This window comes from Psychrobacter sp. Pi2-1 (genome assembly GCF_904846645.1).
In the GTDB taxonomy this organism is placed as follows: Bacteria; Pseudomonadota; Gammaproteobacteria; order Pseudomonadales; family Moraxellaceae; genus Psychrobacter.
Genome location: NZ_CAJHBO010000013.1, coordinates 1 through 57,671 on the forward strand (window position 1 = coordinate 1; position 57,671 = coordinate 57,671).

The 57,671-nt window shown below is 42.8% G+C and carries 45 protein-coding genes (1 of these 45 running past the window's edge); 18 read left to right on the forward strand and 27 right to left on the reverse strand.

The genetic code is table 11. The features are described from left to right. Positions 1 to 464 precede the first annotated feature (464 nt). Both JMX91_RS08500 and JMX91_RS08505 read right to left on the reverse strand, forming a co-directional pair. Positions 465 to 1,739 (reverse strand): saccharopine dehydrogenase family protein, encoded by a 1,275-nt coding sequence (locus tag JMX91_RS08500; protein WP_201548585.1) that lies wholly within the window; start codon positions 1,737 to 1,739, stop codon positions 465 to 467. A gap of 297 nt (positions 1,740 to 2,036) precedes the next feature. Beyond that, positions 2,037 to 3,278, reverse strand: coding sequence for a carboxynorspermidine decarboxylase (locus JMX91_RS08505; protein ID WP_227679340.1), 1,242 nt, complete (start codon positions 3,276 to 3,278; stop codon positions 2,037 to 2,039). A gap of 99 nt (positions 3,279 to 3,377) precedes the next feature. Here JMX91_RS08505 and JMX91_RS08510 point away from each other — a divergent pair, with 99 nt between their 5' ends. Further along, the gene (locus JMX91_RS08510) at positions 3,378 to 4,043 is read left to right on the forward strand and encodes a DUF924 family protein (RefSeq protein ID WP_201548587.1); all 666 of its coding nucleotides are present in this window, start codon (positions 3,378 to 3,380) and stop codon (positions 4,041 to 4,043) included. Between the two features lie 134 nt (positions 4,044 to 4,177). Here JMX91_RS08510 and JMX91_RS08515 read toward each other — a convergent pair whose 3' ends face one another. The 3 genes from JMX91_RS08515 to lpxB all read right to left on the reverse strand — a co-directional run bounded on the left by JMX91_RS08515 (position 4,178) and on the right by lpxB (position 7,958). Further along, positions 4,178 to 5,431, reverse strand: a complete 1,254-nt coding sequence (locus tag JMX91_RS08515; protein WP_201548589.1) for a CAP domain-containing protein — start codon at positions 5,429 to 5,431, stop codon at positions 4,178 to 4,180. A 309-nt stretch (positions 5,432 to 5,740) separates the two neighbouring features. Further along, entirely contained in the window at positions 5,741 to 6,619 is an 879-nt protein-coding gene (locus tag JMX91_RS08520; RefSeq protein WP_201548590.1) for a ribonuclease HII, read from the reverse strand. Between the two features lie 22 nt (positions 6,620 to 6,641). Next, complete coding sequence (gene lpxB, locus JMX91_RS08525) at positions 6,642 to 7,958, reverse strand: lipid-A-disaccharide synthase (protein ID WP_201548591.1); 1,317 nt, start codon at positions 7,956 to 7,958, stop codon at positions 6,642 to 6,644. Positions 7,959 to 8,387: 429 nt separating this feature from the next. On the opposite strand from lpxB, the gene JMX91_RS08530 reads away from it, so the two are divergent. Then, positions 8,388 to 9,470, forward strand: a complete 1,083-nt coding sequence (locus JMX91_RS08530; protein ID WP_102078467.1) for a 3-deoxy-7-phosphoheptulonate synthase — start codon at positions 8,388 to 8,390, stop codon at positions 9,468 to 9,470. A gap of 178 nt (positions 9,471 to 9,648) precedes the next feature. Here the strand turns inward: JMX91_RS08530 and pepN are convergent, their stop codons facing one another. Next, complete coding sequence (gene pepN, locus JMX91_RS08535; RefSeq protein WP_265089182.1) at positions 9,649 to 12,249, reverse strand: aminopeptidase N; 2,601 nt, start codon at positions 12,247 to 12,249, stop codon at positions 9,649 to 9,651. 436 nt (positions 12,250 to 12,685) lie between these two features. Here pepN and JMX91_RS08540 point away from each other — a divergent pair, with 436 nt between their 5' ends. The 3 genes from JMX91_RS08540 to JMX91_RS08550 all read left to right on the forward strand — a co-directional run bounded on the left by JMX91_RS08540 (position 12,686) and on the right by JMX91_RS08550 (position 14,989). Next, complete coding sequence (locus tag JMX91_RS08540) at positions 12,686 to 13,294, forward strand: DUF6231 family protein (RefSeq protein ID WP_201548593.1); 609 nt, start codon at positions 12,686 to 12,688, stop codon at positions 13,292 to 13,294. A gap of 141 nt (positions 13,295 to 13,435) precedes the next feature. Then, positions 13,436 to 13,954: a peptidoglycan-associated lipoprotein Pal gene (gene pal, locus JMX91_RS08545; protein WP_201548594.1), complete on the forward strand. Its 519-nt coding sequence runs from the start codon at positions 13,436 to 13,438 to the stop codon at positions 13,952 to 13,954. 219 nt (positions 13,955 to 14,173) lie between these two features. Continuing rightward, positions 14,174 to 14,989, forward strand: a complete 816-nt coding sequence (locus JMX91_RS08550; protein ID WP_201548595.1) for a 4'-phosphopantetheinyl transferase family protein — start codon at positions 14,174 to 14,176, stop codon at positions 14,987 to 14,989. 136 nt (positions 14,990 to 15,125) lie between these two features. Here the strand turns inward: JMX91_RS08550 and JMX91_RS08555 are convergent, their stop codons facing one another. Next, the gene (locus JMX91_RS08555; RefSeq protein WP_201548596.1) at positions 15,126 to 15,977 is read right to left on the reverse strand and encodes a hypothetical protein; all 852 of its coding nucleotides are present in this window, start codon (positions 15,975 to 15,977) and stop codon (positions 15,126 to 15,128) included. Positions 15,978 to 16,570: 593 nt separating this feature from the next. Here JMX91_RS08555 and JMX91_RS08560 point away from each other — a divergent pair. Continuing rightward, positions 16,571 to 17,329, forward strand: a complete 759-nt coding sequence (locus JMX91_RS08560) for an IclR family transcriptional regulator (protein WP_201548597.1) — start codon at positions 16,571 to 16,573, stop codon at positions 17,327 to 17,329. Between the two features lie 200 nt (positions 17,330 to 17,529). Here JMX91_RS08560 and mmsB read toward each other — a convergent pair whose 3' ends face one another. From mmsB to JMX91_RS08600, 8 genes are all read right to left on the reverse strand, one after another. Next, a complete protein-coding gene (mmsB, locus tag JMX91_RS08565) occupies positions 17,530 to 18,456 on the reverse strand; it encodes a 3-hydroxyisobutyrate dehydrogenase (RefSeq protein WP_265089177.1) in 927 nt (308 codons plus the stop codon). 193 nt (positions 18,457 to 18,649) lie between these two features. Next, complete coding sequence (locus JMX91_RS08570; protein ID WP_201548600.1) at positions 18,650 to 19,915, reverse strand: enoyl-CoA hydratase/isomerase family protein; 1,266 nt, start codon at positions 19,913 to 19,915, stop codon at positions 18,650 to 18,652. Between the two features lie 55 nt (positions 19,916 to 19,970). Next, positions 19,971 to 20,753 carry an enoyl-CoA hydratase gene (locus JMX91_RS08575; protein ID WP_201548602.1) on the reverse strand — a complete coding sequence of 261 codons (783 nt, stop codon included), beginning with the start codon at positions 20,751 to 20,753 and terminating at the stop codon, positions 19,971 to 19,973. A gap of 32 nt (positions 20,754 to 20,785) precedes the next feature. Further along, complete coding sequence (locus JMX91_RS08580) at positions 20,786 to 21,946, reverse strand: acyl-CoA dehydrogenase family protein (RefSeq protein WP_201548604.1); 1,161 nt, start codon at positions 21,944 to 21,946, stop codon at positions 20,786 to 20,788. A 219-nt stretch (positions 21,947 to 22,165) separates the two neighbouring features. Continuing rightward, on the reverse strand, positions 22,166 to 23,650 hold the full coding sequence (locus JMX91_RS08585; RefSeq protein WP_201548606.1) for a CoA-acylating methylmalonate-semialdehyde dehydrogenase: 1,485 nt from the start codon (positions 23,648 to 23,650) through the stop codon (positions 22,166 to 22,168). 348 nt (positions 23,651 to 23,998) lie between these two features. Then, positions 23,999 to 26,020 carry a propionate--CoA ligase gene (locus JMX91_RS08590; RefSeq protein WP_201548608.1) on the reverse strand — a complete coding sequence of 674 codons (2,022 nt, stop codon included), beginning with the start codon at positions 26,018 to 26,020 and terminating at the stop codon, positions 23,999 to 24,001. A 313-nt stretch (positions 26,021 to 26,333) separates the two neighbouring features. After that, positions 26,334 to 28,004, reverse strand: coding sequence for a fatty acid--CoA ligase (locus tag JMX91_RS08595; RefSeq protein ID WP_201548609.1), 1,671 nt, complete (start codon positions 28,002 to 28,004; stop codon positions 26,334 to 26,336). Positions 28,005 to 28,489: 485 nt separating this feature from the next. After that, entirely contained in the window at positions 28,490 to 29,680 is a 1,191-nt protein-coding gene (locus JMX91_RS08600; protein ID WP_201548653.1) for an MFS transporter, read from the reverse strand. Between the two features lie 536 nt (positions 29,681 to 30,216). Here JMX91_RS08600 and JMX91_RS08605 point away from each other — a divergent pair. The 3 genes from JMX91_RS08605 (at position 30,217) to JMX91_RS08615 (ending at position 33,076) form a co-directional block, all read left to right on the forward strand. Beyond that, on the forward strand, positions 30,217 to 31,149 hold the full coding sequence (locus tag JMX91_RS08605; protein ID WP_201548610.1) for a dienelactone hydrolase family protein: 933 nt from the start codon (positions 30,217 to 30,219) through the stop codon (positions 31,147 to 31,149). A gap of 313 nt (positions 31,150 to 31,462) precedes the next feature. After that, the gene (locus tag JMX91_RS08610) at positions 31,463 to 32,209 is read left to right on the forward strand and encodes a hypothetical protein (RefSeq protein ID WP_201548611.1); all 747 of its coding nucleotides are present in this window, start codon (positions 31,463 to 31,465) and stop codon (positions 32,207 to 32,209) included. 120 nt (positions 32,210 to 32,329) lie between these two features. Then, positions 32,330 to 33,076, forward strand: coding sequence for a hypothetical protein (locus JMX91_RS08615; protein WP_201548612.1), 747 nt, complete (start codon positions 32,330 to 32,332; stop codon positions 33,074 to 33,076). Between the two features lie 113 nt (positions 33,077 to 33,189). Here JMX91_RS08615 and JMX91_RS08620 read toward each other — a convergent pair whose 3' ends face one another. The 4 genes from JMX91_RS08620 to JMX91_RS08635 all read right to left on the reverse strand — a co-directional run bounded on the left by JMX91_RS08620 (position 33,190) and on the right by JMX91_RS08635 (position 37,151). Further along, entirely contained in the window at positions 33,190 to 33,705 is a 516-nt protein-coding gene (locus JMX91_RS08620; RefSeq protein WP_201548613.1) for an Rrf2 family transcriptional regulator, read from the reverse strand. 92 nt (positions 33,706 to 33,797) lie between these two features. After that, positions 33,798 to 35,051: an NnrS family protein gene (locus JMX91_RS08625; RefSeq protein WP_201548614.1), complete on the reverse strand. Its 1,254-nt coding sequence runs from the start codon at positions 35,049 to 35,051 to the stop codon at positions 33,798 to 33,800. 210 nt (positions 35,052 to 35,261) lie between these two features. Beyond that, complete coding sequence (locus JMX91_RS08630) at positions 35,262 to 35,699, reverse strand: DUF3429 domain-containing protein (protein ID WP_201548615.1); 438 nt, start codon at positions 35,697 to 35,699, stop codon at positions 35,262 to 35,264. 69 nt (positions 35,700 to 35,768) lie between these two features. Continuing rightward, positions 35,769 to 37,151, reverse strand: a complete 1,383-nt coding sequence (locus JMX91_RS08635; RefSeq protein ID WP_201548617.1) for a DASH family cryptochrome — start codon at positions 37,149 to 37,151, stop codon at positions 35,769 to 35,771. Between the two features lie 198 nt (positions 37,152 to 37,349). On the opposite strand from JMX91_RS08635, the gene JMX91_RS08640 reads away from it, so the two are divergent. Then, on the forward strand, positions 37,350 to 37,598 hold the full coding sequence (locus JMX91_RS08640) for a hypothetical protein (RefSeq protein WP_057760515.1): 249 nt from the start codon (positions 37,350 to 37,352) through the stop codon (positions 37,596 to 37,598). A gap of 117 nt (positions 37,599 to 37,715) precedes the next feature. On the opposite strand, the gene JMX91_RS08645 is transcribed toward JMX91_RS08640, so the two are convergent. Beyond that, complete coding sequence (locus tag JMX91_RS08645) at positions 37,716 to 39,194, reverse strand: aldehyde dehydrogenase family protein (RefSeq protein ID WP_201548618.1); 1,479 nt, start codon at positions 39,192 to 39,194, stop codon at positions 37,716 to 37,718. A gap of 428 nt (positions 39,195 to 39,622) precedes the next feature. Between JMX91_RS08645 and JMX91_RS08650 the strand changes: the two genes are divergently transcribed. From JMX91_RS08650 to JMX91_RS08670, 5 genes are all read left to right on the forward strand, one after another. Next, on the forward strand, positions 39,623 to 40,222 hold the full coding sequence (locus tag JMX91_RS08650) for a TetR/AcrR family transcriptional regulator (protein WP_057760518.1): 600 nt from the start codon (positions 39,623 to 39,625) through the stop codon (positions 40,220 to 40,222). Positions 40,223 to 40,591: 369 nt separating this feature from the next. Then, positions 40,592 to 41,803, forward strand: coding sequence for an iron-containing alcohol dehydrogenase (locus JMX91_RS08655; protein WP_201548619.1), 1,212 nt, complete (start codon positions 40,592 to 40,594; stop codon positions 41,801 to 41,803). Positions 41,804 to 41,970: 167 nt separating this feature from the next. Further along, a complete protein-coding gene (locus tag JMX91_RS08660; RefSeq protein WP_201548620.1) occupies positions 41,971 to 43,020 on the forward strand; it encodes an NADP-dependent oxidoreductase in 1,050 nt (349 codons plus the stop codon). 239 nt (positions 43,021 to 43,259) lie between these two features. After that, a complete protein-coding gene (locus JMX91_RS08665) occupies positions 43,260 to 43,937 on the forward strand; it encodes a type 1 glutamine amidotransferase domain-containing protein (protein WP_160021175.1) in 678 nt (225 codons plus the stop codon). Positions 43,938 to 43,967: 30 nt separating this feature from the next. Continuing rightward, positions 43,968 to 44,597: a glutathione S-transferase family protein gene (locus JMX91_RS08670; protein ID WP_160021176.1), complete on the forward strand. Its 630-nt coding sequence runs from the start codon at positions 43,968 to 43,970 to the stop codon at positions 44,595 to 44,597. 190 nt (positions 44,598 to 44,787) lie between these two features. Here JMX91_RS08670 and JMX91_RS13390 read toward each other — a convergent pair whose 3' ends face one another. After that, positions 44,788 to 44,922, reverse strand: a complete 135-nt coding sequence (locus JMX91_RS13390) for a hypothetical protein (RefSeq protein ID WP_265089178.1) — start codon at positions 44,920 to 44,922, stop codon at positions 44,788 to 44,790. 73 nt (positions 44,923 to 44,995) lie between these two features. Here JMX91_RS13390 and JMX91_RS08675 point away from each other — a divergent pair, with 73 nt between their 5' ends. Beyond that, on the forward strand, positions 44,996 to 46,684 hold the full coding sequence (locus JMX91_RS08675) for an MFS transporter (protein ID WP_201548621.1): 1,689 nt from the start codon (positions 44,996 to 44,998) through the stop codon (positions 46,682 to 46,684). An 85-nt stretch (positions 46,685 to 46,769) separates the two neighbouring features. Continuing rightward, positions 46,770 to 48,032 (forward strand): HlyD family secretion protein, encoded by a 1,263-nt coding sequence (locus tag JMX91_RS08680; RefSeq protein ID WP_201548622.1) that lies wholly within the window; start codon positions 46,770 to 46,772, stop codon positions 48,030 to 48,032. 142 nt (positions 48,033 to 48,174) lie between these two features. Here the strand turns inward: JMX91_RS08680 and pdxH are convergent, their stop codons facing one another. The 5 genes from pdxH to cysS form a co-directional block, all read right to left on the reverse strand. Beyond that, on the reverse strand, positions 48,175 to 48,846 hold the full coding sequence (gene pdxH, locus JMX91_RS08685) for a pyridoxamine 5'-phosphate oxidase (protein ID WP_201548654.1): 672 nt from the start codon (positions 48,844 to 48,846) through the stop codon (positions 48,175 to 48,177). A gap of 109 nt (positions 48,847 to 48,955) precedes the next feature. Beyond that, positions 48,956 to 50,323 (reverse strand): phosphoglucosamine mutase, encoded by a 1,368-nt coding sequence (glmM, locus tag JMX91_RS08690; protein ID WP_201548623.1) that lies wholly within the window; start codon positions 50,321 to 50,323, stop codon positions 48,956 to 48,958. A gap of 212 nt (positions 50,324 to 50,535) precedes the next feature. Next, on the reverse strand, positions 50,536 to 52,008 hold the full coding sequence (gene guaB / locus JMX91_RS08695) for an IMP dehydrogenase (protein WP_057760534.1): 1,473 nt from the start codon (positions 52,006 to 52,008) through the stop codon (positions 50,536 to 50,538). Between the two features lie 277 nt (positions 52,009 to 52,285). Then, complete coding sequence (locus JMX91_RS08700; protein ID WP_227679341.1) at positions 52,286 to 54,271, reverse strand: mechanosensitive ion channel family protein; 1,986 nt, start codon at positions 54,269 to 54,271, stop codon at positions 52,286 to 52,288. Between the two features lie 153 nt (positions 54,272 to 54,424). Next, positions 54,425 to 55,885, reverse strand: a complete 1,461-nt coding sequence (cysS, locus tag JMX91_RS08705) for a cysteine--tRNA ligase (protein ID WP_201548625.1) — start codon at positions 55,883 to 55,885, stop codon at positions 54,425 to 54,427. 232 nt (positions 55,886 to 56,117) lie between these two features. Here cysS and JMX91_RS08710 point away from each other — a divergent pair, with 232 nt between their 5' ends. Continuing rightward, complete coding sequence (locus JMX91_RS08710) at positions 56,118 to 56,714, forward strand: cob(I)yrinic acid a,c-diamide adenosyltransferase (RefSeq protein ID WP_201548626.1); 597 nt, start codon at positions 56,118 to 56,120, stop codon at positions 56,712 to 56,714. A gap of 131 nt (positions 56,715 to 56,845) precedes the next feature. Here JMX91_RS08710 and JMX91_RS08715 read toward each other — a convergent pair whose 3' ends face one another. Then, positions 56,846 to 57,671, reverse strand: partial view of a hypothetical protein gene (locus JMX91_RS08715; protein WP_201548627.1) — the 3' portion only. Its footprint extends 113 nt past the window's final position; the window shows 826 of its 939 coding nt (coding positions 114-939); its start codon lies beyond the right edge, outside the window; the stop codon is at positions 56,846 to 56,848.

Consider the following 57,671-nt stretch of genomic DNA (forward strand, 5'->3'; position numbering starts at 1 on the left):
TAATTCTCGCCCATTGGTCATCTCGTAGGGCATGGCGTCTTGTCATGAGGGTTTTACTCAGATTGCTAAATATAGAGTTACTATAGCTTATTCTAAAATAACTGTGCTAATTGATGACACGCCCTAGATCTTTTGGTTTTATATCTTTTAATTTGGAATATCTTTCTAAATTATTTGCACATTCTAAAAGGGATTCCTTCCAGTAGTAAGATTCTGAAATCAACTTATATACCTCCTAATTGAGTGAATAAGTATATTTAATATAAACAATGTAAGGTGCGATAAAGTAGCTATCAGTAAAAGTTGATACGCGCGCTATCAGAAGTGTACGTCAAGTTTTACTCAAATATGCTCTAACAACAGTAAACAGTAGCAAGAACATAATATCACCGCAAGCTCTCATTACTTAGACATAAAAAAAGCCTGTCTCTAGTAGACAGGCTTTTGTAAATCAAACTTGTTATTTAAATATTAAACTCAAGTGCTCTATCACCTTCGCTATCTTTGATACGCGTTGGCAGACCAATCTTATTTAGTAGATTGATAAATGGCTTAGCATCTAGCTCTTCGACATTGACCATCTTGCCTGCATCCCATTCGCCAGTTGCGACCAGTATCGCAGCAGCAACAGGCGGCACTCCTGCGGTATAAGAGATACCTTGGCTACCAACTTCGTTGTAAGCATCTTTATGATCTGAGACATTGTAGATAAATACTTCAGTCTCAACGCCATTGATCTTGCCTTTGACTTTGTCACCAATGCACGTCTTGCCTGTATAGTTCGGTGCAAGTGAGCTTGGGTCTGGTAGTACCGCTTTAACGACTTTTAGTGGTACCACTTCTTGGCCTTCAGCAGTCATCACTGGCTGCTCAGACAACAATCCTAAGCTCTGTAGGACAGTGAAGACATTAATGTAATGCTCACCAAAGCCCATCCAAAAGCGAATGTTTGGTACATCTAGATTGGCTGACAATGAATGCACTTCATCATGACCGCTTAGATAGCTGTTCTGTACACCTACAACTGGTAAGTCGTCCGTACGTTTGACTTCAAACATTTTATTAGACTGCCACTTGCTGTCTTGCCAAGAGTAAACCGTACCGGTGAACTCACGGAAGTTAATCTCTGGGTCAAAGTTGGTCGCAAAGTATTTGCCATGGCTGCCCGCATTGATATCTATGATATCGATATCCGTCACAGATCCTTCATCCATCATGTCATAGCCAAGACGCGCATAAGCGTTGACCATACCAGGATCAAACCCTGCACCTAAAATGGCAGTGACATTGTTGTCTGCACAGCGCTCTTTACGTTGCCACTCATAGTTGTTGTACCACGGCGGTGTCTCACAAATCTTACGTGGGTCTTCATGAATAGCCGTATCTATGTAGGCAGTACCTGTCTCAATGCAGGCTTCTAGTACGGTCATATTGATAAATGCCGAGCCAACATTGATGACTATTTGTATTCCAGTGTCTTGTATCAGCTGCACGAGTGCTTGGCTGTCCATCGCATCGACTTGATGCGTATGCAAGACGGCAGCCTGCTTAAAGCTGTCTTTTTCTTTTACACTTTGGGCGATGGCATCGCATTTGTCTTTTGTACGTGAGGCGATATGAATCTCACCAAGTACATCATTGTGCATCGCACATTTATGCGCGACCACTTGAGCGACACCGCCTGCTCCGATGATCAGTACGTCTTTTTTGTTGGGCTTAGCTTGTTGGTTTGTGTTCAATGAACAATCCTCCTTTGTGTCCCTGTCGATACCATTGATAGCGGCTATGCAAAACAGAAACGAGTGAATGATATGCGTGAATTAAAAAGGAAGACCGAGGAAAACCCACGCACCCGTCGGGCAAATAATACTCCATTATTTGCCCGACGCGATTATAACAATTTTTATTCCCTTATCGGTAAAAAATATGTATAAAAAGTAGAGATATTAAAATGTCTACTAATACAGGTTAAGTCTTTGTTTTTTAATAATTAAAATACAAATACTCGATAATAGCATAGTCTTAAAAGCTAAGACTTAAGACAAGCTGGCTTTATAATCTTGATAATCAAACTCACGCTGGATATCGATACTGCCATCTAATCGGCGGATGACTATCGCTGGCATGTTGACCCCATTGAACCAGTTTTTCTTGACCATCGTATAACCTGCAGCATTGCCAAAGGCGATCTTATCGCCTATCTGAAGATTACTCGGTAATGCATACTCACCAAAGATATCACCTGCCAAGCAAGAACGGCCATAAATAATGGTATGGTCTGCCGACTCAGTATCAGCTTCAGACGGTGCAGCTTCTGCAGGATTGCCAATAGGCGCAATATCAGCAGCAGTATTATTGATCGCAGCAATCGGTGCTGACTCACGATAAATCAGTAGATCAAGCATATGTGCTTCGATAGACGCATCGACGACTGCTAGATTTTTTTGATTGTGCATGGTGTCTAACACCGTCGTCACCAAAGTACCTGCGCCGTGAATACTCGCTTCGCCTGGCTCAAGATACACTTGCACGCCATAAGTGTCGCTAAACGCTTTCAAACGTGCAGCCAATTTTTCTAATGGATAATCAGGCGCAATAAAGTGGATACCACCGCCCAAGCTCACCCACTCAAGCTGCGCTAAGATATTACCAAATCTTTCTTCAATATCAGCCAAGCTTTCACTAAAGGCTTCAAAACTGTCATTTTCACAATTGTTATGAATCATGACGCCAGTGATATCGCCAAGTACCGCTGCGATTTTATCTTTATCGTGCTCGCCAAGACGGCTAAATGGACGCGCAGGATCAGCGATCAAAAACGATGAGTTGCTGGTCTTTGGATTGAGTCGTAGACCTACAGGTATATTTTGTGCGGCGGCTTGCGCTTTAAAAGCGTTGAGCTGTGAGATTGAGTTAAAGATGATTTTATCTGCATAGTTCAGTACTTCAGGGATTTCATCTGCACTATAAGCGACGCTATAAGCATGTGTTTCTTTTTTGTCGCTGCTACTGGCATCATCGTTATTACCAAAGGTTTCATAGCCCAATCTCACTTCATTAAGTGAAGACGAAGTCGTGCCATGCAGATAAGGCTGCATCACATCAAACACGCCCCATGTGGCGAAGCATTTTAGTGCCAATAATGCTTTTGCACCAGACAGCTCACATAGCCTAGCAATGATTTTCATATTGGCAACGATGGCCGCTTCATCAAGCACATAGTAAGGCGTTGGTGGCAATGTCGCGTTGATAGAATTCTCTAGATTTTTTGTATTCATAATAGATTACCTAATAGACACTCTGCTGTTGGTATCTTGACAGACAGATATAAATATTTGCGCTATAGTAGACTAAATTCATCATAATTAGAATATCTTATGGCACTCTCAACCGATTATTCCACCTCAGCCAGTCGATCCCACTCATCACAATTGGATCCGAAAAATATAGATTTGACTTATCTAGATCCTGATGCGCGTGCCGTGTTGGATTTTTGGTTTGATAAAAACAATGAAGCTTACTGGTTTGAACAAAACGATCGTTTTGATAAGCAAATACAAGATAAGTTTGGTGACCTTTGGCATGCAGCAAAGCAAGGCGAATGTGTCAGTTGGCGTATCGCAGAGTCTTCATTGGATGGTAATAGCTCGATAACGGCGTTGGCAGGACGCTTGGCAGAAATCATTGTCTTAGATCAGTTTTCACGCAATTTATGTCGCGGACAAGCAAGCGCATTTGCGCAAGACGGTATGGCATTAGCACTCGCCCAAGAAGCCATTCAACAACCTTATTTTGATACGCTACCGATGCAATGGCGTAGATTTATTATTATACCGTTTATGCACTCTGAGTCGGTCATGATTCATAAACGTTATCTACCGCTATTTGAACAATTAGATGATGCAAATACATTAGATTTTGAACATCGTCACAAACAAATCATTGATCAATTCGGGCGATATCCACATCGCAACGAGGTACTAAATCGCGACTCAACCGAAGATGAAAAGAACTTTTTAAAACAGCCTAATTCATCGTTTTAGGCGAGATTCCTAGTACTGCTTAAAGATACTCAAAGTTATTACACAGAAAATTATCACATAAGAAGAAGGTCTGAATCATATCACTGGTTCAGACCTTCTTTTATAATAGTGAGTTGAAACGTATCAGATATTTATTAGTAATTTACCTTACCAGTAGTAAACGTAAATGACTGCTGCTCTAATGTTTTATCGTCAACCAAAATATCAAAGCTGACCTTATACTTACTATTGCCATAAAGTCCACAATTACCACCTTTATTACTACCTGATTCACAGCTTTTGAGCGCATCCGTTAATGGCAAAATAAATGCTTCATTCGTTGGTAACGCATAATTCGTACCTTTGTACGGATCATTGTCAGAATCAAGCAATTGAATCGGCACATCTATATTGCGCTGCATATCTCGAAATTTAACATTACTTACTTTAACTTTGTCAGCAGATGGCATGTTGATATAAACCGGCTGTCCGATAGGATCAGTACGTAAATTGCGCCCAGTGCCGCTGACTGGATTTGGGGTTTCGTTATAGAGTGCAGTGACTGTCTCTGTCACATCTTGACATGGATAAGTAAAAATACCTTCAAGCGTTTTATTTGTCGTGATTTTTGTTCCTGAAGCATTGCTTACTAAAACATAGCCTTTATTGTTAGCAGCATTTTTACCACTAGGCGTATAGGTAACCACTCCTGTTCCTACTACGCCTGAGGTTGGTAACATTAAAGAGCGTAGGTGATAAGGCGCTGACAACAACGATTTTGCCATAGAGCTTGCCACGGCTTCTGTACTGAAAAAATTGCCTGCCGAACTATAATAGACAGACTGGGCAATGTTTTCAGTAACACTATATTGCGAGTTGCCATAGTCTGCATTGATCAATCGATCTGCCAAATCTAATCCCCTGAAAAAAGGGTTATTAGCACCTGTCACACTAGCACTATCGCTAAGTTCATTTTCAAAATGCGCGTTAAAGCTGGTTGGTGAGCTATTAGCAAATACATATTTAATATAATTTGCGTGCTGAATAGCAATATCGTCTAATTCTGTATCAACGGATAGACCATTTAGACCACAGCTGGTTCTTGCTAGACTGAACTGATTATTCGCACTTAATGCTGCTTGTACATTGTTATCAGCTGACCCGTTACCACCAGCGTTAGGAGTACCATCGCTTGGCTCGTCACCTTGACTAGTTGGTGTCGCTATAATCGGCGCAGAAATAATAGGTTCCGACGTTGTTGGCTGAGCTGTTTCATCACTTTGTGAATTGTCTGGTGTATTAGCAGATGTAGAACTGCTATCAGAATCACCGCCTCCGCCGCAAGCGCTTAGAAATATCGTTAAAAATAGCACTGCCGCAAGATTTTTCTGAGAAGTATAAGAAGTCATCGCTCATCCTATAAAATAATAACCTGTTTGTGAAAAGCAATGAGAATAAAAATCAGCCACAAGGTAGTTAGTGATTGATTTAACAGTGTTTTATTTCAATATAGTATCTATTGTATTACAGATTATGAACTTTTGCTCATTTTTTTTGCAAAAAAACCTGCTACTCACTAATTGCAAGTAACAGGTTTCTTTTTAGGCCTATATATTAGCACTATGCTTAGGCTATTTTTGAGGTGAATGTATCATTTATAGAGTACGATTCTTCTGTATCTGCTATACAGTCACTTTTTTATCATCAATTTTTTATAGCTACTGTATTTCTAAAGCCTTTCTCACTGGTGCAAAACTACGTCTATGCGTTGGTAAGACACCATGTTTTTCAATTGCTTCCATGTGCGCGCGCGTCGGATAGCCTTTGTGTTTGGCAATACCGTATTCCGGATATTGATTATCCAACGTATACATCGATTCATCACGGCTTACTTTTGCCAATATACTGGCCGCTGCAATACTAGTATGGCGTGCATCACCTTTTACCCACGCTTGGCAATCAATTGCAAATGGCGCTACCTCTAAACGTTTAAAGCTATCATAGTTCAAATCAGGACAACGATTTCCATCAAACAGTACTTCGACTTTAAATTGATTGAGCGACATGCTTTTATCATTCTCAGTAGTCGAAAAGCTTTCAAAAATCACTGCTAGCAATGATTCAGTACATAAGCGCATACCAAGCATCGTTGCCTGCAAGATATTCACCTGATCGATTACTGCTGCTGGTATATCAGCGATGATATAACCAATTGCCTGCTGCTGAACCAACGGATAAAGGATATCGCGCTTTTTTTCACTCAGTTGTTTGGAGTCCGTCAGTATCGACAACGGCGTGTCTTTGAGCGGTTGTTCTTCAATGAGCCCTGACCAAGTCGCAGGTAATATTGCCGCCGCCACATTGACGCTGCCTAGTAACGGCCCGCGTCCTGCTTCATCAACGCCGATTTGTAGTATTGATTGCTCCGTCTCTTGGTTATCATTAGTTAGATATTGAGTGATCAACTCAGCGGTATTCATTTGCCCATATAAACGTATGGGCGCTGCTAACTGAACATATTGTCCTTTAACATCAATATGCTCAATATTAATATCAATCGTTTGAACTGAGCTTTCTGTGCTGTGTTGAATATGCATAATATTAGAAGGTCTTTCTCGTTTAAGTAGGATTGACGGTATCGGTATTTTGGATAAACCACTGTTCAATCACGCTATTTGCAGGCTCATGGTTACTTTGCTGTTGTAGAGATTGCTTTGTCACTAGTAAGTCATGTAATTGCTCGGCATAAGCGCGTGGTTGTAGCAATCGCATTACCATGCGGCAGATATTGTCACCGCTCGCTTGCTCTTGAATCAGCTCAGGTACGATTGGTGCATTAGCCAATATATTAGGCAATGCCACATATGGTACTTTTACCAGACGCTTGGCAATTTGGTAAGTGAGCTGATTTAATTGATAGACTACTACCATCGGACGTTCAAGCAGCATTGCCTCTAGCGTTGCTGTCCCAGATGCTAGCATCACGATATCTGATGCCGCCATGGCATGTTGGCTAAACTCTGGCTGGGTATCATCATAGACCACCACAATTGCTGCACGTAGCTGCTCTGAGCGTTGGTCGATCACTTCTTGCACGATATATTGATGGTTTTGATCGACCGTTGGAATGATGAAGCACAGCTTAGGATCTAACAGGATTAACTTTTGAATACCATCAAGCATCAATGGCAAAATGGCCATAATTTCACCGCGCCTAGAGCCTGGCATCACACAAATAAGCTGACTCACATCATCGAAGCGTTCGATGAAGAACTGCTGCAACCCATCATTGTCCCAAACGAGCTCACTGCGACGTTGGTTGATTGGCGTATCGATCAAGGTCTGATCAATGGTTCGTAGTAATGGATGACCCACACAGATAGCTGGATGGTTATGTCGCTCATAAACTGGCAACTCAAATGGGAATAGGCATAGCACTAAATTGGTCGCCGCTTTAATATTATGGATACGCGACTCACGCCATGCCCAGATAGAAGGACTGACGTACTGCACACAGAACACGCCTTGGGGCTTTAGCTTTTTGGATACTCGCAAATTAAAATCAGGCGCATCAATACCGATAAACCAATCAATATTAGCAGCCTTAAATGCGCTCAATAGCTCGCGACGTGCTTTGAGCAAATCGGGTAGCTGCGACATGACCTCAACCAGACCCATTACTGCCAAGCGCTCTAACGGGAAAATACTCTGTAGCCCTTGCGCCTGCATCTTTGTACCGCCTACGCCTACCCAGACAATATCATCACGTAGATTATTCATTTGTCGCATAAAATCTGCGCCTAAGCTGTCACCAGATACCTCACCTGCGACGATGCCTATCACTAGCGGCATAGCATTTATATTTGGTACTTGAGAATCCGTCTCGGCTCGATGAATGAGGTCAGTATGGTGATGAGACGTAGCAGAATCTGTCATGACAAGCTCTCGATATTAGAAATACACAAAATAAAATAAACCGTTATTATAAAATATAACGTAATAAATCAGCGATATGGCCTTATAAATAATATAAGCACTCATCCGTACTGTTCTAGTGCTACAGTTTGGGCCACCCATCGCTAATGTTGCTATCATACTTGACGATGATACAAATAGCGAAATTCACACATAAAATCTGAGCGTTATGCACCAAAAACTCAACCAACTCTTATTAATAGATAGAAAAACCAAATGCTAAACGTGCATTTAGAACGTCAAATATCATGCTAAGTCTCTATAAGTATAACTAAGTTTTAGTTTTCTCATTCCAGTTATCAGTCAATTAACTGCTCGACTACCCTTGTCAACCAACACTTTTGTCCGCATAATGAATGTTCCTATAAATCAGCTAGACGATATATAACCATGACAACATCAGTTACCCATAATGCAGATATTGACGACGTGAATATTGAAAAATTTATTCCTTTGATTACTCCCGCCGAGCTAAAAGCCGAGCTGCCTCTGTCAGACGACGCGTATAACACCGTACTAAAAGGTCGTAATACTATTCAAGATATCTTGGATGGTAAAGACAAGCGTTTGTTTGTGGTCATTGGCCCTTGCTCTATTCACGATATCAAAGCCGCTCACGAATATGCCGATCGTTTGGCCGTATTGGCAAAAGAAATCGAAGACAGTGTATTTGTGGTCATGCGTGTTTATTTTGAAAAACCTCGTACCACGGTTGGCTGGAAAGGCATGATCAACGACCCTGACATGAATGACAGTTTTGATATAGAAAAAGGCTTGCGCACGGCTCGTAAATTGCTACTTGATTTGAATGAAAAGGGTCTACCTTGCGCGACTGAAGCACTTGATCCAAATACACCGCAGTACATCCAGGATCTAATCAGCTGGTCAGCCATTGGTGCACGTACCACTGAAAGCCAAACGCATCGCGAAATGAGCTCCGGTTTATCATGCCCAGTTGGCTTTAAGAACGGTACTGATGGTGGTATGACGGTTGCTGTAAATGCTATGCAAGCGGTTAAAGAAGGTCATAGCTTCTTAGGTCTATCATCAGATGGTAAAGTCTCTATCATCAAATCTAAAGGTAATCCTTACGCACACGTGGTACTTCGCGGTGGTAACGGTAAACCTAACTATGATGAAACTGCGGTAGCTCAAGTTGAAAATGAGCTAGCAAAAGGCAAAACCAATAGCAAGATTATGATTGATTCAAGCCATGCTAATTCAGGTAAAGACCCTTACCTACAACCGATGGTTATAAAAAACGTTGCTGAACAAATTCAAAATGGTAATAAATCAATTATCGGCATGATGATTGAGAGCCATTTAAAAGGCGGCAACCAAAAACTAACTGCTGATTTAAGTCAGCTTGAGTATGGCAAATCTATCACTGATGGCTGCCTAGATTGGGATAGCACCGTCACAGCATTACGTGACTTACGTGATATGGTAAAAGATGTACTACCAAATCGCTAATAGCTATCCGCGATAAATTATCGTCGAGCAAACAATAAAAAGCCCCTTTCGCACTGATGTGAAAGGGGCTTTTTATTTCTGAACGTTTTATAAGAAATACTGTATTCTAAAACTTGATTAGCAATGACCATCAACGATACGTGTTTCATTAATTGGTCAGAGCTAACCCTGCTCTCAATTAACTATTTGCAGCATCTAGCACGCTCTCTAAGCTTTCGAGCACATGCTTAGATGAGACATTCTTTTGTAAATCTACCAGCTGCTCGTGCGCCATTTGACGGCGCGGCTCAGCCAACGTATTCCAGCGGGCTAGTACTTGCAATAAGCGCGATGCCAGTACAGGGTTGGCATCATCTAATTTCTGAATCACACCTGTATACATCTCTAGACCTTCTGCCGTCCAAAGTACCGTCGGTTGCGAACTAAAAGCGCTGATAACCGAACGGACACGGTTAGGCGTATTCCAATCAAAGTCTGTGTGCGTCAGTAGCGACTTGACCATATCAGGCGTTACATCGTCAGCGGCAGCTTGTACACTGAACCACAGATCGATAACCAAATCATTTGCTTGGAAACGCTCATAGAAGTCCGCTAAGTACTTATCCGCATCTACCAATTGATGATTGACCATGGCCTTCAATGCACCAAAGCGCTCAGTCATACAGCTCGCATTATCATACTGCTGCTGCGCCCAGTCTGCTGCATCATCTACATTGGCAGTCAACGCCATGTCAAGCACGACATTACGCAGCGCACGAATGCCTCGAGCTTCAGCGCTATCCTCATAAGCCTGCATTGGCAGGTTATTGTACAGCTCAGCCCATTGGTCTTTTAACTTACCAGCTACTTGCTTATATAGCCCATCGCGCTGCTCTTTAACCAGCACTGGATCGTAGTCTTTAGAAATAGCAGAAGCCAACTCTTGCGCTGATGGAATATCAAGTAACCGTGCCGCTAGCATCGCATCATCAGCCGCTAAGACAGGCAGCGTCTGCGCCAATGCTTCCAAATATATATCAGGGCTGCTCTTCGCACCTTGTCCTTGCAGCAAAATACGATTTACTAGCATTTGAGTAACCTGCCAGCGGTTAAACCCATTGGTTTCATGCTTAAGCAAGAACGCTAAGTCTGCATCTTGGTAGTCATAATTAAGCTGTACTGGCGCACTAAAATCACGCAGTAATGATATGACAGGCTCGCTCGCAACGTTTTCGAAGACAAACGTTTGCGTCGCCTCGTCAAGCAATAACATACGCTCAGCGACGATAGCGCCTGAGTCTTTATCAAACAATGCCGTTGCTACAGGGATCGGCAATGGTTTTGGTGCATCAAAGCCTTTAACATGGCGTGTCTGCTGATTCAAAGTGATGGTTAGCGTCTGTGCGGTGTTATCGTAAGTTTGAGAGCCAGATACTACTGGTGTACCAGGTTGACGATACCAATCGATAAAATTCTCGATTTTGTCATCAGTGATACTCAGCGCTGACAAGAAGTCCTCAACCGTTACTGCTTGTCCATCATAACGACGGAAGTACTCATCTGTTCCTTTTCGGAAATCATCTGCCCCTAACGTATTGGCAATCATACGCACAATTTCAGCGCCTTTCTCATAGACAGTCGTCGTATAAAAATTATTAATCTCAACAAAACTTTCTGGACGTACTGGATGTGCTAATGGGCCTGCATCTTCGCTGAATTGATGGGCACGCAAGGTCGCCACGTCATCAATACGTTGTACCGCACTTGACTGTTGGTCTGCTGAAAATGACTGATCACGGTAAACGGTAAAACCTTCTTTCAAGCACAGCTGAAACCAGTCACGGCAAGTAATACGGTTACCTGTCCAGTTATGAAAATACTCATGAGCGATAATGGCTTTTACGCTAAAACTACGCGCATCAGTGGTCGTTTCAGGGCTAGATAACACACAAGCAGTATTAAAAATATTCAAGCCCTTATTTTCCATCGCCCCCATATTAAACTGGCTGACCGCCACAATCATGTAACGATCTAGATCGTAGGCTCGTCCATAATTGACCTCATCCCACTTCATCGCATCTTTTAGGGCTTGCATACCGACATCGCATTTATCGATATCAGCAGACTTGGCATACAACTCAAGCAACACTTCTCGACCTTCGCTGGTCGTATAAGAATCTGTCAATACATCTAAATCGGCAACCACACAGGCAAATAGATAGCTTGGCTTATTGGTTGGATCGTGCCAGATGGCATAATGACGGTCTGGCGCATTGGCCACTTCAGCTGCTTCGACTAAGTTACCATTGGCCAATAATGTCGGATAGCGCTTATCTGCCTCAAGTCGCGTGGTAAATATTGCTAGTACATCAGGGCGGTCTGGATAGAAAGTTATCTTACGAAAACCTTCTGGCTCACACTGAGTCACAAACATCGTATCGTCACCACTACCGGCCATATATAAACCTTCAAGCGCAGTGTTGGTCTGTGGGCAGATGCGTACTTGAATATCTAAAGTAGCTCGCTCAGGGGCATTATAAATCGTCAGCTTACCTGTTTCCTGCTGATAATCCTCAGTGGTTAGTGCCTTACCGTTCATCGTAATCGTTAGCAACTCTAACGACTCACCAAATAAGACAATATCCCCTGCCGTTTGACGTACCATCTCAAGCGTACTGTCTACCTGCGCATAATCTTCAAACAGCTTAATATCTAAATGTACCGTATCGACATCAAAACTTGGTTTGGTATAGTCTTTTAGATTAATCTTGCTTGGCGCGTGGGGCGGCACATCTGGCATTTCAGGATTGATGATTTGTGCATCAGTTTCAGCAGTAGACATATGGTGTCCTATTATTATCGTTGATTTGGTTATAAGGTAGTTTTACTGGGGATAAGTAATATAGTAATGAGCAATATAATAATGAGTAGTATCATTTCGCTATTTGCAAAAGGCAATAGTGTAAATAAAGACTTTATCTATAGGCTAACTAATCAGCTAAGCGCTTAATAAGCTAAGCATATACACAAAAATTTGCAATGATTAAGCTAATTTTACTTTCTCTTTAAGCTTATAGCTAGATTGACCTAAATCGCCAAATTTCAAGTATGTAGAATAAGATATCGTCGGTTCAAGATAATTTAAATATGAAACATACGTTATCAATTGGATAATGTCGTTGAAAATGATTTAATAGTCGTACTGATGACCAACCATTTAACTAACGGCCTATTATATGACAAAAAATACGGTGAAACGCGCAGACATTACCCTACCTTTGCTTATAGAGTATGTTGACGCGCTACTACCCTCATTGACGACTCAGACAGAACTATCACCTGAGCATAACAAAGATAATAATGAAGCATTATGGGTAACACATAACCATGCGGATTTATTAGCACTACAAGCACAACTTGACGATACTACATCTATTAATGAGAACACTGAAGCGAAGCTGAACGCACGCCATTTATCAACGTTATCAGATCTTGCTAAACAGCATGTACCTGATCGTTATGAGCTTGCTTGCTTTTGGCTGCCCACCTTGTCAGAAGAGCTGACTCAACACTATGTGCCGCTACTCATGCGTTACCGTGACCTGTATGCCGCGCATTTACTTATTGCATTAGATAGCTCTGTAGACTTAAAACCTTATGGCTTTACGCCATTTGATATATTAAGTGAGCCCTCTCTAAATATTGACGATATTCAATCTATTACCTCGTCAACCGTTACTGCGACGCTTTGGCAATTTAATCTATATGACTATAAACAACTACCGAATTGGCTCAATGCTGATTACTGGGCTAACCCTGAAAACTGGGGCAAGCACCGCTGGTAATACACTTAATTTTATCTATCGTAATTTACAGTAAAAATACTTACATAAATTAACATTTAGTATATTATAGATAGAGATTGCCTAAGTTTTATCGGAAGCAGTTTAAAAAAACAAATTTAATTAAAATTTTAGGAGCTCGTCATGTCAATCAGTTTTTCTAAGATCGCTGTTCTTGCTGTACTATCAAGCGCTGTTACACTGACCACTGGTTGTGCTACCAAGCGTTCTACCTCAGAAGTTGTCGTTGCCCCGCTAGGTATTCCAGGTGGACAAGTTGGCTACAATGGTGCGGTTATCGTTGATAATTCAAACGCTGTCATCACTGGCGCTGAGAATATCCAAGCAGTGGTCTACTTTGCCTTTGATAGCAGCGAAATTACTGCTCAATCAGCGAGCGTCCTTAACCAACACGTAAGCCTGCTAAATTCAAACCCAGCAGCGACTGTCGTTATCGCAGGTCACACTGATGAGCGCGGTAGCCGTGAATATAACATGGCACTAGGTGAGCGACGCGCACAAGCTGCACGTAACTACCTTGCTGCTCAAGGTGTGACTGCAAACAACATTCGTGTCATTAGCTATGGTGAAGAGCGCCCTGCAGCAGCTGGCAACACTGAAGACGCGTATGCACAAAACCGCCGTGCTGAGCTGTCTTACTAAATTGTGATTTAGCGTTATTTATAGCGTTTGATAGTTTAATGAAAGCCCAGCAATAGTATATTGCTGGGCTTTTGATATTTTTGACCAGATAATTAAAAATAGAGTATTTAGATATAGCTGTTGAGATATAACTATCTACGTATCAAATACATAGCGTTCAAATTTATACATTTTTATACACTCAATTCTATAACAATCGTTTTTGATGACTAGTAATATATGCCGACTTCCAACCTTACCCAGATACAGTACACTCAACTCGACACCAAGACATGGTGTGTGACGGCCCAAGTGAGCGAGTCAATCAGTCATTCAGTCACTGAGAGCTTGTGGAAAAAGTCATTATGGTTGTCATCATGTAATACGTCGTGTAAAGACATCATCAAGTTCAACAGCCTAAATTGGCACTATCAGGTGGCGACAGCAGCACCTAGACACTTAGTGCCTGCTCTAGCACGTAAACAGCGTCAGCAGCAGCGGCAAGGCGTCAGGCAACTATTGCAAGAGCTGCTCAATAAGTTAGAAATAGATGACACCTTGGATGAGTCAAGCTTTCCCTATCGACTCGTTAATAGTCAGCATTACGTATGCTTTAGCCATACAGGAGCTGGTAGTTCAAAGCAAACCACAAAATCGAATCAGACAAATTGTACACGTTTACACAGCAAAATAGCGGTTGTTATCAGTCGTCAGCGCCCTGCTGGTATCGATATAGAGGCCAATAACATTGCATGGCATGTAGTCAAACGTTTCTATTCAAAGAGCGAGTTGGCTATTTTACAAGAGCTATCTACAGATCAGCGAGAACGCGCTGCCAAACTGTTATGGCAAATAAAAGAAAGCTTTATCAAAGTCAACCAATATACATTAGCTCAAGGTCTGGGTATGGATTACTCCCACCTTATTCTTAGCTTAATCGAGAGTGATAATAATACTAACTCTCCTTCTGTACTCAATGATAGTAAGGATACGGATTACCAATCTGTTTACCGCATTGCCACGTTACAATCTCAGCAAACTGTCATTGTTTTTTGAGCAGAGTTTTCTGAGTAAAGTTCAAACCTGATTTTTAGAATATCTTTTAATACTTTATTTTAAGCATAAAAAAACGACCCTAAAAAGGATCGTTTTTTTATTTTCTACTAATAACAGTCTTTAAACTGTGATTAGATTAGAAACGGTAAGTTGCACCAAGTTTAACAATTGGGAACCACTCTAACCAATCTTTATCTTCTAAATCTTTCTCAGCTTGGTCAGCTACAAGTTCTGCATCTGGATTAGTATTACCAGCTACGCGATTAATTGTTGCAGTGGTTTTACCCATATATGCTGCGCCAACTTCACCAAACAAACCAAAATTGTTAGTAATATTAGGACGGAAACCAACTGTTAGGTAAGGTGCTAACTTGTTACGATGTTCAATAGTCCCTTCTAAAGCACCTACGTCACTTAATAGATACTCTTCACCATTAACACTGTAATACGCGTCGTCACCACTACCCTCAGGATTTGCACGCACATCAATATCGTTGTCAGGAACGATGATACCAGCACCCATCGTGAACCAGTTACCAGTAGGACGCAATTGCACACCTAAGTAAGGATTGCTAAAATCACTATCAACATCATAATTGATGTCATTTGCGTCAAAATCACCGCCGAAAAGGTCAGCTACATCGCCACCTGCCCAACCAGCTTGCAATTCAGTTTTCTCATTTAGTGACCAACCGATGTTAGCACCATAACCTAGAGTACCAACTTCAGCACTAACAGATGCTGGGTTGATAGCTGTTTGGAACAAAGTTTTAGTGCTACCAAGTACCGCACCAGTAGTGTTGCGTACTACACCAGCGTCAGCATTGTATGCATAAGCAGCAGGTTCTGCTTCATAGGCTACAGCAACTGGCTCAGCTTCATATGCAACTGCAGCGTTATTATCAACAACGATAACTGGCTCAGCAGCTAATGCAGCAGTTGATGCTAGAACAGCAGCAGAGATTGCCGTCAATTTAATCAATTTCATAATTATTCTCCTAAAGTGTGAAATAAACCCGCCCATAAAAAACGATGATTGTGCTTTTGTTAAACCATCATTTTGTTGAGGTGATTAAAACAATTCTGACTTAAAAAGTCACCCCTACTGATGCTGTTTTTATTTGCCATTATGTAAAGATTGCATAGGTACTGTAATAATTGCTACACCAATCTGCAAAAATTCGCCTTTATGTTACATAACGTCCTTAAAGTAACCAAACAGCGTAAACATGAGACTTATCTTGCTTAATGTTTATGTAAGGGTATTGCAAAACATGTCCACATAATTATCTAAAATATCGTCCGACTCAATGACAGTTATATGGCTTAACCTTACCAAATAGTGTGGCTTGTGAGTTGACGTATCTATTGTTACTTATATAAGAAAATCTACACCAACAAATAAAACGATATAAATGATCTCATATAACGCGACTAACGCTTGCCTCAAGCGAATATTATGCTAAATTAGTTGTTATAATAGATTTGTTATAGAACGTCAGCATTGTCACTATTTGTCTTATTTATGAAAACCTTGTGACGCTGTTTGCTCTATTTCTTTACTCCTACTGAGTCATATATATGCCTAAAGTATCTTCGATTACCCGTGTCCTAGAAATCATCGAAGCAGTGTCTTATGCTTCAAAACCGCTTTCTCCACTCGAGCTTTCACAAGAACTAGATATTCCTAAACCGACCATTCATAGATTGATTCAAAACTTAGTTGATGATGGTTTTTTGACTGTTGATATTGGTGGCAGTATTATCCCTGGTAAGCGCGTACGCAATTTGAGCGTTGAGCTATGGCAACAACGACTGTTCTTTAACGAGCGTCAGATGATTTTGCAAAAACTGGTTGATGAGCTTAAAGAAACTTGCGGTATTGGCATTCCCTATCATATGGATATGATCTATACCAACCGTGCTCAGACGACCTTGCCACTACAGATTTATCTTCCTGTCGGGGCAAAGTCACCTATGTGGTGTACAGCGACTGGCAAGCTCTATCTAAGCCAATTATCTACGACTAGCCGTATGAAAATATTACAAGGGTTACCACTAGATAAGTTCACTAAGAATACCATTACTGATATCGATGCATTAAATGCCGAGCTTGATCGTATCGCTGATACTGGTATCGGCATCGATAACGAGGAGTTTATCTCTGAGATGGTCGCAGTGGCTGTACCTATACTGGACAAAAAGTCACGCTATCTGGCTTCTCTCTATCTGCATGCACCAACCATACGGGTATCACTTGACGATCTGCTGACTCATGTACCACGCCTACAAAAAGCCGCACAAGACGTTCAGACGCTCGTCTACGATCTGCAAAGCTAATACTATCTATTAGCCATCAAAAAAGGTCTACGCTATGATTTTAGCGTAGACCTTTTTCTTTTTAGCAAATGCATTCTCTTAATTAATGCCACCTACTAATGATACGAAAAATTCTTAATATTAGTATCTTTAAGAATTGGTATTCCTAAAAATTGATATGTCTAAGAAGGTTACATTCAAAAGAGAAGCAGTCAAGAGAGTCATGTTTGAGACAATAATGAGACGTCATGACGTCCGATAATACTAGAAAAATCTTTATCACCATTCTCTACAGTATGTGAGGCATATAACTCTGTTGCTTTGGCACCCATTGGCGTTTCTACTTCAGTGTCTTGAGCAGTCTGCATCGCAAGGTTCAGATCTTTTTGCATCAACTTGCTCATAAAGCCGCCTTGATAGCCGTTGCTAGAAGGCACGTTTTCCATGACTTTTGGATAAGGGTTATAAACTTCTAATGTCCAGTTACGCCCTGAGCTCTGTAGCATGATGTCTGATAACACCTTGGGGTCTAAACCATTCTTGACGCCTAGATTAATCGCTTCTGCCGTGCCTGCCATCAGAATACCTAGCAGCATATTATTACAGATTTTAGCCACTTGTCCTGCGCCGTGCTCGCCAGCATGAAAGATATTTTTCCCCATTACGGCAAGTATTGGCTCAGCCTTAGCAAAAGCGGCATCATCGCCGCCGACGATAAAGGTCAAACTACCAGCAACTGCCCCGCCGGTACCACCAGAGACTGGTGCATCCAGGAAGTCTATCCCAAGCTTACTTGCCGCCTCTGCTACTGTCCTTGCATCAGCCGCTGCAATCGTACTACTGTCAATCACAAGCGTACCTTTTGGCAACTCTGCTAACAGACCATTAGATCCGCTATCACCCAAGTACACCGAATGCACGTGCTGGCCTGCAGGTAACATACTAATTACAACTTGAGCATTACTGGCAGCATCTTTAGGACTTTTTGCGACACTAGCCCCTACTTGTGCTAGGCGCTGGGTTGCAGCTTCAGACAAATCAAAGACAGATAGCGCATAACCTGCCTTTAATAAGTTCTCTGCCATTGGCGCACCCATATTACCAAGCCCAATAAAGGCGATATTTGGTTTAGAGTTATTATTATCCATCGTACTTATATCCTTTGTACCCATCTCATCACTCCTTGATGATTTATGATGTAGCAATAGCTACATACTACTTAACAGTATTTATTAGTGAGTATTGCTTATTAATGAATGCTGCTATCTTATGTCTTAACATCTTTCTTTAAAACTTTATGAAATCGCTGATAGTCTTACGTTATAGATCCCTTTTAGGCAATTATCCGACATACTGACTACCCAAGGCATCGTTACCCAGCCAATCGCCCAAAGGATGCTCACCTTTTGGATAAGGATTGACGAAATGTTCATCGATATACGCCCGCCCTTCTACACTTAAACAGTCTGCTAATGAACGTGACCATTTGGGATTTCTATCTTTATCAATTAATAATGCCCGTACGCCTTCTTTAAAATCAGGGTTGGCTGCACAGTGCACTGCGACATTGGTCTCTAAATACAGTACTTGTTCGATCGATAGGTCAGCGACTTTGTGATATAACGCATAGGTTAATGCAGCCGTGACTGGGCAGCCATGCCGATAGGTTGCAACTGCGCGCTGAGTCCAACTGTCTTCTGCAAAGTCTTGGTTTAGCTGCATGAGTGCTTCATCGCTTTGTAGCAATGCATCGATATCAGCCAGACCGCCACTATTCATCAGTTGCTGAATAGTCTGCCAGTATGTTGCAAGCTTACTATCTGGCAGTTCGGCTACTGGCAACTCAGCAAGCGCACGGCTCACAATACTATGCGCACTATTGTTATGGTATTTATCTGAACTACTAACGCTATCTACCGTTTGCCAGTTGCTCTGTTTGAGACATTGGATAACGGCATCATAGTCATGGCTGGCAACAGCATACTCTGCGAGATTGGCCAATAGCGCGTCACTGCCATTGCAAATCGCGCCAGTTAAACCTAAAAACAAACCCGTCTTAGCAGGCATACGCTGCAAAAACCAACTGCCAGAAGCATCAGGGAACAGTCCAATGGTGACCTCAGGCATGGCGAAACGTGTGCGCTCAGTGACCAGACGATGACTGCATCCTGCCATTAGTCCCATACCGCCGCCCATGATGATGCCATCACCCCAAAGTATCAGTGGTTTCGAATAAAAGTGCATTTGACGATAGAGACGGTACTCGTGACTGAAAAACTCAGTGGCATACGGGTTTGGCATTGGTGCACTGGTAGACATGCTGTCATAGAGCTTACGAATATCACCGCCCGCACAGAACGCTTTATCGCCCGCACCTTTTAATACCATTGCCACCACTTGATCATCGGCTTGCCACTGCTCTAGCTGCGCTGAGAGCAATTGGCACATATCGACGCTAAGCGCATTAAGCGATTTGGGTGTGTTAAGTGTCATAACCCCAATCAAGTGTCCGCAATCCGTCGGTTCAGTATTAAATAATACAGACGCTTCTTGGGCTGCCTTATGTACTGATGCTTGGGGGTTAGTATCGTTTGTCGCTGCTGTCATAAAAGTGACCTACAAAATTAAATAATAAAGATGGCTAAAGCATTTTGACCGCTGCTTATTTGTTTTGCCAATTGGGTTTACGCTTATCTAAAAAGGCTTGTACCCCTTCGCGCTGATCCATCGTGTCAAACAATTTCACGAAAGCTTCACGCTCATGGATAAGATTTTGCGCAGGCGGTGTATCTCTAGCCGCTTGAATAAGTTTCTTGGAATAACTGATGGCAACGGGTGATTGTTTCGCTACTTTCTTTGCCAAATCTTGAGCGGCTTGTAATCCCGAGCCTTTTGCCGTGACCTCCTCAACCAAGCCAATACGTAATGCAGTCTCTGCATCAACGCGTTCACCGCACAGTATCATACGCTTTGCCCACCCTTCACCGACTAGCCAAGGTAGGTTTTGGGTACCACCTGCACAGGGCAGTAACCCCACACCTGTCTCTGGCAGTGCCATCTGAGCGTGCGCTTCTGCAATACGGATATCACAGGCGAGCGCACACTCCAATCCGCCGCCCATCGCATAGCCGTTGATGACGGCAATACTGACACCGCGATAGGCAGACAGGGCCTCAAACGCTTCGCCAAATGCAATCGCCATGCTTATTGCGCGGCCTTTATCACCATCTGAGAAGTTGTTTAAATCTGCACCAGCTGAGAAGAATTTTTCGCCATCTCCATGCACAATCAATGCGTAGATATCGTCGTTGGCATTGAGATCTGTAACGAGCTGCTTAAGTGCATGTAGGCTGTCCATCGTCCACGTATGTGCCGGTGGGTTATTCAACGTCAATGTTGCGGTATGGCCATCAATTGATAGCTTTAGATTGGTATAATCTGTCATAAAACATCCTTGTTTCAGTAAATCAAGATAAATTAGCGGAGCTGACTTAACCCTTCATCTTGCAAGACTTGACGTGAAATAATCACTCGCATGATCTCATTGGTGCCTTCTAAGATTTGATGCACACGCAAGTCTCGTATGTGGCGCTCAAGTGGATACTCATTTAGATAACCATAGCCGCCGTGCAACTGTAGGGCTTCATTGGCAACATCGAAACAAAGATCTGTAGACAGACGTTTTGCCATTGCGCAGTAGGTAGACGCTTGTCCATCATTGTTGTCGACTTTATCAGCTGCTAGATACAGCATTTGGCGTGCGGCAATGGTCTGAGTCAACATATCAGCAAGTTTAAACTGTACCGATTGTAAGCTAGCAATCGGACTACCAAACTGGCTACGCTCTTGTACGTAACTGGTTGCCGTCTCTAACGCCGCTTGTGCCGTCCCTACCGCACAAATACCGATATTAATACGACCACCATCTAGTCCTTTCATCGCGATACGAAAGCCCTGACCTTCTTCACCTATCAGGTTCTCTACTGGCACTTTTACATCTTTAAAGCTAATCGTGCGTGTTGGCTGTGCTTTCCAGCCCATTTTGTGCTCGTTTTTGCCATATTCGATACCAGCACTATTGGCGTCTACAACGAACGCTGACACGCCTTTGGGCCCAGCGCCACCAGTACGTGCCATTGCTACCAATACATCGGTTGAGCCTGCGCCAGAAATAAAGGTTTTTTCACCGTTTAGTACGTAATGATCGCCTTGCTTATCCGCTTTGGTACGTAAGGAGGCTGCATCAGACCCTGCATTTGGTTCTGTTAAGCAGTAGCTGCCAAGCCACTCACCGCTGACCATATTGGGTAGATATTTTCTGCATAGCGTATCGCTACCATATTCACCAATCATCCATGCAGCCATGTTATGAATACTCATATACGCTGCCACAGCCGTATCGCCCCATGCAAGCTCTTCGAATACCATCGCTGAATCGAGTCTTGGTAAGCCCAAGCCGTCATATTCTGGATTGGTGTACAGTCCCAAAAAGCCAAGCTCACCAGATTTTTTAATAACATCTATTGGGAAGTGCGAGTTGCGATCCCATTCGGCAGCGTTTGGCTTTAGCTCTTTTTGTGCAAACTGACGAGCCGTTTGGCGAAAGGCGACTTGGTCATCGGTCAATGAAAAATCCATAGGGTCATCCTTGTTCTTATAGATCAAATAGAGGGCTTAAATCTCAGATAAACGTTAATAAAAGCGCTAGTAAAAATGTTGGTCAGAGATTTTATAAGACATTAGCGCGACATGATAGCGGGATGACGATAATAAAATTGCGTTTAATAGTACCGCAAGTCGCATTATCGTCATACCGTAAATACAAAACGTTATACCAAAAATACAGTGAGCTGACGACTAAATTGAAATCGTTGTATTGACACCGCGGCTCGCTTCATCATCAAACCAACGTGCAGTGACGGTCTTTGTCTGAGTATAGAACTGTACGGCTTGCTTGCCATAAGGCCCTAGGTCACCAAGCTTGCTGCCCCGTGAACCTGAGAACGAGAACATTGGAAGTGGCACAGGGATTGGCAAGTTAATACCGATTTGACCGACTTGAATGTCTTGCTGGAACTTATGTGCGGCTGCGCCTGACTGGGTAAATATCGCGGTGCCATTGCCATATGGATTGGCATTCAGTAGTGCAATCGCTTCATCTAAGCTCGCAGCACGCATGATACACAGTACAGGACCAAAGATTTCTTCTTTATAAATTTGCATATCACTTGTGACATTATCAAAGATAGTTGGGCCAACGAAGTTGCCTTTCTCAAACCCTTCAACGGTAATGCCACGACCATCTAAAATCAAGCTCGCGCCTTCTTCCACCCCAGTTCCAATCAAATGCTCGACACGGGCCTTCGCAGCAGGCGAAATCAGTGGTCCCAAATCCTTGTCATTTTTGCCAGCTGAGACGACTAAGCTTTCTGCTTTTGCTTTAATCTCATCAATCCACTCACCAGCTGCGCCTACTAGTACGACGACCGATAGCGCCATACAGCGTTGACCAGCTGCACCAAATGCTGCGCCTGCTAACTGATTGAGCGTTTGTTCTTTGTTAGCATCAGGCAGGATAACGCCATGGTTTTTTGCGCCCATCATGCACTGTGCACGTTTACCTGATTGGCTGGCACGCTCATAGACATGTTTGCCTACATGAGTAGAGCCCACAAAAGAGACGGCTTTGATATCTGGATGGTCACAGATAGCATCGACGGTTGCTTTGCCACCATGTACGACGTTGAGAACGCCTTCTGGTACGCCCGCTTCAATCGCTAGCTCTACCAAACGCATAGTCACCATTGGATCTTGTTCAGACGGTTTTAGGATGAATGTATTACCCGTAGCAATCGCCATTGGGAACATCCATAGCGGAATCATCGCTGGGAAATTAAATGGCGTAATACCAGCACAAACGCCGAGTGGCTGCCAAATGCTATAAGTATCGACACCTGACGCAACATTTTCTACAAAGTCACCGATTTGTAGATTGGCGATACCAGCGGCATGCTCGACCACTTCTAAACCACGAAACACATCACCGCGTGCATCAGCAATCGTCTTGCCTTGCTCTGCGGTCAAGATTTCTGCCAACTCATCCATGTGATCGCGAATAAGAGATTGATACTTTAAAAAGATACGCGCACGCGTGGTGATTGGCGTTTTGCGCCATGTCTCAAACGCAGTCTGTGCGGCTGCGACAGCTTGGTTAATCTCATCATTAGTAGTTTGTGGCACTTTGGCAATGACTTCTTGCGTCGCAGGATCAGTGATATCAATCCATTCGTCGGTGTTTGATTGTACGAACTGACCATTGATGAGCTGTTGAACGTGGTGCATAAGATATCCTTATCTTTTTTGCGAGACTACCGTGTGACGGCACCTAGATATTTATTAGAAAAATAAAAGCGATGAGTATCTGACTATAAAACATTATTAAAAACTAAATTTTAAAATGATTTATTTTGTATCGTTATTGACTATAACAATAAATCATTTTTACGGTCAAGCGCTTTATCAAACTTTTATATAAACGTATTTTTATAGACCCTATTTTGGTTGACTCATAAAATCAAAAAAGCCCATGATTGCTCATGAGCTTTTAGAAAATAAATCTATTTGCTATGTGAAATAACGATCATTGCTGACTTATAGATGATTGGCTTATAGATCGATACATTGGACCAATCAATAGTCCTTCATTGCTTGCTTGATCGCATCGATGGCTGAGGGGTTGTCAAGTGTTGACATATCTCCTGTTGGCTGGTCTTCCGCTAGCGCACGAATTGAGCGACGTAGGATTTTACCCGAGCGTGTCTTTGGCAATGCCTGCGGGAAATAAATAGCAGCGGGTCGAGCAATACCGCCCAAAGATTTGACAACAGCACCTATGACTTGTTGCTCGATACGAAAACGGTTTTCAGTGGTTTCAATTTGCGTTTGATCTTTTAAGACACAGAATGCAATAGGTAGCTCGCCTTTTAGCTCGTCTTGAATCCCTACCACAGCACACTCTGCCATCTCTGGATGCGTACTGATGGCCTCCTCAATCTCTTGTGTGCCTATGCGATGTCCTGCAACGTTAATCACATCATCGGTACGCCCTAAGATGTAGAAATATCCTTCTTCATCTGTCACTGCATAGTCCGAGGTTGAGTACTGCTGACCATCAAACAGACCAAAATAGCTGCTGATAAATCGCTCGTCATTACGCCATACCGTGGTAAGGCAGCCAGGCGGTAGTGGCGCTTTAATTGCAAGTAATCCTTTTTCGCCAGCCTGACAAGGATCGCCCGTTTCCTCATTGATAACATGCGCCTCATAGCCATACATCGGGTAACCAGGTGACCCCTGCTTGTGAGGCTTATGATTGAACTTTGGCGTATGACTCAAGATTGGCCAACCAGACTCTGTTTGCCAATAGTGATCTAAAATTGGCACGCCTAGGTGCTGAGTCAACCAACTAGCCGTTGATTCATCAAGCGGTTCACCTGCCAAAAAGAACGACTTCACACTAGACACATCGTAGCGCGTCATCCAGCTTTCGTCTTGTTTTTTGAGCATACGCACGCCTGTAGGTGCAGTGAATAAAATATTAACTTTGTTAGCTTCAACAATACGCCACCAAATACCAGGGTTTGGCATATGCGGCAAGCCCTCATACATAATACTGGTCATACCCGCCAGTAACGGCGCGTAGATCGTATAAGAGTGCCCGACGGCCCAACCAATATCAGATATCGCCCAGAACGTCTCGCCAGCCTTGCCATCATAGACATAATCTATCGACGTCGTCAGCGCGACGGCATGACCACCCGTATCGCGCTGCACCCCTTTTGGTGTGCCAGTAGTACCAGAAGTATAAAGCAAATAGGACGGAGTATTTGACTCAAGCCAAACTGGCTCCACGACTGCATTGGCCTCACAGCTATGACGACGCTCGGTCGCATAATCAACATCGATGTCTTTTGTTTCGAATGGCAATATTCCGCGATTGACCACCAGCACATGCTCTGGTTTGACAGTCGCTTGCTCAACGCCTTGATTGACGAGATTTTTATAATTGACGACCTTACCACCGCGTAGCCCTGCATCTACCGTAATGACCATTTTTGCCTCGGCATCGTCCATACGGATAGCCAAGTTATGGGCAGCAAACCCACCAAATACGACTGAATGGACGGCACCAATACGAGCACAAGCCAGCATAGCGTAAGCCGCTTCTAATATCATCGGCATATAGATAATGACACGGTCACCCTTGCCAATACCGTGACGCTGTAGCACATCGGCAAAATAATTAACTTCTTTATATAAGTCATTATAAGTTAGGCGACGCTTGGTATAGTCTGTATAAAATTCAACGTTATTGCCGAGATCCTTAAACGAATCAACGACTGCTGGAAAGGTTTCTATCAATTCTTGATTAATCTCTGATGACACCCACACAAAAGCATCTTGCTCTGCCCGGTCTGCCAGATGACGATCGACGCAGTTATAACAAAGATTGGTCTCACCACCGACAAACCATTTGGCAAAAGGCAGATTGCTGTCATCTAGAATTTGCTCAGGCTCTTTATGCCAATATATACGCTTCGCCTGCTCAGCCCAAAACTGCTCTCGATCCGTAATAGACTCATGATAAATATCAGCGAAGTTTGGCGTGTCTATCATTTGGGTAGAAACTGGGGATTGGGAATGGTCGCTCATAGTAGCTGTCCTTAGCATAAACGAGAAATGAGGCAATAGTATTTTATAGTTAAGGCACTCAATAAGTTGTAACGGTACTCACCTCGCACGGCGCACTGTCTGCGTACAACTGGCTGATACCAACTCTAAAATGCTTCAACTATAAAAAACCATGTCTTAATAAATACTGGTCATCCTTGCCAGAATTAAATAACCGATACGATATGTATCGGTTTAAAATGTAGCAGAGCCTATCGGAAAGGTCAACTATTAAGCGTGTAATACGCACTACATTTTGACGAATACAAATACTTGAAAATCTAACTAATACTAATTAAATCTCAGTTTGATTGGCATACATTTCACGCATGACTTTTTTGTCATGTTTGCCAACGGAAGTTTTTGGTAGCTCATCAACGAATTTAAACTGGCTTGGTACGCCATACTTAGGAATGATACCGCGCTCTACCGCTTTTTCTGCAATCGCTTTGATATCATCAGCACTGGTATCCTTAGCATCAGGCTTTAGCACCACCAAAGCCAACGGACGCTCGCCCCATTGCTTATCACGTACGCCAATCACTGACACATCGGCTACGGATGGATGTAGTGATAAAATAGTCTCAATCTCTAGTGATGAAATCCACTCACCACCTGATTTGATCACGTCCTTTAAGCGATCGGTGATTTTGATATAGCCATCAGGACGTATATAAGCGATATCCTGGGTATGCATATAGCCATTTTCCCACAGATCTTTGCCAGCGTCGTCATTTTTGAGATAGCTTTGGGTCAACCAAGGCGCACGCAATACCAGCTCGCCTGTATTTTCTGGTCCTGTACCTACGGATTTGTTGCCTTCACCCCATACCTGAGCATCGACCATGAGTACGGGTTTACCTGTCATACAACGACGGGCAATATCTTCTTCTTCAGTCATTTCAGGCTCATCGAGACTAAATCCCGTTAAGCTAATAAGCGGCGCGGTCTCCGACATGCCATAGCCTGTATAGACTTCGATACCTTGTGCCATTGCCGTCTTGGCTAGACCTTCTGTCAATCGTGAGCCACCAATAATCATTTTTAGACCATTAAAGCTAGCGTCGCGGTCTTGTGCTTCTTTGAGTACCATTTGCAAAATCGTTGGTACACAATGGGTGATACTGACCTTTTCATTGACAATTAAGTCCATCAACGTATCAGGCGCATAACGACCTGGATAGACTTGCTTTAGACCCACCATGGTTGCTGTAAACGGAAAACCCCATGCATGCACATGGAACATTGGCGTCATCGGCATATAGACATCACCATAGCTCACGCCTTGCTTATCAGGCAGCATCCCCAAAGTTGCCGCTTCTGCTAGTGTATGTAGCACTAGCTGACGATGGCTAAAGAAAACCCCTTTTGGATCACCTGTCGTGCCTGACGTATAAAAGGTCGTCGCAATGGTGTTTTCATCAAAATCTGGGAAATCAAATTCGCTATTAGCAGCTTTTAATAATGCTTCATATTCGCCTGTGACACGGCTTTGATTACTACCAAAGATACCTTCAGCCGTGACACCGTTGTCATCAAGCCAGATAATATGCTCAATGCTTGAGTTCTCGAACTGATAGTCTTTAACCAATGGCGCAAACTCAGAGTTGAGCATGAGCACTTTAGGCTTGGCATGGTTGATGGTATAAAGAATTTTCTCAGGTGATAGACGGATATTGACAGTCTGTAAAACGTACTCTGACATTGGCACGGCAAAATAAGACTCAAGATAGCGATGACTGTCCCAATCCATCACGGCAACCACGTCACCTGCATCAAGCTTTAGGTCTGCCAATACATTGGCCAAACGATTGATACGCTCAAACAACTCTTTATAAGTTAGGCGCTTTTTGTCCGCATACACAATCTCTTGATCTTGCGATACCGTTTTTGCACGGCTTAATAATTGCTTGACCAGTAATGGATAATCGTAGGCAGATGGTGCACTGTGGTAAATGTTTGACATAGAACTGACTTCCTTGTTTGTCGTACTTATAAGGGGTAAATAACAATAATAATAACAATCAAGTTAATAGCAGCATAAAATCTACTGCGCTAACCATTTTAATTTTTATAATAATAGGGTCTGTTAAACATTCAAATGTGGTGCTGGCAGTCACTATTTTTTAGACAATATGCAGTGCAATTTTTGACGCCTAGTCATTCTAGGTTAGACAATTTCGCCATATATTGGCAAAAAATAGTACTGCCCTGAAAGGCTGATGCTAAAATCACCCCAAACGTTGTTGCAAACCTAGCTAAGGTCTCGACATTATCGTCGGCTTGCGCCTCGTTTGGTGCACCTTTAGCAATCAGCAGCCCTAATATTTGAATGTTCAACAGACCCTAACATCGTTATTGATAGTAAGAAAAAAGCGGCGCTGTGTAAAGCGGTCTTACATTAAGTATCATAAGATGGCCGACCACACCTATGCTATATCAGACAGCCAATCACTTCGTACGTACCGTGGTTTTAATCATCCCAAAACTGGCTATTAATAACGCCAATACCTGCACAAACAATAACAACCATACGGTAAGAGACCACTGCCCTCGCGCATAAGCTATGCCACCCAGCCATGCCCCTAGCGTACCGCCTGTATAGTAGCCCATATAATATAGACCCGATGCTAATGAACGGCCTTTTTTCACATTGACTGCAATATAGCTGATGGTCGCTGACTGCGTGATAAATACACCAGACGACATAATGGCCAGTCCTATGATCACCCCCCATAATGGCGTGACCAAAGTTAATAACAATCCGACCATAGATACGACGATAGCCACCCGTACTGTACGCGCTGAGCCAAACCGACGTAGCAATGTCGTAGATAATGGCGTGATAATAACACCAAGCAAATATACTGCAAAGATATTGGCGAGCGCACCAGTACCAAGCTCATAAGGCTTATCTGCCAAATGTAAATTGATAAAAGTGAAGCAGCCTACAAGGGAGAACAGCACGCAAGCGCCAAGCAGACATGCTGTTACCACATAGCGATTGGTGACATGCTCACCTAACGTCTGTATCGCTGAGCGAAAATTGGGGTTTGCCACAAAGTGACGAGACGATGGTAGCATCTTGCCAACCCATATTGCCCCCAATAGCGTCATCGCCGTCATCACATAGTAGCCATGACGCCAGCCAATCAGCTCATGTAAATGCCCTAACAAGAACCGACCCATAAAGCCGCCAAGCACGCATCCTGACACATAAAAGGACATCAGCTCAGTCATTGCCCGGCCCTCAAACTCCTCACCGATATAGGCAATTGTCACCACCGTAATACCCGGTACAGACAATCCTTGCATAAAACGCCAAATGCCGACCCATTCAATGCTCGAGCTCTGGGCAATAAGCGCTGTCGGTATCGCTAAAAACAATAAAGCACCAACGATAAACGACTTGCGCCCGACTGCATCGGAGAGCATACCCAGAAATGGTGACATAATCGCAATGGCTAACACAGTGGCACCAACGATCATGCCAGCCTGTACTTCGGTCGCAGCAAAGTCCACCATCATGACCGGTAGCACCGCTTGAATAGAGTACACTTGCAAAAAAGCAAACATACCTATCAGGCCAATTGTGAGCTTCAATATCCACGATGTTGAATGATTGGATGTGACTGGTGGCACAGCTGTTATATCTTGAATCTGATCTTTAGAATTATTCACAGGGGATCTGACTATATTGGTTATACCATGACTGTAAATAATAACCGTCACTGGCGTGGATGATAGAAAGGAATAACGGTGATTTATGCTAAATGTATAAGCAAAAGCACCGTTATTAAACGATAAATGCTCATCATAATGACAAGCCAATTATGGTAGCACATTCATCAATATACTCAGGTTTAAAAGTGTTATTAACACTTGATAGATTTTTTATTTGGATTCGAGATTATTGTATAAAAACTTGACTAGGAATCACATTTCGACTTGAGACGGTGAAGACAGCTTTCGACTCACAAGTTCATGATCAAAGTTACGTTTACTGCATATACAGGATAGTATGGTTAGATGCTCTTGACGCACTTGTTGAGTACTTAACTGCTTTAACGATTGATGACGTTGACAATTAACAATCACTACCTACGTCTATCTTTTCTAACCCATAGACATGCACGACCACACAACCTTTTAGAATACAATTTACTATGATGAAAAATATGATGCTTTCACAACTTATGATCGCGATGAGCACATTGGTTTTCTCTACAATGGCTATAGCAGAAGTAACTGTATCCGAGACTAGCGTTAAAAGCCTCAACCCAGTTAGATCAACACTCGACGCTACAAACTCACTAGCGGCAGTAGACTGTATAAAGGATGACGCTATCACTGCTACTGAGCTCACAAAAACACGTGATAACGGTCCGTTTTCTATAAAGTCCAAGCATGTGAGTCGCCAATCAGCCAATGGCTTTGGTGGCGGTACCATACATTATCCAACGGATGCTGCTAACTGTGGTCTGCTAGGTGGTATCGCGGTAGTGCCAGGTTATGTGTCTTATGAGTCTTCTATCAAATGGTGGGGACCGCGTTTGGCCTCTTGGGGATTTGTCGTTATCACTATTAATACTAGCTCCATTTACGATAATCCAGATAGCCGTGCTGAGCAATTGAGCGCGGCTCTCGATCACCTTGTCGCTGATGAAACAGTGGGGCATATGATAGATCCAAATCGTTTGGGCGCGATTGGCTGGTCAATGGGCGGCGGCGGTACGCTACGATTGGCAACTGAGCGCAGTACGGTGCAAGCCATCATTGCACAAACACCCTATCACGATACGAGCTATGGCGCGATGGATACGCCTGCTCTATTCATCGCTTGTGAAAATGACCGTATCGCCCCGAATAAAAAATACACCAATACTTTTTATCAAAAAGCTGACGGTCCAAAAATGAAGGTCGAGATTAACAACGGCAGTCATTTCTGTGCCAGCCATCGTTTTAACGAGAAACTATTAAGTAAGCCTGCTATCGCATGGATGCAACGTTATATTAACGGCGATGCCCGTTTCGATAAATTCTTATGTGGCAATGAAAGCTACAAAGATGATACTCGTATATCAGCCTATGATTACGAAGACTGTTTATAAGCTATTTTTAACCTACTTACGAAAGGAAGGACAGACAGCTTTCACTGCTGATGATGACACTTGAATAACAACTCTTTTTTATTTTTACACATTTACATTGCTTCTATCTTTTTTCTTACAGACTTTACTGTCATAAAAATTAATAATCATATAGTCAATATTCTATAAATTGGATACGGTGTCAGGCCCGCTTAGTCTACAACTTGTAGTACTTTCACTCGCCTGCCTTGTATCCAAATTATATTGGACCGACTGTAGGGCGCTATAAACAAGTAAAATGATTGAATAAATGAACGATTAAGGAGCAATGTTGATGACTGATGAAATGTATGATTTAGGTGCAGGATTTTGGAGTATTCGAGGATCATTTATCAAAAACGGTATCCTTGATATCGGTGTCCAATGTGCGCTCATAAGACTATCATCAGAGCGATTTATCTTTTTAGATAGCTATACATTAACTGGTGATGTGCGTCAGCAAGTCATGGCATTGACCAATGATGGTCAAAATGTCGAAGCCGTCCTCAATGTTCATCCGTTTCATACAGTACACTGTGCTCAAATGGCAGAAGACTTTCCGCAAGCGACGTTTTATGGCAGTAGCCGACATCCAGAGCAAGTACCTGAAGTTAATTGGGCAGATGACTTGGTCGAAAGCGATGCCATTGCTGCACGCTACCCTGAACTCCAATTCTCTATACCTCAAGGCATGCATTACATCTCACCTGACGAGACGGTTCATGCCAGCTCCTTATTGGTCTATCATCCTGCTAGCCAGAGCATTTATGTCGATGATACCTTTGAGATACCCCCTTCCAAGTTAATAAATGCCGTGCAGCCTAACCTAGGCTTACACCCTACTACCAAAAAAGCGCTCAAAAATGAGCCAAATGCAGCTAAGCACTATTGTGATTGGGCAGTAGAGCTGGCACACGAGTGGCGTGATGGTCGTCATTTTTGCGGCGCGCACTCGGGATTGGTTATATTTGATAAAGGTCAATTTGAGACAGCACTTATCTCAGCGATTGATTTGGCTCGCCCTGAGCTTGAAAAAGCATAAAAGCGTGAACCTTTAGAAAATATACTACTAAAACAACTCGAAAGACAAAGCTTATAGTGAAAAATTAGCTTTGTTTTATTTACATATTTTATTTAATTAACTAGACGAGGAAAATTATAAATGACTGATCACATTCATGATTTAGGCGCGGGATTTTGGAACATACGCGGAACATTCCGTCTCGGTGGCGTACTAAATATCGGCACTCAATGCTCGCTAGTCAAGCTATCATCAGGAAAATTTATCTTTTTGGACAGTTACGCCCTCACGGGTGATGTTCGAGATGAGATTATGGCACTTACCAATAATGGTCAAGATGTCGAAGCGGTGCTGAACGTACATCCGTTTCATACAGTCAGCTGTGCTCAAATGGCCAAAGACTTCCCGCAAGCGACGTTTTATGGCAGTAGTCGTCACCATAAAAAAGTACCAGAAATCAATTGGGCAGATGATTTGGTAGAAAGTGACGCAGTCGCTGCACGCTATCCTGAGCTTAAGTTTTCAATGTCAGAGGGCATTTATTATATCTCGCCCAATGAGATGATTCATGCAGGTTCTTTATTGGCTTATCATCCTGCCAGTCAAAGCTTGCACGTAGATGATACTTTTATGAGTCCACCAACGAAGCTATTAGAAGCTGTATTACCTGAGCTAATACTGCATCCTACGACCAAAAAAGCCCTGAAAAACGAGCCAAACGCTGGCGCGCAATACTGCGACTGGGCGACCAATTTGGCTCATGAATGGCGTGACGTACGCAATTTCTGTGCTGCGCATTCTTATCTTGTTCAGTTCAAAGAAGGTGGGTTTGAGAAAGCACTGGTGAAAGCCGTTAAGAAAGCACGTCCAAAACTAGAAAACGCCTAACTTCTCACGCCTTAAACATATATTTTTAATAAATATAAAAACGGGTCGCTATTACTGTGCTTACTAATGTAGCGCCCCATTTTTGTGAGCTGATCATAATCATATCGACACTATTATCGAAACAGCAAAGTAGCCAACTCATCTTCATTGTTCAGAATATCTGCCAGTGTATAACGCTTAAGCACATTAACAAATGCGGTGAGCGCTTCAAAAAACACGCTTTTTAGCTGACAGGCTGGACTAATCACGCAGCCTAGTGATTTATTCTTTTTTTCCTCAATAAATGTCACTGGCAAATCCGCCTGATGAGCGCCCTGCTCACTATCATTATGAGACGCTGGTACGGCAAAGCACTCTACCAGATTAAAATCAGGCTCTATCTGTTTGATCAATACGCCCAAATTAATATCTTTAGGCGAACGTGCTAATCGTATGCCACCATTTTTGCCACGCACACTCTCTATATAACCAAGCTGACCTAGCTGATGAATAATCTTGGTCAAATGACTTTTGGAAATACCATAACTATCAGCAATATCGCTAATATTAGCTAGTAGCGACGGATCTGGTCTCACAGCTAAATAAATCAATGAGCGTAGCGCGTAGTCACTATAATTGGTCAGTCGCATGTACTTGCGTTCCTCTTTCTTCGTATAATTTTTTAAGTAGATTAATTTGGTCAAAGTAGTCCATATTTTAGCAATGGCATCATTAGATCGCTCTACCCAAATAAGCCATCGGGTCTGGGGCGTGCCAGCATCGGTAAATAACTGATGCAAAATAGCACAAAACAAGCAATCCAAGTGCCTTGAGCAATCATAATCCATATTAGGTAATGACTCATATCTACTAGCGGTAGTAGGACGCGGCTGATAAATACCAATACCATCAAGCCGTACATAACGCTTACCGTTTTTGGCGGTTGATAAATACTGCGACCTGTATGTCCCAGAGATACTCTAGTCATCATTGCTAACGTCATCATACCAACACCAGCAATCGACAGGCCATGCATAGCGATGCTATGCGGATAACCGAGCCAAGGTTGTAGTGAATACAATAAAAAACTCAAACACATGCCTGAAAATGCAATGTACAACGACCAAAGTAATGGCTTTTGCCAAATACCTTGATGATACCATCCTATCAGACGTACGATATTAATCACTGCTACGCCAAGTGCAGTAATCGTTAAAAAATACTTATTTGGATAAAATACATCACTAATAAAAAAGGCGAAGAAAAACACTAAGCTTGCGATATCTTGTGTCTTACTCTTACGTAGTTTAATGGGTTCTGACGTTTCCACATCTATACCCATACTAAGACCACGTTCAATAAAAAATGGCACTACGCGGCGGCCAATCGTCAGCACCAGCCCGATAATCAAATAGAACCCACTATAAATTCCTATCTTAATTGTATTTGTATCAGCATTGATAATACCCCAATAGCAGAGTCCGTTGCCAAAGGTCAGCAGTACCAGTTTTGCCAAGATACCTATTTGCTTGTATTGCTTAACTTGCCATACTGCTCGACATATCACATATGCCATCGAGGCGACAAATACTACATCAAAAATGGCTGCTATATATAACCACGATATACTATCACCTATGAACGTTATGCCAAGCCCAAAACCTAACCAGCTCAGACGTGCCAGCAACCAACAGACAAAGATACCTAGCAACTTATAGCCATGCGGCATCATCACCCCTGTCCATGTTTTGACTGCGGTTAGCAAAAACCCGGCTATCACTGCCATGGCATAACCATACACCATTTCATGGCCATGCCAGTATAACGGGTTCAAAACTTGTGCATCGATATCCGTGTAACCAGTGAACACAAACGCCCATAGCAGCATCGTTGCCACAGCAAATAGCGCAGCAGCACTAAAAAATATGCGAAAGCTCAAATTAAGGATAGAATGCGGAGAGCTTGGTGGTTTGCTAGGTAACTTGATAGATTGCATAGCCATCTTCTTAGAGGAATATAGATGGCTCTAATTATAACATTCATTTTAAATGAACTTTATAAATCTTTAGTCTAACTATAAAATACTTTACTCACCGAAGTGCGGCGCCTACGGTAGTCTCTCAAAGCGACGTCCCAAGTATAAAAATAGAGAAACCAGGCTGGCTGTTCTTTAGCTGTTATTTGGCCATGACTTAGTTAATATCACTTACAACTGTAATGCCGCAATGACTAACGATACGACCACTATCGCCGTGACATACTGTCTAATTTTAAAATATACATCGCTAATAATCTGCGCGCGATGCAGACTATAATCAATAACCAATAGACTTATATAACCGACAACCAATAGCCAAATAAAGCTACTGGCTGATAAGATTAAAAACCCAAGCCAAAGGCAAAGCGCAATGACATTGCTATACAGTGGAAGCCTAATAGCCCACTTATTGTCGTCAGCTAAATCTAAATGATTACCCCAATGTGCGCCTGCCATAAACGATGCAATCACTAGTCCATAAGCACTTAATATATCGACTACTGAACCAAGCATAGGCACGGTAACAACGTCTACCATCAATAAAAATGCACAGGCGACAAACGGAGTAGCACCTGCAAAAGTGAGATAAGGACTGGGCTTTTTCATTGTTTAAACCTATCTTATGATTAATCTAATAATAGTTGTCACCTGTTGAGTGGAAATTTTCCACATACATTAATAGCTCTTTTGAGTGTTACCTTGCCACTGACGAATAAAATCACCGTTTGGATCGTATTGCTGGGTTTGCTTGTCGAGATTAAACTGTCTGCATCCTCTTGGGTCAGCGCCGACGCCTGCCAGATATTGCCAATTGCCCCAATTGCTGCCGACATCATAATCAACAAGATGTTGCTCAAAGTAAGCTGCACCATACCGCCAATCAAGGCCTAGCTCATGGATAAAGCAACTGGCAACCAGTTGTCGTCCGCGATTCGACATATAACCTGTCGTGCGCAATTGGTTCATGCATGCGTTGACGATAGGATATTGTGTTGTACCACTCTTCCATTGCGCTAACAGATTTTCGTCCAATTGAGTTGAAGGCGCGTGCTGAGCGATGCCTTTAAACCAAAACAACTTTTGCCGATGGGTGACAGCATACCAATAAAAATACTCACGCCACAGCAGCTCGAACCATATCCAGTAGGTAGAGTCATTTGCGATGATATCGCACTCATAACGACGTAGACGATTCAATACTGTGTTTAAAGACAGTGAGCCGTTTGCCAGCCAAGCGGAGAACTTCGTAGAATGTGTCCAGTCATCAAGCGCGTTTCGGGTTGTTTTATAAGTGCTCGGCGCATCGGAATCAAAATAGCTATTTAAGTGCTTGAGGCCATTTAACTCACCACCTGTAAAACTGGATAGCTGCTGTGATGGCTTATCAAGCCCTGCATGATCAGACAACTGCGATTCAAAAAAGTACTCGTCCCTACTCTGCACACTTTCAGGCAATGGAGCAAGTGATTCTGGCGTTGGAGAAATGGCTATATCTTTTTCTGCATGCAGCAAATCATAATCAGTCTCAATTTGTTTACGAAATTGCGTAAAGCTTTTGGGTAAGCTCTCTAGCGGTAACTCGTCAAACAAAGTCGCTGTTGTTTGAATGTGCCACTGTATCTCTGGATATTTCGCCTGTAGAAGCTCATATACTTTGTTTTGATTATAATCTGCCGTTTGACTGATGCAAATATCCGTCACTTGTTGCTGCTCTATTAGATCATTCAACTGAGTAAAGACGTCCAATGCTTTATCGCCTTTTTGTAAATACAGCAACCTATTACCACGCTGTATCAATGACGTATTTAAATCAGCCAAGCTCTCATGCAAAAACTGCTGGCGGGCTTGACCTATAGCCTCATAACGATAGGCGTTGTAATGGTCTTTATCGTCTAATATATCTGTCAACGATGACGCATAAACCAATAGCAATTTGCCATCAGTGGAGATTTCAGATGCTTTTAATAGAGTGGCATTGTCTGCTACTCTCAAGTCATTGTGAAATAGTACCAATGTGACATTGTTATTCTCTGAGCTGTTCACTGCTTGATTTGACATATCTTATCCTTCTGGCTGTTTAGCGCTTATTTTAGTCTTTAACCTTGAAATATCGTATACAGTGTAAAACATCCTTAGCATTCCACTTTGATACTAACCTCATACTTGTAAGGCAATGCGCTCAGCCCCAGAAACTACTTATAAGCATTGACTATCATATGTCTGACTGCTTAAATGGCTTACCTCTAGGAGAACACCATGACTCAAAATAATACTACGACTGAAGAAAATAAATCAGATGAAAAGCGTAAACTTATCAATCGATTTTTGATGAGGCTGACAAAAGAGCAGCCTCAAATGTATTACGCGACCACCTCTGAGATATCGCGAAGTATTCATACAATGATAAAAGAGCACACCAATCGCCTGTCGGTAGAAGAACAAGCATTGGTAAGACGAATGACTATGGAAGAGATTGAAGGCTTACTTGGTTTTCATGCCAGATGAATGATTTACTAATTTTCAGATACATCATTTTCAGTAAGTTGCCAAATATCACACAAAAAAAAGACCGCTATCAAAGCAGTCTTTTTTATTAGCTATTAGCATTCTATTTTAGGACAATTAGAATGGATATTCGCGTGGCTCATTTTGCATTGAGATCCAATGCGTTCTAGTAAACTCTTCTAGTACCCACTCACCGTTAAAACGGCCAATGCCTGAGTTTTTCTCACCACCAAACGGCGTATTGCTTTCATCATTGACCGAGATATCATTGATGTGGGTCATGCCAGCTCTGATACCGCGAGCGAAGCGCAGACCTTTTTGCATATCAGCAGTGAACACGGCACTAGACAGACCATACATAGAATCATTGGCAATCGATAGCGCATCGTCTTCGTCTTTAGCACGGATGATACCAACCAATGGTCCAAACACTTCATTGCGTGATAGATCCATTTCGCGAGTCACTTCGGTAAAGATGTGCGGCGGTACGACTTGGCCTTCAATCTCGCCACTGAGTATCATTTTTGCGCCTTCTTCCTGCGCTTTAGCGATTTTTTCTTTGAGCGATTTAACTTGTTTTTCATTGATGATTGGACCAACAGCGGTATCTTGCTTATTAGGATCACCGACGTTTAGTGTTTTAACGTGCGCTAAGAAACGCTCCACGAAATCATCATATATCTCGTCTTCTACGATGACTCTGTTAATCGCGATACAGATTTGACCTTGATGCAAGAATTTACCAAAGGCAGCCGCTTTTACTGCTTGCTCAATATCAGCATCTTTTAGTACCACAAATGGACTGTTGCCACCTAGCTCAAGCGCCACTTGTTTGATGTATTCACCACCATTGGCCAACTCACCAATATGTTTGCCCACTGAAGTCGAACCTGTGAACGACACTAGACTTGGCGCTTTGTGTTCAACGATTGCATCGCCTATCTCACTACCTGAGCCGACCACGACGTTTAATAGACCTTTTGGTAGACCTGCCTCTTCAAACACTTTGGCCAATAGCAAACCACCTGTCACTGGCGTATCGCTAGCAGGCTTGAGTACCACGGCATTACCAAGCGCTAAGGCTGGCGCGATTGAGCGCTGCGTTAAATGTAATGGGAAGTTCCATGGGCTAATGACAGCGACAACGCCGATTGGCTCACGATAAATGAAGTTTTCTTTACCAGGGGTATTTGATGGACGAATCTCACCATGAACACGATTAGGGAATGTCGCTGCTTCAAGGGTAATCGCGCGCGTCGCACCGAACTCGACCATGGCTTTGATACGAGTACTGCCCGACTCTTTGATTAGCCAATCAACGATTTCCTCTTTGCGCTGATCGAGTATGTTGACCACTTTATACAACACTGCGGCGCGCTCTGCTGGTGTCTGCTTGGCCCATGCTTCTTGAGCTTGGGTCGCCGCATCATAGGCTTCGTTCAACTGATCTTTGGTCGCTTGCTGGATCTCTACAAGCGTATCACCGTTATATGGATTGGTATTGGTGTTGGTGCTATCGTCTTTACCGGTTTGCCATTCACCAGCGATGAACTGTAAATGAAAGTCACTATATGCACTCGTAGTATTGGTTGACATAATCATCCTTATTTTTAGTTTGTTATGTTAAGTATTGGTTTTCGATTATTAAAATAAAATTGTTAAGTCGGCGATATCTTAATGAGAAAATATCTGGCAGGTAGTAAGTCTGAAATCGTTACCAAGCTATCAATCAATAGTCATCAATTAAAAAAAGCTCTAATGAAAAATGATCTTTAGCAATAAATACTAACGGTAACGGATAACAACAAAACCTACCTTGCTAGACGACTGGTCTAATGCTACCATAGCTACTAATAAAACAAGACTATTTTGTCAGTGAATATTGTTGATAAAACGTAACACATATAACTATATCCTATTACAATACGCCATCAACGTGACGTTCAAATGAACGCTAACTGTTTTAACTGACTATCTAATGCATACGCTAATACAAGCAACTACTAAGGGAGATAATCCTGTTTATGTCTAATACAGACGCAACGACACCAGATACTAAAGCTCATTTACTTGCCACTGGCTACCAATTAATCGCCAAAAAAGGTTTTACCGCTGTTGGTCTAAAGCAAATTTTAGATACAGCAGGTGTGCCAAAGGGTTCTTTTTACCATTATTTCGCTTCTAAAGAAGCCTTTGGTGAAGCCATTATTAATCATTACTTTAGCTTATATAAGACTCGGTTGGATGTCATCGATGCACAAGATGTCAGTGCACAGCAAAAGCTATATGATTATTTTCAAAACTGGTATGACACCCAGCAGAATGGCTGTGACCATGAGAAATGCTTGGTAGTGAAGCTCAGCGCAGAGGTAGCCGATATGTCAGAAACCATGCGTAAGGCACTCGATACTGGCTATCAGCAGACGACCATGTGGCTCGCTAAGCAGATCAAAGCTGGCTGGCTCGATGAGTCCGTCCCTCGTCACGATAACATCTCGGCTGAGAGTATGGCCAAGCGTTGGTATTTTGCATGGCTTGGCGCAAGCTTGATTGCAAAGATTAGCCAAACCAATACCCCTTTAGCAGAAATTTGGCAGATGACCACGACCCAAATGGGACGCTAATCGTCAACTGTTCGGATTTCTAGCGACTGCACTTCTAACGTAACTATTAAGGCACATTGAATATTCATAACGCTCATAGATAGTAGCTGTCAGTACTATGCTTGAGTGTTCAGTGTGCTTTATTGCCTTCTCTTTTTTAAACGAATTTCTTAAAGACATCTGCATACGGCTTAGACAGTTATACGAGAGTTTTGTAAATATCACTAGACGACTGGTCTAATTGGTGTACAATGCGCACAAATATTAAGAATGAATGTCTATACGAGCATTGCTTATCATTCATTGATTAATATCAGACAATATCTCATGTCAAAACCATTTAATTGAACCGTTTTTATTAAACACTTTTTATTACTAATTAGGAATCTTATGAATAACTTCCAATACTACAACCCAGTCCGTATCGTTTTTGGTGAAGGTCAAATCGAACAATTATCAGATCTAGTCCCTACTGATGCGCGTGTACTCATTACTTATGGTGGTGGTTCAGCACAGCGTACTGGTACTTTAGACGAAGTGAAAACAGCATTAGCGGCAAGCGGTAACCGTACTGTATTTGAATTTGGTGGCATCGAAGCCAACCCAGAGTTCACCACGCTACTTAAAGCCGCTGATATGGTTAATGAGCACAACATCGACTTCTTATTAGCAGTTGGCGGTGGTTCTGTGATTGATGGCAGCAAATTTGTCGCACTCGTTTCTTCGTTAACTGAAGAGGACGGCACTGTCTCACGTGACCAAGCTTGGGATGCCTTAACTGGTTATTGCAAAAACATCGACTCTGCTGTCGACTTGGGTGCTGTATTGACTATCCCAGCCACAGGTTCTGAGATGAACTCAGGCGGCGTGATTAACTATAGTGAGCGTCAAGCAAAACTACCATTTGGTAACCCACTTGCCTTCCCTAAATTCTCGATTCTAGATCCAATCAAAACACTTACCTTGCCTGAGCGTCAGGTGATGAATGGTGTGGCTGATGCATTTGTTCATGTAATGGAACAATATCTGACTTACCCAGTAAACGCTAAAGTACAAGATGCCTTTGCTGAAAGCTTGCTTAAAATCCTTATCGATGAAGGTCTAGTTGTTAAGCAAGATCCAGAAAACCTAGAAACACGTAAAAACATTATGTGGACAGCAACCATGGCATTGAACGGTCTGATCGGTACTGGTGTACCACAAGATTGGACAACTCACATGGTTGGTCATGAGCTGACGTCACTACACGCTATCGATCATGCACGTACGCTAACCATCGTATTGCCATCAGTCATGCGTGAGCTAAAAGAAAGCAAAAAAGCAAAACTGATTCAGTATGCGCGTAACGTATGGAACATTACCGATACTGACTTAGATGACAATGCTGTCATCGAAACGGCTATTGTTTACACTGAAAACTTCTTCCGCGAGCTTGGCTTGCCAGTTAGCCTAGAAGACGTTGACTTGACGGAATCAGCGATTGATCCAATCATCAAGCAGCTTGAAGTGCATAACATGGTTAAGCTTGGTGAGCATGGTACCAACGACTTAGAAGTATCACGTCGTATCCTGCAGCGTGCTGTAACTAGCAAAGCGTCTTAATAAGCGCTATAGCAAAAACTGTCAGAACAATTATAAGAAAAATCGCGACAGTAATAATAAGTACATATCGTTATGCTATTTATAGTAGTAGCTATTCCATGCTGAGTAGCTGCTACACTTAACACTACTATAATAATGACAATTAATAAATATAAAGGAGTCCTACAATGAGCTTCGACAAACAACAGAATCAACAAACAAACCGTCAAATAAAATTGGCTAGCCGTCCTAATGGCGAGCCAACTGCTGACAACTTTGACATGGCGACTAGCGACATTCCTACGCCAAAAGATAACGAGATGCTACTACGCACGGTATATCTGTCACTAGATCCATATATGCGTGGACGTATGAGTGATGCAAAAAGCTATGCAGACCCATTAGAAGTCGGTGACGTCATCATGGGTGGTACCGTAGCGCAAGTAGTCGAGTCGAATATCGACAACTTTGCGGTAGGCGACTTAGTCGTATCAAACTCAGGCTGGCAGGACTACAGTGTCAGTGATGGCGAAGGCGTCCTCAAACTGGACAAAAACATGTCTAACCCTTCTTATGGTTTAGGTGTGTTAGGTATGCCAGGGTTCACCGGTTATATGGGTTTGACTGATATAGGTAAACCACAAAAAGGCGAGACTTTAGTCGTGGCAGCAGCAACTGGACCGGTCGGTGCCACTGTCGGTCAAGTGGGTAATCAATATGGTCTGCGCACTGTCGGTGTGGCAGGCGGTAAAGAGAAATGCGACTTTGCGGTCAATGAGCTTGGCTTTGATATCTGTATCGATCATAAAGCCGACGACTTCGCTGAGCAATTAAAAGCAGCATGTCCAGATGGTATCGACATCTACTATGAAAACGTTGGCGGTAAAGTATTTGATGCAGTAATGCCATTGCTTAACGACCACGCTCGTATTCCAGTATGTGGTCTGGTATCGCAGTACAACGCAACTGATTTACCGGATGGCAAAGATCGCCTAGGTATGCTGATGGGTCTTATCTTAAGCCAACGCCTAACTGTCAGAGGTTTTATTATCTTTGAAGAGTACGGCGATCACTTCCCAGAGTTCTTAGAAACCATGAGCAAATGGGTGGAGTCAGGCGAAGTAAAAACCAAAGAGCACATTACTGACGGTTTGGATAATGCCCCAGATGCATTTGTCAGTATGTTAAACGGTGATAACTTTGGTAAGACTGTAATCAAAGTATCTGACGTCAAATAGTTACTGGTTAAACATTCGCTAGTTAAGTAGTTACCGACAGTTAGCAATCGTTGTGAATAACTACTTAACAACATAAATTGCTAATATCACTACTGAAAATTGATTACAAAGCAGGAATAATGCTAACAGTCATTATTTGCATTTAGGCTAATTAAGTAAAAACAGCTAGTGATGCAACGGAAAACTTATGACTGTTGGCTATATCGTTACTAACACATAAATAATAAACAAGGATAATTATGAACATTCTAATGGTACTAACTTCTCATGACCGTTTAGGCGATACTGGTAAAAAAACTGGCTTTTGGCTAGAAGAATTTGCTGCGCCTTACTACGCATTTCTTGACGCTGGCGTAAATGTAACTCTAGCCTCTCCAGCTGGCGGTCAACCACCACTAGATCCTAGTAGTGACACAGAAGACACGCAAACCAAAGACACTACTCGTTTTAAAGAGGATAAAGACGCTCAGGAGCATCTGGCTAACACTAAAAAACTTGCTGATATGAACGCTGAAGATTTCGATTCAGTATTCTACCCTGGTGGTCATGGCCCGTTGTGGGATTTGGCAGTAGATGAAAACTCTATCAATCTGATCGAGACTTTTGTTAAGCAAGATAAGCCTGTTGCTTTTGTTTGTCATTCTCCTGCAGCGCTTAAAAACGTTAAAGTCGATGGCGAGTACTTAGTAAAAGGCAAAACAGTGACTGGTTTTACTAACTCTGAAGAAGACGCAGTTGGCTTAACAGACGTAGTACCGTTCTTAGTAGAAGACGCATTGAAAGCCAATGGCGGTAACTACGAAAAAGCGGCTGATTGGGAATCATTTGTTGTTGAAGATGGTCTGCTAATCACAGGTCAAAACCCTGCATCATCAGAAGAAGCTGCTAAGCGTCTAATGGCGAAGCTGCAAGGTTAGTCAAATTCACTACGCAATAAGGTCGATACCATGATTCGCTTACATCATCTCAATCAATCACGCTCATTACGTACGCTATGGCTTTTAGAAGAGCTAGGCGTTCCTTATGAAGTCGTCAGTCATCAGCGCGATGCCAAAACTCATTTAGCACCAGATTCTCTAAAAGCTGTACATCCACTCGGTAAGTCTCCGGTTATCGAAATGGATGGACAGATTTATGCTGAGTCAGGTGCTATCACTGAGCTGTTAATTGAACGGTTTGCGCCAGAGCGTCTGCGCCCTGCTACAGGAAGCTCAGACTACGGCTACTATCTACAGTGGATTGATTTTGCAGAAAGCTCGCTCATGTTGCCATTAATGCTTGAATTATTTACCAACAAAGCAGGCATCAACGACAATGAGTTTTTAAACGGCTATATCGAGACAGAAAAAACCAGATTGTTTAAGTATCTGGATACCTCAGTTGAAGGTAAATCGTTTATTGTAGGTGATAAGCTAAGCGGTGCCGACTTTATGCTGTCGTTTGACTTGATTATTCTTGCTAAGCGTCAGAAACTTGATGCTTATCCGCATATCAAACAGTATGCTGAAAAGCTGGCCGGTCTTGATAGCTATCAGCGTGCGATGCAGCTAGAAGCAAAATATGATGAATCGATTTAGTACTTAGTATTATTAGTACTTAGTATTAATTGATACCTCGGTATTAGCCACAATACTATGTATTGACTGACCAATTTTTCGATACACAAAAACAGCTCTGTATAGAGCTGTTTTTATGCGTATAGCATTTTTTGCTTGTTGCATCGTTTGTTTTAATGTTTGTCACATTGCACGGAATACTGCTATATCTTTATTCAGCAGCGCCAATGACAAAAGCGCTGTAGAAGTTATGATAAAATATATCCTGCATTTCTTGGGTTGTCTTTCCAGTTTGACCAGCATTTATATCAGTAGCCTCACTGCGTTTTAAGCTATAAACATTCATCGTACTGACCTGATTTTGCGTCTGGAATCTGTTCTATGCCATTCTATTTCCTTATACATATTATGGTACGTCCATGAGTAACGAATATCAGTTTAAGCCCCACGAACAACCGATAATGGTGGGCTCTCCTGCCAACCCTGATCATCCTGCACGCCGCAAATTGTTTTACTTACTGATTGGAATTTTCGTTGGTCTCACTGCCAGTTTCCAAAACGGTCTGCTCGTCGCAAATCTTACTCAAATTCAAGGTCAACTGGGCTTGACACCAGCTGAAGGCGGTTGGATATCTGTTAGCTATAATATGACCAATGCCTGTATTACCGTTCTGCTGTACAAGATTCGCCAGCAGTTTGGTATGTCACTCTTTAGCAAAATTACTCTGTTCTTTCTATTAGCCGCCACGAGTCTACAGTGGCTAATCAGTAGTCATTTGCTAGATACGCCTAATATTGGAATTGAGCCTTATTACCTAGAAATTGTCGCCAGAGGACTTAGTGGTATGGTCGCAAGTGGCATGACCATCTTGGGGTTATTCTACTGTCTGCAAGGTATGCCAACCGTCAAGCGTACCAGTGGCTTAATATTGGGTTTTGGCTTGGTACAGTTTGGTATTCCATTATCACGAATCATCTCGCCCTATCTCGCCATCAATGGTCAGCTTGAGAATTTATTTTTATTTCAATTTGGTTTGGCACTGATTTGTTTTGGACTGATTAATATATTGGAGCTACCACCAGGCAATACAGAAAAAGTATTTGAGAAACTCGATTTTTTAAGCTTTGCTTTTTTTGCGAGCGGTCTAGCTGCACTGGCTGTAATTTTGGTGCAAGGTAGGATTTTATGGTGGACGACACCTTGGCTCGTCTATCCACTGATGATTGCTATCGTTGGAATTGGCGTCGCTCTATGGATTGAGACACATCGCAAAAACCCGATGCTACAAGTGCGCTGGATGCGTAGCCGCAATATTATTGCTTTTATGATTACCGGCGCGGTCATGCGAATTTTGCTATCTGAGCAAAATGTCGGTGCTGCAGGCCTACTTGCTAATTTGGGTTATGGTAACGATCAGTTAGTTACTTTTTATGCTGTCATAATGGCTGCCAGTGTGTTGGCTTTGGTGATTAGTATTTTTAGTACCAATCCGATGGACTTGCGCCGTCCTGTTATTTTTGCAGTGGCATTGATTGCTTTGGGTTCTTGGATGGACGTTGGGGTGTCTATCAACTCCGCTCCTTATATGTTTTATATTAGTCAGTTTTTGATTGCATTTGCCGCGGTATATTTTATGGGACCTTTGGTTTTCGAAGGATTTCTGCGTGCTATTGCCAGTGGGCCTGCTTATATCATTAGTTTTTCGGTTATCTTTGGTATTTCCCAAACGGTTGGTGGATTGGCAGGTGCAGCGGCTATTCAGGCATTTACGACCATTCGTACACAGGCCCATTATGCAGATATGGTCAGCTCACTGAACTTGGGTGATCCTACGTTCAGCGCTCAAATTGCCGGTACTCGTAGTGTATTGTCGAACCAAACGACGGATGCAGCGCAAGCGAATGTGGCTGCAATGAGTCAAGTGTTGCAAGGGATTCAGCGCCAAGCAACTGTCTCCGCTTATAGCGATCTGTTCTTTTTGATGGCCAGTTTTGCTACTTTCGTTACAGCTATTTTATTGATCAATTATTTTTATAACCGTTACCACAAACGCAATCCCCTTGCTAAAGAGCTTGCCGTTATTGCAAAAATGCGTGAGTCAAAATAACTCAGTTTATTCTATTAATCATGTTTCACCCCATTCATTTATAGCCAGTCTATTTTAATATTTATTAAAAATTTAGGAGCACGTCATGAGCCAAGAAAAACCAAATGAGCTTAATCAAACACCTCAGACGTCCACTGGCGCTCCAGCAACAGACACACCTATAGCGTCCGATATAAGCAAAGAAGAGCCTGCTACAACCTCTTCGCCATCAGTAACTGAGACAGCAGAAGGTGATGTAGAAAACAGTTCAAATAGCAATGAACCATCAATGCCGCCAAAAGAGCCAATACCCGATACTACTGGTTGGTCGCCCAAGAAAAAGTCCTATCTAAACTTAGGTTTATTAATTCTATTGATTGTCATTGGTGTGGCATTGATTTTGTATGCATGGAAGCTCCCACCGTTCACCCCAACGGTACAGCAAACCAATAATGCTTTTGTCAAAGGTCAGACGACTATTATTAGCCCGCAAGTTTCTGGCTATGTGACCAAGGTAGCAGTGCAAGACTTCGCCAACGTAAAAGCTGGCGACTTACTCATAAAGATTGACGATCGAACCTTTCAGCAGCAGCTCGATCAGGCACAAGCAAATACAGAGGTAGCAGTTACTAACCGTTCTACTAATGACCAAGACACGCAAACCAGCCAAGCACAAATCGAAGCACGTAGAGCTGATTTGTATAGTGCCAAAATCAATGTAGAAAGCGCGCGTGAAGATGTCAACCGTTATCAAGGTTTAGATGCTATTGGTGCGGTATCAAAGGCAGAAGTTGCCCATATCAAGGCGCAATTGGCTCAAGCACAAGCAGGGGTACAGCAAGCAGAGGCTAATTTGCAAGCCGCTCAAGAAAACCGTGAAAAGACCAGTGGCAGTCGCTCATCGCTGGACGCAAATATCAAAAATGCTGAAGCAGGCGTCAAGCAAGCGCAAATCAATCTAGACAATACTATCATCACTGCACCTGAATCTGGCCAGCTAAGCCAAGTTAGTGTCAAAGAAGGCCAATACGTCAGCGCTGGTACGCAGCTCATGTATATCGTGCCAAAGGGCATTTGGATTATTGCAAACTTTAAGGAAACTCAAATAGCCAATATGGCAATCGGCGAGCCTGCGACCATTCATGTCGATGCGCTTGGCGGTGCCAAATTTACGGGTCGTGTGAGTAATATCTCGCCAGCGACTGGTAGCGAGTTCAGTGCTGCTGCTGCCAACCCTGCGACAGGTAACTATATAAAAATAGCTCAACGTATTCCTGTACGCATCGACTTAGACCAGAACCAGCCTGCACTGGCACGTTTACGTCCTGGCATGTCAGTCTCAGTGGATGTCGATACCAATATTAAATGAAAGGTTGAATAAAAAGCTAAATAAAAAATAATGTCAGATAAGGTAAATAGCTAACGTAAAAAAGCCGCTCTAGATACCAAAGAACTTGGATTTAGAGTGGCTTTTTTAGTTTTGTATAATTTATAGCTTGAGGCTACAACAACTATGGTAGTAAACGTTTGGTTGTCCAGCTTGTATTACCTTCATTGCCTTCACTGTTGTCGCCGCTACTCTGCGTATACACAATTCGGTCATGCATCCGATTGGCGCGACCTTGCCAAAACTCAATACTTTCAACCGTAATTTCATACCCACCCCAGAACTCTGGCGTTGGTACGGTAGTATTGTCAGGGTGCTCTGCTTGAAGCTGTTCAAACGTTTGCTCCATGACTTCACGATTGGCCACTTCACCACTTTGCGGTTGACTGACCCAAGCCCCTACTTGGCTATCATGGGGACGCTTTTGGAAGTAAGCAGCCGATTTATCAGCAGCGATTTTAGCGATACTACCGCTGATACGGACTTGGCGCTCCAGCTCATGCCAAAAGAATAACGCTTCGGCATTAGGGTTTTCTGCGATATCCTGCCCCTTCGCGCTTTCGTAATTGGTATAGAAAACAATACCTGTCTCAGTAATCTCGCGTAGTAACACAATACGGACACTAGGCTTATTGTCTGCGCCACATGTCGCCAAACTCATTGCATAAGGCTCTTGCACCTTTCGCGCTAACGCTTCATTCATCCAAGCTTTAAAAAGCTCGAATGGTGACGTTGGTACTGACTGTTGGTCAAGCTCACCTTTCTCGTATGAGAGGCGTTGGTCGGTAAAGTCCATGCTCATGGCAGTTCCTTATTTGAAAACTATAATGTTGTTGTCTCGAATACCAGTCATTATCTTGAATACCAGTTGCTATTTTAAATATCAGTTATTGCCTTAAATACTATTAGCCTAGTACTGATTTTATAAGATCAGCTAAGTCATTAGCCATTACATCGCATTCTATCTCATCATCTGACTCCACCATCACACGAATCATAGGCTCTGTACCTGATTGACGTATAAGAAGACGACCACGACCCTCTAGCGTTGCCTGTGCTTTATCAAAAGCAGCAACCAACTCCTCATGTTTGAATGGGTCTTGCATTTGAGACAAACGTACATTGACTAGTTTTTGCGGTAACACCTCAAAACCTTCAACAAGTTCACTTAGCGCACGCTCTCTAGCTTGCATCACTGCCAGTACTTGCAAGCCAGCAATGATAGCATCCCCTGTGCGACTTTTATCTAAGCATAAGATATGACCAGATGGCTCACCGCCCAATATCCAGCCATTAGCTTCTAAATCCTGCATCACATAGCGATCACCCACCTTTGCGCGAGTAAATTGGATGTCTGCATCTTTTAGCGCCAGCTCTAACCCCATATTGCTCATAAGTGTGCCGACAACACCTTCAGCTTTAATTTTACCTTGGGTAGCAAGTACGTATAAGATACCATCACCATCGATCAGCTTACCCGTCTCATCAACCATTACTATACGGTCGCCATCACCATCTAGTGCAATCCCGACATCTGCGTCATGCTCAAGCACAGCCTTTTGTAAGCTTTCAGGATGAGTAGAACCACATTCAGCATTGATATTGATACCGTCTGGCGTATTATTGATGGCAATCACGTTTGCCCCCAACTCGCGCATCACTCTAGGTGCTACGCTATAGCCAGCGCCATTGGCACAATCCACTACTACCGTCAGATGACTGAGGTCGTATTGATAAGGGAAGCTACCTTTGCAAAATTCAATATAGCGACCTTTCGCATCATCAATACGATTGTTCTTACCTAAATTTGCAGGATCAAGAATGGGCATCATAGCAACGTCACTACTAAGGTCGTTCATAATTGCTGTCAGTTTATCATTGATTGCAGTTTGCATTTCATCAGTAAGTTTTTTGCCGTCACCTGAGAAAAACTTGATGCCATTATCATAATAAGGGTTGTGCGAGGCTGAGATAACCACGCCAGCATCTGCATTGAAACTACGGGTCAAATGCGCAATCGCTGGAGTCGGCAATGGACCAAGCATATAAACATCAACACCAGCAGCATTAAAACCTGCTTGTAATGCTCCCTCTATCACATAGCCTGACAGACGCGTATCTTTACCAATCACCACACTTGGCTTACGCGTAGGATTTTCATTTTTTTCTATAAGGACAAGCCCAGTGACGTAGCCTAGTTTTAAAATAAAGTCTGGTGTAATTGGTAATTCACCAAATTTTCCGCGAATTCCATCAGTGCCAAAATAGCTCATTATATATTCCTCAAGTCAAAAAGATAAAAGGCCAAACGTATACGCAGGCAATACTATTGTTGTAATAATCTGTTTCTGTATTTTACAAAAAAAACAGCCAACAATAACAGAGCATTGTTGGCTGTTTGTATCTTAAGCTCGCTGCAGCCCCACGTCTCAGCTAACATTAATACGATTTAAAACTATAAAAGAGAAGCATTTTACGGAACGATCTAGTTTACTCGGTAGTTCGGCGCTTCTTTAGTGATTTGCACATCATGCACATGCGACTCTTTCATACCCGCTGAGGTTACTTTGATAAACTGCGGATTGGTACGCATATCTTCAATCGTGGCAGAACCCGTATAACCCATTGATGAACGTAGGCCACCAACCAACTGGTTAACGATACCCGCAACTGGTCCTTTATAAGGAACACGGCCTTCGATACCTTCTGGCACTAGCTTCTCTACGCCGTCTTTTGCATCTTGGAAGTAGCGATCTGAAGAACCGTTTGATCCTGACATTGCACCCAAACTACCCATACCGCGATACGCTTTATAGTAGCGACCTTGGAACAGCTCAACTTCACCTGGCGCTTCTTCAGTACCAGCCATGAGCGAACCAACCATGATGCATGATGCACCAGCAGCGATTGCTTTTGCCATGTCACCTGAGTAACGGATACCACCGTCAGCAATCAATGGAATGCTGTCTTTTAAAGCGCTAGCAACATTATCAATGGCTGAGATTTGTGGCACACCGATACCTGCGATAATACGCGTGGTACAGATAGAACCAGGGCCGATACCTACTTTTACTGCATCAGCACCTGCGTCACGTAAAGCGATTGCAGCTTCACCTGTTGCAATGTTGCCACCGATTACTTGTACATGCGGGTAGTTTTTCTTGATCCAAGAGACTTTATCGATCACGCCTTTTGAGTGACCGTGCGCAGTATCAACGACGATAACGTCAACGTCAGCAGCGATTAATGCTTCAACGCGTGCTTGCGTGTCTGCACCAGTACCAACAGCTGCGCCAACACGTAGGCGACCTTGTTCGTCTTTACATGCATTTGGATTGTTTTCAGCTTTGGCAAAATCATTAACAGTAATCAAACCACGCAGGCGGAAGTTATCGTCAATAACGATGACTTTTTCGATGCGGTGCTCATGCAACAGTCTTTTGATATTCTCGTTGCTTTCACCTTCGTGTACGGTAACCAGCTGCTCTTTAGGCGTCATGATCTGGCTAACTGGCAATGATAAATTGGTCTCAAAACGCCAATCTCTATGAGTAACAATACCCACAACATTATCTGTGCCTTTTTCGACCACAGGCACACCTGAGATATTGTTATCTTGGGTCAAACGTAGCAATTCACCAATCGTCATCTCTGGATGCACAGTGATAGGATCAACGACGGTACCCGCTTCAAATTTTTTGACACGGCGTACTTGTGTGGCCTGCTTTTCGATGTCCATGCTCTTATGCAAAATACCCATGCCACCAAGCTGTGCCATAGTAATAGCCATTTCAGACTCAGTCACAGTATCCATAGCCGCAGAGATTAGCGGAAGATTAAGTGTGATGTTTTTGGTCAAACGAGTAGACAGATCAGCAGTTTTTGGCAGAACTTCAGAATAGGCTGGTAATAATAAAACGTCATCAAAGGTTAAGGCTTCATCGACAATTCGCAACATACAGACCCCTAGTGGTGGTTATTTTGATGGGTAGGAGCTCAGGGTTAAGCGTATCAATCATTGCAGCTGCATACACAGTGCCGACTCATGGCTAACCACTCAGTTATCCTATAAAAATAACGCCACATTATAACAAATAAGCGCCTCGCTGACACACTATATTTGTCAGATTATTTTACACAAGTGCGTCTTCATCGATGACAATCATGCTTCAAACCATTAATAACTCGCTTTTAAAGCTAATCAGGATCGCAAAGCTCATCGCTATTCCCAATCTCTAGTCGCTTCTTGTTAACGTAAAGCGCTCTGTGGGTAGATATTTGTTTTGCTGTGCGTGCAGGTAACCAAGCATTTGCTCCCGTATCTCACAGGCCAGCGTCCATGCCTCTATAGGCCCTACCGATGAAACAGCGCCGCGCAGTTGAATGGTATTTTCGGTCACATCAACCACATACATCTCAGGTTCTGTTTTATTATCCCAAAGCTTATTGTCCTTGACCATCGATATAAACGCCTCTCGGATAGCGTCGATATCTGCGCCATAATCGATATACAAAAACACAGGACAGGTCTGATGAACTTCTGTATGCGACCAGTTTTCTACCCGTTCAGTGATTAGCTCACGCATCGGCACGATCAATCGTCGCTCATCCCATGTTTTTAGCACGGCATACGTGTAACGCAGGTCTTCAACCGTACTAAAATTACCATCCATTATCACACTATCGCCAATCCGTACTGGCTGCGTCACTGCTACCTGCACACCAGCGATGATATTCCCTAATATTGGCTGTGCTGCAATACCGATAACCACACCTGCAATACCCGCTGAAGTCAGTAACGTCTTGCCAAGGCCTTCCATATTGGCAAATTCACTAAGACCTATCCAGAAACTTCCCAAAATCATCGCGAAAATAAACACACGACGGAATATCGATACATAGGTACGGCGACGACGTTCTTTATCAAAATGCTCTGCAGCCAAATTTTCAATCTGCATATCTTGATAACGATTGGCAAAAAAGTTAATGATACGAATACCCAACCACATGGTACTAAATACCAGTCCAATCCAAATGAGTGGACGCGTAGATGAGGCAACTGCATCTAAATAAGGAAAACCACCAGAAACTAAGGTGAAAACGAGTGAAAAACTGATGGTAAAGGTTAATGGTACTGTTAGCTTGCTAACCAAATCGGCGACGCCGTTGGTACTGCCAACATACATGCTGTATTTTTCTTCATCAATATAATGATTGATGATTTTTGCAGTACCTTTACTCAGTAGCCAACCCATACCCATGGTTAATAAAAAGAACAATATCAGCGCTGAGAATTCCCATAGCGCAATCCCAAAAAACTTTAGCTTTAACCAAGTAGGCAAATAACGTTCGAACTCGGCTGGATGATACTGCTCATAGAGATTATCAATATTGCCTACTGTCTGCGCCGAAAACACCCAAACAGGGGCTTTATCCCCTACTCGCACTCGCTGCAAATAAATAGGAACACGGCGCTCGCGATAATCAACATAGCCAAGCTGAATAGAACGTCTGGCAATACCCATGACACTGCTATTATTACCAAGCGGTGGTTCAATTAAGCCATCGGGACGATCTGGCATATCGTCGAATACATAGAGCTCTTTTTCAGACAATAAGAAATCCAGTCGTTTTGTGAGATCAAGCGCACGGCTCCGTTGGCTTTTCTCATCAATCAAATTCATGTTTAGCGCGTAAGCGGCCAAATCATACTGCTGTTTCATTAACGCTGATTGAAAAAACTCTAAAGCTGCAAGCGGTGTTTCTAAGTTAGCTGGCTCAGATAACGGCGGCAACCCAGCATTTAATTTATCGAGTATATAGTAGCTCTCACTGTATTCTCCGGTCAGTGCCGTATCACCTTGTAGCCTGCCTGCCTGCTCCACTGCGTTACGCTCAGTAGGATCGAAGATCTCTTCAGTAATACCAGAAATACTAACACTCTCATCTTTAAGCGCATTGACTTGCTGAGCTGCATATTCAGTAAAACTATCAGGCTTACTAGGTGTTTGTTTTTCCGGCTCGCTCGTACTCTGTTCATTTTCACTATTTGCTGCATAAACGGGTGAATAGATGACATTTATAGCGACAATCAAAAAGCCCAACAATATTTGCAGCATATGGCTTTTAAAACGACTTTTCTCTACATCTACTTGATGATTATCATCTGAGCGCAAAACGGCACAATGATGGTTCATAGGATTGTCTTTAAGAGTATTCATGTTTTCAAAGCCATCAGTCTACGAAAGGAAAGTATAAAAAATATATCGGTGCTGCTTTAACCTAATTCAGTAAGCAAAAAAAAGCCAGCCTAAAGCTGACTTAATTTATTACGAGATTTGTAGCTATTTACTATATAGACGGCAAACATTATTTTAAGCGCGGCGCCATGTCGTGCCAGCACGGCTATCTTCGAGCTCAATACCCGCCTCTTTTAATTGCTCACGTATCTCATCAGCACGGGCAAAGTTTTTGTTGGCTTTAGACTCTGCACGTTCGATAATCAAATTATCAATAACCGCATCCGTTAGACCATCTTCTGCCTGATCACCGACCACTGCTTGCAAAAACTGCTGCACTGGCTGCTGTAAAATATTTAATACTTGCGCCAATGCTTTTAGTTGCTGGGCTAATTGCCATGCGGTATCGACGTCTTCCGCTTTGATAGCTTTGTTGATATCACGAGCCAATCCGAATAAGACGCTGATGGCCGTCGAGCTATTGAAGTCGTCATTCATCGCCTTGATGAAGTCTTGTCCAACCGCGCTATTGTAAGCTTCAGCCACTAAATCTTCATTGATTACGATTGACTGTCCTTTTTGTTGCTCAGCCAACTTTAGTGCATTATATAATCTGCTTAGGCTATTATGCGCTTCATCTAAGGCGCTATCAGAGAAGTTAACTTGGCTGCGATAATGGCTCGATAATAAGAAAAAGCGCACCGTCTCAGGTAAGTACTTTGCCATGACATCACGAATGGTAAAAAAGTTGCCCAGTGATTTAGACATTTTTTCGCCATCGACATTGATAAAACCAACATGCATCCAGTTGCGTGCATACTCACAACCAGTCGCTGCCTCAGACTGGGCGATTTCGTTTTCGTGATGCGGGAACTGTAAGTCATGACCACCGCCGTGAATATCAAAGGTGCTACCTAAGCACTTAGTCGACATCGCTGAACATTCAATATGCCAGCCTGGACGCCCTTGACCCCATGGTGATGCCCACTGTGGCTCGTCAGGTTTTGCAGCTTTCCATAGTACAAAGTCAAATGGATTGCGTTTATCATTCTCAACTTCGACTCGCGAACCTGCCTGCATATCGTCTAGATTACGCTTAGATAATTTACCATAACCGTCAAAGCTATCGACGGCATAATAGACATCACCGTTGTCGCCTGCATACGCATAGTTGCCAGTGACTAACGTCTCAATCATATTCTGCATGTCATCGATATGATCGGTCGCACGTGGCTCAGCATTTGGCATCTCACAACCAAGGGCTGTTGCGTCTTCATGCATCGCTTCAATAAAGCGCTGCGTCAATGTACCAATCTCTTCACCGTTTTCAGCAGCACGAGCAATGATTTTATCATCGATATCAGTGATATTACGTACGTAATTCACGTTGTAACCCAAACGTGCTAACCAACGAACGGCCATATCAAAACCGACCATCACTCGCGCATGACCAATATGACAATAGTCATAAACAGTCATGCCGCACACATACATACCAACCTGCCCTGCTTTGAGTGGTACAAACTGACGCTTGCTGCCAGTCAATGAATCGTAAATGGCAAGTTGGGACATCGCATCTGCAAGTGGTGTGGTCATAGTAAAAAAGCCTTGTAACGTAAATAAAATAGAGAAATGTGAAATCTCAGCCGCGGTGTATGAATAAGCCATACAAATGACTGAGACTATAAATCATGTAAATAAAAAATTCAGACCAAAAAACGTCGTGATATAAAACGTAACCCATTATCTTAGCGAAAACAGGCGTAAAATACTACAATGAGCGTGCAACTAACGCTATTCAATCATAAAAACCGTTAAGGATGTAAAGATGGGCAATCGCTTAAGCAAAATATACACACGTACTGGAGATGACGGCAGCACTGGTATGGCTGATGGCAGCCGCCTTAGCAAAGCGGACGATCTATTTAGCGTCATGGGTGACATCGACGAGCTCAACTCGCATATTGGCTTGGTACGTGCGCAACTAAAGCATAATAAAGGGCAATCTATAGAGAAAGAGTTCTCTGAAGCCTTGGTCATCATTCAGCACTTGTTATTCAATATAGGCGGCGAGCTTGCCATGCCAGAGTATGAAGGAGTTAATGCCACTCATATTGAATGGTTAGAGCAGCAAATAGATATGATGAATACCACATTGCCACCGCTAAAAGACTTTATTCTGCCGACAGGTTCTATATTGGTGAGTCAATTACACGTGGCGCGTAGTGTATGTCGCCGCGCTGAACGTCAAGCTGTGATATTGCAAAAGCAGCGTCCACAAGCGATTCGTATTACTGCTGTCAGCTTTATCAATCGCTTATCTGATTGGTTATTTGTCGCTGCACGCTTCTGTACAGATCCAGAAAAAGTCTCTGAGGTGTTATGGGACAGTCAAGCATTGAAAACGTTCACTGACAGTCAATAATACAAACTAAGTATTTAGCAATAAATATTTAAACACAAAAAACCCCGCGACATGATTGTTGCGGGGTTTTTATTATTGAGCGATAGCAATTCGGCTTACTAGAAATCGCTATCTCTTACTACAATGACCAATTAGTAAGTCGCGCTGTTGTCTTCAATGATGACCATATCGATGGTTTCATCTTTAGGTACGGCTTTTGGTGTGGCGGGCTTACTAGGCTCAGCAGCTGCTGCTTGAGTGTTTGCAGTCGAACTGCTCTGATTTTCAGCAGGCTTATTGATGGTTGGCGGCGGCGTAGGTTCAGTTGGGCGAATTGGCTCAACTGGCGTTACGGTTCGTGGCTGACGGATTGGGGCTGTTTGAGTCGTATCGTTGTTCTGCGTTGCACGGCGCTCAGCAGCACGTTGGGCGCGTTGCTCATCCATTGCAGTTTTGAATACAGAACCTGCCATTACATCTGCAACAACAGTAATCAAAGCAGGCTGACCCGCAATACGTGTACGCACTTGACCGCCTTGAGTACCGACAATGTAAGTGAAAGCGTCATCAACAAGCATATTGTTATTAATACGGATATTATCTTGCGCTAAACGTGATTGTAAGCTTGGCTGATTATTGGCTGCTTGTACCTGACTGGCTTGATACAAGTCTTCACTTGGTAGCGTCATGCTGACACTTGCTTGACAAGTGGTCATGCCGTTCTCATTGGCTTGTTGCAAGATAGCAGCGTTTTGGACATCAATGACAACGCCATTGGTTTTTTCGCTAACCACACCATTTGCTAAACTGATTTCAGCATCATTTGCATAGTTGGCAGCCAATGACTGTGCTTGTTGATTGAGCGTATTTTTCAGAGCTGACTTAAGGCGATCTTGCACCATAGGATCATCACAACTGATCGCAGGCGCAACACTATTTTCAGCATCGACCGTCTCTTGTTCTGTTAGCTCTGCCTGC

Excerpts from the sequence above, each read along its gene's own strand:
- JMX91_RS08635 (WP_201548617.1), bottom strand. The coding sequence starts at position 37,151 with ATGTCAAATCAAGCAGTGAACAGCTCAGAGAATAACAATGTCACATTG.
- JMX91_RS08540 (WP_201548593.1), top strand. The coding sequence starts at position 12,686 with ATGACAAAAAATACGGTGAAACGCGCAGACATTACCCTACCTTTGCTT.
- cysS (WP_201548625.1), bottom strand. The coding sequence starts at position 55,885 with ATGACCACACCACTTGCAGATGCGATGTCCCAACTTGCCATTTACGAT.
- JMX91_RS08550 (WP_201548595.1), top strand. The coding sequence starts at position 14,174 with ATGCCGACTTCCAACCTTACCCAGATACAGTACACTCAACTCGACACC.
- JMX91_RS08555 (WP_201548596.1), bottom strand. The coding sequence starts at position 15,977 with ATGAAATTGATTAAATTGACGGCAATCTCTGCTGCTGTTCTAGCATCA.
- JMX91_RS08510 (WP_201548587.1), top strand. The coding sequence starts at position 3,378 with ATGGCACTCTCAACCGATTATTCCACCTCAGCCAGTCGATCCCACTCA.
- JMX91_RS08675 (WP_201548621.1), top strand. The coding sequence starts at position 44,996 with ATGAGTAACGAATATCAGTTTAAGCCCCACGAACAACCGATAATGGTG.
- JMX91_RS08570 (WP_201548600.1), bottom strand. The coding sequence starts at position 19,915 with ATGACAGCAGCGACAAACGATACTAACCCCCAAGCATCAGTACATAAG.
- JMX91_RS08625 (WP_201548614.1), bottom strand. The coding sequence starts at position 35,051 with ATGCAATCTATCAAGTTACCTAGCAAACCACCAAGCTCTCCGCATTCT.
- JMX91_RS08610 (WP_201548611.1), top strand. The coding sequence starts at position 31,463 with ATGACTGATGAAATGTATGATTTAGGTGCAGGATTTTGGAGTATTCGA.
- guaB (WP_057760534.1), bottom strand. The coding sequence starts at position 52,008 with ATGTTGCGAATTGTCGATGAAGCCTTAACCTTTGATGACGTTTTATTA.
- JMX91_RS08680 (WP_201548622.1), top strand. The coding sequence starts at position 46,770 with ATGAGCCAAGAAAAACCAAATGAGCTTAATCAAACACCTCAGACGTCC.
- pal (WP_201548594.1), top strand. The coding sequence starts at position 13,436 with ATGTCAATCAGTTTTTCTAAGATCGCTGTTCTTGCTGTACTATCAAGC.
- JMX91_RS08640 (WP_057760515.1), top strand. The coding sequence starts at position 37,350 with ATGACTCAAAATAATACTACGACTGAAGAAAATAAATCAGATGAAAAG.
- mmsB (WP_265089177.1), bottom strand. The coding sequence starts at position 18,456 with ATGGATAATAATAACTCTAAACCAAATATCGCCTTTATTGGGCTTGGT.
- JMX91_RS08515 (WP_201548589.1), bottom strand. The coding sequence starts at position 5,431 with ATGACTTCTTATACTTCTCAGAAAAATCTTGCGGCAGTGCTATTTTTA.
- JMX91_RS08655 (WP_201548619.1), top strand. The coding sequence starts at position 40,592 with ATGAATAACTTCCAATACTACAACCCAGTCCGTATCGTTTTTGGTGAA.
- JMX91_RS08595 (WP_201548609.1), bottom strand. The coding sequence starts at position 28,004 with ATGTCAAACATTTACCACAGTGCACCATCTGCCTACGATTATCCATTA.
- JMX91_RS08660 (WP_201548620.1), top strand. The coding sequence starts at position 41,971 with ATGAGCTTCGACAAACAACAGAATCAACAAACAAACCGTCAAATAAAA.
- JMX91_RS08605 (WP_201548610.1), top strand. The coding sequence starts at position 30,217 with ATGATGCTTTCACAACTTATGATCGCGATGAGCACATTGGTTTTCTCT.
- JMX91_RS08560 (WP_201548597.1), top strand. The coding sequence starts at position 16,571 with ATGCCTAAAGTATCTTCGATTACCCGTGTCCTAGAAATCATCGAAGCA.
- JMX91_RS08575 (WP_201548602.1), bottom strand. The coding sequence starts at position 20,753 with ATGACAGATTATACCAATCTAAAGCTATCAATTGATGGCCATACCGCA.
- JMX91_RS08630 (WP_201548615.1), bottom strand. The coding sequence starts at position 35,699 with ATGAAAAAGCCCAGTCCTTATCTCACTTTTGCAGGTGCTACTCCGTTT.
- JMX91_RS08620 (WP_201548613.1), bottom strand. The coding sequence starts at position 33,705 with ATGCGACTGACCAATTATAGTGACTACGCGCTACGCTCATTGATTTAT.
- JMX91_RS08530 (WP_102078467.1), top strand. The coding sequence starts at position 8,388 with ATGACAACATCAGTTACCCATAATGCAGATATTGACGACGTGAATATT.
- JMX91_RS08580 (WP_201548604.1), bottom strand. The coding sequence starts at position 21,946 with ATGGATTTTTCATTGACCGATGACCAAGTCGCCTTTCGCCAAACGGCT.
- JMX91_RS08615 (WP_201548612.1), top strand. The coding sequence starts at position 32,330 with ATGACTGATCACATTCATGATTTAGGCGCGGGATTTTGGAACATACGC.
- JMX91_RS08505 (WP_227679340.1), bottom strand. The coding sequence starts at position 3,278 with ATGAATACAAAAAATCTAGAGAATTCTATCAACGCGACATTGCCACCA.
- JMX91_RS08665 (WP_160021175.1), top strand. The coding sequence starts at position 43,260 with ATGAACATTCTAATGGTACTAACTTCTCATGACCGTTTAGGCGATACT.
- JMX91_RS08700 (WP_227679341.1), bottom strand. The coding sequence starts at position 54,271 with ATGAATACTCTTAAAGACAATCCTATGAACCATCATTGTGCCGTTTTG.
- JMX91_RS08585 (WP_201548606.1), bottom strand. The coding sequence starts at position 23,650 with ATGCACCACGTTCAACAGCTCATCAATGGTCAGTTCGTACAATCAAAC.
- JMX91_RS08645 (WP_201548618.1), bottom strand. The coding sequence starts at position 39,194 with ATGTCAACCAATACTACGAGTGCATATAGTGACTTTCATTTACAGTTC.
- JMX91_RS08590 (WP_201548608.1), bottom strand. The coding sequence starts at position 26,020 with ATGAGCGACCATTCCCAATCCCCAGTTTCTACCCAAATGATAGACACG.
- JMX91_RS08710 (WP_201548626.1), top strand. The coding sequence starts at position 56,118 with ATGGGCAATCGCTTAAGCAAAATATACACACGTACTGGAGATGACGGC.
- pdxH (WP_201548654.1), bottom strand. The coding sequence starts at position 48,846 with ATGGACTTTACCGACCAACGCCTCTCATACGAGAAAGGTGAGCTTGAC.
- JMX91_RS08650 (WP_057760518.1), top strand. The coding sequence starts at position 39,623 with ATGTCTAATACAGACGCAACGACACCAGATACTAAAGCTCATTTACTT.
- JMX91_RS13390 (WP_265089178.1), bottom strand. The coding sequence starts at position 44,922 with ATGAATGTTTATAGCTTAAAACGCAGTGAGGCTACTGATATAAATGCT.
- pepN (WP_265089182.1), bottom strand. The coding sequence starts at position 12,249 with ATGCCAGATGTGCCGCCCCACGCGCCAAGCAAGATTAATCTAAAAGAC.
- glmM (WP_201548623.1), bottom strand. The coding sequence starts at position 50,323 with ATGAGCTATTTTGGCACTGATGGAATTCGCGGAAAATTTGGTGAATTA.
- JMX91_RS08520 (WP_201548590.1), bottom strand. The coding sequence starts at position 6,619 with ATGCATATTCAACACAGCACAGAAAGCTCAGTTCAAACGATTGATATT.
- lpxB (WP_201548591.1), bottom strand. The coding sequence starts at position 7,958 with ATGACAGATTCTGCTACGTCTCATCACCATACTGACCTCATTCATCGA.
- JMX91_RS08670 (WP_160021176.1), top strand. The coding sequence starts at position 43,968 with ATGATTCGCTTACATCATCTCAATCAATCACGCTCATTACGTACGCTA.